This is a genomic window from Cupriavidus phytohabitans, assembly GCF_017815025.1.
Classification (GTDB): Bacteria; Pseudomonadota; Gammaproteobacteria; order Burkholderiales; family Burkholderiaceae; genus Cupriavidus.
Genome location: NZ_JAGIQB010000017.1, coordinates 56,923 through 112,243 on the forward strand (window position 1 = coordinate 56,923; position 55,321 = coordinate 112,243).

At 68.8% G+C, this 55,321-nt stretch carries 56 protein-coding genes (2 of these 56 running past the window's edge); 24 read left to right on the forward strand and 32 right to left on the reverse strand.

Going from position 1 to position 55,321, the window contains the following annotated elements; genetic code table 11:
• On the forward strand, positions 1–365 hold the 3' portion of the coding sequence (locus tag J8I34_RS14010; RefSeq protein WP_029045259.1) for an extracellular catalytic domain type 1 short-chain-length polyhydroxyalkanoate depolymerase. Its footprint begins 736 nt before the window's first position; the window shows 365 of its 1,101 coding nt (coding positions 737–1,101); the start codon falls outside the window, past its left edge; the stop codon is at positions 363–365.
• 6 nt (positions 366–371) lie between these two features.
• On the opposite strand, the gene J8I34_RS14015 is transcribed toward J8I34_RS14010, so the two are convergent.
• Together J8I34_RS14015 and J8I34_RS14020 are read right to left on the reverse strand one after the other, a co-directional pair.
• Positions 372–686 (reverse strand): 2Fe-2S iron-sulfur cluster-binding protein, encoded by a 315-nt coding sequence (locus J8I34_RS14015; protein ID WP_209806283.1) that lies wholly within the window; start codon positions 684–686, stop codon positions 372–374.
• Positions 679–1,296, reverse strand: a complete 618-nt coding sequence (locus J8I34_RS14020; protein ID WP_029045261.1) for an IMPACT family protein — start codon at positions 1,294–1,296, stop codon at positions 679–681. Before J8I34_RS14020 ends, J8I34_RS14015 begins: the two co-directional genes overlap by 8 nt.
• Before the next feature lie 263 nt (positions 1,297–1,559).
• On the opposite strand from J8I34_RS14020, the gene J8I34_RS14025 reads away from it, so the two are divergent.
• Both J8I34_RS14025 and J8I34_RS14030 read left to right on the forward strand, forming a co-directional pair.
• The gene (locus tag J8I34_RS14025) at positions 1,560–3,548 is read left to right on the forward strand and encodes a PhoX family protein (RefSeq protein WP_209806284.1); all 1,989 of its coding nucleotides are present in this window, start codon (positions 1,560–1,562) and stop codon (positions 3,546–3,548) included.
• Positions 3,549–3,662: 114 nt separating this feature from the next.
• A complete protein-coding gene (locus tag J8I34_RS14030; protein ID WP_209806285.1) occupies positions 3,663–4,280 on the forward strand; it encodes a DUF938 domain-containing protein in 618 nt (205 codons plus the stop codon).
• An 18-nt stretch (positions 4,281–4,298) separates the two neighbouring features.
• Here the strand turns inward: J8I34_RS14030 and J8I34_RS14035 are convergent, their stop codons facing one another.
• Complete coding sequence (locus J8I34_RS14035; RefSeq protein WP_209806286.1) at positions 4,299–5,063, reverse strand: sulfite exporter TauE/SafE family protein; 765 nt, start codon at positions 5,061–5,063, stop codon at positions 4,299–4,301.
• Positions 5,064–5,294: 231 nt separating this feature from the next.
• On the opposite strand from J8I34_RS14035, the gene cysK reads away from it, so the two are divergent.
• On the forward strand, positions 5,295–6,212 hold the full coding sequence (cysK, locus tag J8I34_RS14040; RefSeq protein WP_209806287.1) for a cysteine synthase A: 918 nt from the start codon (positions 5,295–5,297) through the stop codon (positions 6,210–6,212).
• Between the two features lie 51 nt (positions 6,213–6,263).
• On the opposite strand, the gene J8I34_RS14045 is transcribed toward cysK, so the two are convergent.
• Together J8I34_RS14045 and alkB are read right to left on the reverse strand one after the other, a co-directional pair.
• Entirely contained in the window at positions 6,264–6,752 is a 489-nt protein-coding gene (locus J8I34_RS14045; protein ID WP_029045266.1) for a GFA family protein, read from the reverse strand.
• A 105-nt stretch (positions 6,753–6,857) separates the two neighbouring features.
• Entirely contained in the window at positions 6,858–7,520 is a 663-nt protein-coding gene (gene alkB, locus J8I34_RS14050; protein WP_209806288.1) for a DNA oxidative demethylase AlkB, read from the reverse strand.
• Between the two features lie 232 nt (positions 7,521–7,752).
• Between alkB and J8I34_RS14055 the strand changes: the two genes are divergently transcribed.
• Both J8I34_RS14055 and J8I34_RS14060 read left to right on the forward strand, forming a co-directional pair.
• Positions 7,753–8,736, forward strand: coding sequence for a tripartite tricarboxylate transporter substrate binding protein (locus J8I34_RS14055; protein ID WP_209806289.1), 984 nt, complete (start codon positions 7,753–7,755; stop codon positions 8,734–8,736).
• Positions 8,737–8,843: 107 nt separating this feature from the next.
• Positions 8,844–9,644 carry a GntR family transcriptional regulator gene (locus J8I34_RS14060; protein ID WP_245175930.1) on the forward strand — a complete coding sequence of 267 codons (801 nt, stop codon included), beginning with the start codon at positions 8,844–8,846 and terminating at the stop codon, positions 9,642–9,644.
• A gap of 139 nt (positions 9,645–9,783) precedes the next feature.
• Here J8I34_RS14060 and J8I34_RS14065 read toward each other — a convergent pair whose 3' ends face one another.
• From J8I34_RS14065 to fliF, 6 genes are read right to left on the reverse strand one after another with little or no spacing between them, the layout of a single operon-like run.
• Positions 9,784–11,226 carry a flagellar hook-length control protein FliK gene (locus J8I34_RS14065; protein WP_209806290.1) on the reverse strand — a complete coding sequence of 481 codons (1,443 nt, stop codon included), beginning with the start codon at positions 11,224–11,226 and terminating at the stop codon, positions 9,784–9,786.
• A 36-nt stretch (positions 11,227–11,262) separates the two neighbouring features.
• Positions 11,263–11,715, reverse strand: coding sequence for a flagellar export protein FliJ (gene fliJ / locus J8I34_RS14070; protein WP_209770976.1), 453 nt, complete (start codon positions 11,713–11,715; stop codon positions 11,263–11,265).
• Positions 11,693–13,201, reverse strand: a complete 1,509-nt coding sequence (gene fliI, locus J8I34_RS14075; protein WP_209806291.1) for a flagellar protein export ATPase FliI — start codon at positions 13,199–13,201, stop codon at positions 11,693–11,695. Before fliI ends, fliJ begins: the two co-directional genes overlap by 23 nt.
• Positions 13,194–14,018, reverse strand: coding sequence for a flagellar assembly protein FliH (fliH, locus tag J8I34_RS14080; protein ID WP_209806292.1), 825 nt, complete (start codon positions 14,016–14,018; stop codon positions 13,194–13,196). The genes fliI and fliH overlap by 8 nt, the downstream gene beginning before the upstream one ends.
• Positions 14,005–15,027 (reverse strand): flagellar motor switch protein FliG, encoded by a 1,023-nt coding sequence (fliG, locus tag J8I34_RS14085; RefSeq protein WP_029045276.1) that lies wholly within the window; start codon positions 15,025–15,027, stop codon positions 14,005–14,007. Before fliG ends, fliH begins: the two co-directional genes overlap by 14 nt.
• Positions 15,014–16,741, reverse strand: a complete 1,728-nt coding sequence (gene fliF, locus J8I34_RS14090) for a flagellar basal-body MS-ring/collar protein FliF (RefSeq protein ID WP_209806315.1) — start codon at positions 16,739–16,741, stop codon at positions 15,014–15,016. Before fliF ends, fliG begins: the two co-directional genes overlap by 14 nt.
• Before the next feature lie 423 nt (positions 16,742–17,164).
• On the opposite strand from fliF, the gene fliE reads away from it, so the two are divergent.
• Positions 17,165–17,488 carry a flagellar hook-basal body complex protein FliE gene (gene fliE / locus J8I34_RS14095; protein WP_029045278.1) on the forward strand — a complete coding sequence of 108 codons (324 nt, stop codon included), beginning with the start codon at positions 17,165–17,167 and terminating at the stop codon, positions 17,486–17,488.
• Positions 17,489–17,801: 313 nt separating this feature from the next.
• Here the strand turns inward: fliE and J8I34_RS14100 are convergent, their stop codons facing one another.
• The 8 genes from J8I34_RS14100 to J8I34_RS14135 form a co-directional block, all read right to left on the reverse strand.
• Positions 17,802–18,089, reverse strand: coding sequence for an EscU/YscU/HrcU family type III secretion system export apparatus switch protein (locus tag J8I34_RS14100; RefSeq protein ID WP_029045279.1), 288 nt, complete (start codon positions 18,087–18,089; stop codon positions 17,802–17,804).
• Complete coding sequence (gene fliK, locus J8I34_RS14105; protein WP_209806293.1) at positions 18,086–19,393, reverse strand: flagellar hook-length control protein FliK; 1,308 nt, start codon at positions 19,391–19,393, stop codon at positions 18,086–18,088. Before fliK ends, J8I34_RS14100 begins: the two co-directional genes overlap by 4 nt.
• A gap of 106 nt (positions 19,394–19,499) precedes the next feature.
• Complete coding sequence (locus J8I34_RS14110; RefSeq protein ID WP_209806294.1) at positions 19,500–19,832, reverse strand: flagellar protein FliT; 333 nt, start codon at positions 19,830–19,832, stop codon at positions 19,500–19,502.
• A gap of 1 nt (position 19,833) precedes the next feature.
• Positions 19,834–20,241, reverse strand: a complete 408-nt coding sequence (gene fliS, locus J8I34_RS14115; protein ID WP_209806295.1) for a flagellar export chaperone FliS — start codon at positions 20,239–20,241, stop codon at positions 19,834–19,836.
• Positions 20,242–20,259: 18 nt separating this feature from the next.
• The gene (fliD, locus tag J8I34_RS14120; RefSeq protein ID WP_209806296.1) at positions 20,260–21,666 is read right to left on the reverse strand and encodes a flagellar filament capping protein FliD; all 1,407 of its coding nucleotides are present in this window, start codon (positions 21,664–21,666) and stop codon (positions 20,260–20,262) included.
• Between the two features lie 33 nt (positions 21,667–21,699).
• Complete coding sequence (locus tag J8I34_RS14125; protein WP_029045284.1) at positions 21,700–22,062, reverse strand: flagellar protein FlaG; 363 nt, start codon at positions 22,060–22,062, stop codon at positions 21,700–21,702.
• 160 nt (positions 22,063–22,222) lie between these two features.
• Positions 22,223–23,512, reverse strand: coding sequence for a FliC/FljB family flagellin (locus J8I34_RS14130; RefSeq protein ID WP_209806297.1), 1,290 nt, complete (start codon positions 23,510–23,512; stop codon positions 22,223–22,225).
• A 225-nt stretch (positions 23,513–23,737) separates the two neighbouring features.
• A complete protein-coding gene (locus J8I34_RS14135) occupies positions 23,738–24,055 on the reverse strand; it encodes an RNA chaperone Hfq (protein WP_209806298.1) in 318 nt (105 codons plus the stop codon).
• A gap of 1,045 nt (positions 24,056–25,100) precedes the next feature.
• Here J8I34_RS14135 and J8I34_RS14140 point away from each other — a divergent pair.
• Positions 25,101–26,585, forward strand: a complete 1,485-nt coding sequence (locus J8I34_RS14140; protein ID WP_209806316.1) for an MFS transporter — start codon at positions 25,101–25,103, stop codon at positions 26,583–26,585.
• A 27-nt stretch (positions 26,586–26,612) separates the two neighbouring features.
• Here J8I34_RS14140 and J8I34_RS14145 read toward each other — a convergent pair whose 3' ends face one another.
• A complete protein-coding gene (locus J8I34_RS14145; protein ID WP_029045288.1) occupies positions 26,613–27,581 on the reverse strand; it encodes an oxygenase MpaB family protein in 969 nt (322 codons plus the stop codon).
• Positions 27,582–27,835: 254 nt separating this feature from the next.
• Here J8I34_RS14145 and J8I34_RS14150 point away from each other — a divergent pair, with 254 nt between their 5' ends.
• The gene (locus J8I34_RS14150; RefSeq protein ID WP_209806299.1) at positions 27,836–28,036 is read left to right on the forward strand and encodes a hypothetical protein; all 201 of its coding nucleotides are present in this window, start codon (positions 27,836–27,838) and stop codon (positions 28,034–28,036) included.
• Between the two features lie 389 nt (positions 28,037–28,425).
• Positions 28,426–28,884 carry a BON domain-containing protein gene (locus tag J8I34_RS14155; protein WP_209806300.1) on the forward strand — a complete coding sequence of 153 codons (459 nt, stop codon included), beginning with the start codon at positions 28,426–28,428 and terminating at the stop codon, positions 28,882–28,884.
• A gap of 93 nt (positions 28,885–28,977) precedes the next feature.
• On the opposite strand, the gene ku is transcribed toward J8I34_RS14155, so the two are convergent.
• From ku to ligD, 4 genes are all read right to left on the reverse strand, one after another.
• Positions 28,978–30,087 carry a non-homologous end joining protein Ku gene (ku, locus tag J8I34_RS14160; RefSeq protein WP_209806301.1) on the reverse strand — a complete coding sequence of 370 codons (1,110 nt, stop codon included), beginning with the start codon at positions 30,085–30,087 and terminating at the stop codon, positions 28,978–28,980.
• A 223-nt stretch (positions 30,088–30,310) separates the two neighbouring features.
• A complete protein-coding gene (locus J8I34_RS14165) occupies positions 30,311–32,356 on the reverse strand; it encodes a hybrid sensor histidine kinase/response regulator (protein ID WP_209806302.1) in 2,046 nt (681 codons plus the stop codon).
• Positions 32,357–32,631: 275 nt separating this feature from the next.
• Positions 32,632–33,039 (reverse strand): hypothetical protein, encoded by a 408-nt coding sequence (locus J8I34_RS14170; protein WP_029045292.1) that lies wholly within the window; start codon positions 33,037–33,039, stop codon positions 32,632–32,634.
• 93 nt (positions 33,040–33,132) lie between these two features.
• A complete protein-coding gene (gene ligD / locus J8I34_RS14175) occupies positions 33,133–35,892 on the reverse strand; it encodes a DNA ligase D (protein WP_209806303.1) in 2,760 nt (919 codons plus the stop codon).
• A 319-nt stretch (positions 35,893–36,211) separates the two neighbouring features.
• Between ligD and J8I34_RS14180 the strand changes: the two genes are divergently transcribed.
• Positions 36,212–37,219, forward strand: a complete 1,008-nt coding sequence (locus J8I34_RS14180) for an SDR family oxidoreductase (protein ID WP_029045294.1) — start codon at positions 36,212–36,214, stop codon at positions 37,217–37,219.
• 213 nt (positions 37,220–37,432) lie between these two features.
• Positions 37,433–39,376, forward strand: a complete 1,944-nt coding sequence (locus tag J8I34_RS14185) for a hybrid sensor histidine kinase/response regulator (protein ID WP_209806304.1) — start codon at positions 37,433–37,435, stop codon at positions 39,374–39,376.
• On the opposite strand, the gene J8I34_RS14190 is transcribed toward J8I34_RS14185, so the two are convergent.
• Positions 39,361–40,413, reverse strand: a complete 1,053-nt coding sequence (locus tag J8I34_RS14190; RefSeq protein WP_209771083.1) for a sigma-54 interaction domain-containing protein — start codon at positions 40,411–40,413, stop codon at positions 39,361–39,363. The two genes, J8I34_RS14185 and J8I34_RS14190, sit on opposite strands and share 16 nt — an antisense overlap.
• A gap of 356 nt (positions 40,414–40,769) precedes the next feature.
• Here J8I34_RS14190 and J8I34_RS14195 point away from each other — a divergent pair, with 356 nt between their 5' ends.
• The 5 genes from J8I34_RS14195 (at position 40,770) to J8I34_RS14215 (ending at position 45,064) form a co-directional block, all read left to right on the forward strand.
• Positions 40,770–42,170, forward strand: a complete 1,401-nt coding sequence (locus J8I34_RS14195; protein WP_029045297.1) for a sigma-54-dependent transcriptional regulator — start codon at positions 40,770–40,772, stop codon at positions 42,168–42,170.
• A 104-nt stretch (positions 42,171–42,274) separates the two neighbouring features.
• On the forward strand, positions 42,275–43,108 hold the full coding sequence (locus tag J8I34_RS14200; protein WP_245175932.1) for a sensor histidine kinase: 834 nt from the start codon (positions 42,275–42,277) through the stop codon (positions 43,106–43,108).
• A 200-nt stretch (positions 43,109–43,308) separates the two neighbouring features.
• Positions 43,309–43,917 carry a hypothetical protein gene (locus tag J8I34_RS14205; RefSeq protein ID WP_209806305.1) on the forward strand — a complete coding sequence of 203 codons (609 nt, stop codon included), beginning with the start codon at positions 43,309–43,311 and terminating at the stop codon, positions 43,915–43,917.
• Positions 43,918–43,960: 43 nt separating this feature from the next.
• Entirely contained in the window at positions 43,961–44,566 is a 606-nt protein-coding gene (locus J8I34_RS14210; RefSeq protein WP_209771089.1) for a hypothetical protein, read from the forward strand.
• Between the two features lie 39 nt (positions 44,567–44,605).
• Positions 44,606–45,064: a PRC-barrel domain-containing protein gene (locus J8I34_RS14215; protein WP_029045299.1), complete on the forward strand. Its 459-nt coding sequence runs from the start codon at positions 44,606–44,608 to the stop codon at positions 45,062–45,064.
• Between the two features lie 98 nt (positions 45,065–45,162).
• On the opposite strand, the gene J8I34_RS14220 is transcribed toward J8I34_RS14215, so the two are convergent.
• Complete coding sequence (locus J8I34_RS14220; protein WP_029045300.1) at positions 45,163–45,498, reverse strand: BON domain-containing protein; 336 nt, start codon at positions 45,496–45,498, stop codon at positions 45,163–45,165.
• 245 nt (positions 45,499–45,743) lie between these two features.
• On the opposite strand from J8I34_RS14220, the gene J8I34_RS14225 reads away from it, so the two are divergent.
• The 4 genes from J8I34_RS14225 (at position 45,744) to J8I34_RS14240 (ending at position 49,534) form a co-directional block, all read left to right on the forward strand.
• Positions 45,744–46,316 (forward strand): low affinity iron permease family protein, encoded by a 573-nt coding sequence (locus J8I34_RS14225; RefSeq protein WP_029045301.1) that lies wholly within the window; start codon positions 45,744–45,746, stop codon positions 46,314–46,316.
• An 83-nt stretch (positions 46,317–46,399) separates the two neighbouring features.
• Entirely contained in the window at positions 46,400–47,581 is a 1,182-nt protein-coding gene (locus J8I34_RS14230) for a DUF3182 family protein (RefSeq protein WP_029045302.1), read from the forward strand.
• Positions 47,568–48,449 (forward strand): alpha/beta hydrolase family protein, encoded by an 882-nt coding sequence (locus tag J8I34_RS14235; RefSeq protein ID WP_035876786.1) that lies wholly within the window; start codon positions 47,568–47,570, stop codon positions 48,447–48,449. The genes J8I34_RS14230 and J8I34_RS14235 overlap by 14 nt, the downstream gene beginning before the upstream one ends.
• 35 nt (positions 48,450–48,484) lie before the next feature.
• Positions 48,485–49,534, forward strand: coding sequence for a DNA topoisomerase IB (locus tag J8I34_RS14240; protein ID WP_209806306.1), 1,050 nt, complete (start codon positions 48,485–48,487; stop codon positions 49,532–49,534).
• A 76-nt stretch (positions 49,535–49,610) separates the two neighbouring features.
• On the opposite strand, the gene J8I34_RS14245 is transcribed toward J8I34_RS14240, so the two are convergent.
• Both J8I34_RS14245 and J8I34_RS14250 read right to left on the reverse strand, forming a co-directional pair.
• The gene (locus J8I34_RS14245) at positions 49,611–50,246 is read right to left on the reverse strand and encodes a ParB-like protein (RefSeq protein WP_209806307.1); all 636 of its coding nucleotides are present in this window, start codon (positions 50,244–50,246) and stop codon (positions 49,611–49,613) included.
• A gap of 55 nt (positions 50,247–50,301) precedes the next feature.
• Positions 50,302–51,300, reverse strand: a complete 999-nt coding sequence (locus J8I34_RS14250; RefSeq protein ID WP_029045305.1) for a BON domain-containing protein — start codon at positions 51,298–51,300, stop codon at positions 50,302–50,304.
• 306 nt (positions 51,301–51,606) lie between these two features.
• On the opposite strand from J8I34_RS14250, the gene J8I34_RS14255 reads away from it, so the two are divergent.
• From J8I34_RS14255 to J8I34_RS14265, 3 genes are all read left to right on the forward strand, one after another.
• Positions 51,607–52,464, forward strand: coding sequence for an SDR family oxidoreductase (locus J8I34_RS14255; RefSeq protein ID WP_209806308.1), 858 nt, complete (start codon positions 51,607–51,609; stop codon positions 52,462–52,464).
• A 179-nt stretch (positions 52,465–52,643) separates the two neighbouring features.
• Positions 52,644–53,117, forward strand: a complete 474-nt coding sequence (locus J8I34_RS14260) for a hypothetical protein (RefSeq protein ID WP_209806309.1) — start codon at positions 52,644–52,646, stop codon at positions 53,115–53,117.
• The gene (locus J8I34_RS14265; RefSeq protein WP_051320325.1) at positions 53,101–53,766 is read left to right on the forward strand and encodes a ParB-like protein; all 666 of its coding nucleotides are present in this window, start codon (positions 53,101–53,103) and stop codon (positions 53,764–53,766) included. Before J8I34_RS14260 ends, J8I34_RS14265 begins: the two co-directional genes overlap by 17 nt.
• A gap of 87 nt (positions 53,767–53,853) precedes the next feature.
• Here J8I34_RS14265 and J8I34_RS14270 read toward each other — a convergent pair whose 3' ends face one another.
• The 4 genes from J8I34_RS14270 to J8I34_RS14285 all read right to left on the reverse strand — a co-directional run.
• Entirely contained in the window at positions 53,854–54,042 is a 189-nt protein-coding gene (locus J8I34_RS14270) for a DUF3008 family protein (protein ID WP_029045309.1), read from the reverse strand.
• A gap of 147 nt (positions 54,043–54,189) precedes the next feature.
• Complete coding sequence (locus J8I34_RS14275) at positions 54,190–54,348, reverse strand: DUF3309 family protein (protein ID WP_084254457.1); 159 nt, start codon at positions 54,346–54,348, stop codon at positions 54,190–54,192.
• Between the two features lie 229 nt (positions 54,349–54,577).
• A complete protein-coding gene (locus J8I34_RS14280) occupies positions 54,578–55,234 on the reverse strand; it encodes a response regulator (RefSeq protein WP_029045310.1) in 657 nt (218 codons plus the stop codon).
• Positions 55,231–55,321 carry the 3' end of a type IV pili methyl-accepting chemotaxis transducer N-terminal domain-containing protein gene (locus J8I34_RS14285; protein ID WP_209771144.1) on the reverse strand. 1,892 nt of this gene lie beyond the right edge of the window, so the window shows 91 of its 1,983 coding nt (coding positions 1,893–1,983); its start codon lies off the right edge, out of view; it ends in the stop codon at positions 55,231–55,233. The genes J8I34_RS14280 and J8I34_RS14285 overlap by 4 nt, the downstream gene beginning before the upstream one ends.

The following is a 55,321-nucleotide window of genomic DNA, read 5'->3' on the forward strand; positions in this document are numbered from 1 at the left end:
TCCGCGCGCTGCGCCTGGGCCTTGCCGGCCGGCGCCCGCCGCCGCTGTTGCTGCTGCATGGCGATGCCGACGCCATGGTCGATTTCAGCAACGCCACCGCGGCGGCGGCGCTGTGGATGCACCTGCAGCCCGAAGGCGCGCATCCCCTCGCTGCCGTGCCGGCGCGGCGCGTCCAGCGCGGCATGCGGCGTGCGGTCGATGTGTTCGACTGGACCGAGGGCAAGGCGCCCTACCTGCGGCTGGTGCGGATCGAAGGGCTGGGCCACGCCTGGAGCGGCGGGGCGGGAGGGCACGCGTTCTCGGATCCGGCCGGGCCGGATGGGTTGAAGCTGGCGTTGCGGTTTTTTCTGGAGGTCGGGGGATAAGCCGCCTCACCCCAGTGACACCGGCTCAATCACCACATCGCTGACCGCGCAAGCCACGCACGGCAGGATCAGCCCTTCCTCTTTCTCATCCAGGCTCAGCCCAGGCCATTCGATCCGGTAGAGGATGGATCCGGCAAGCAGCCGGCTGGCACAGGCGCGGCAGGTGCCGTTGCGGCAGGAGTTGGGCAGCGGCACGCCGTCGAGCAACGCGGCTTCCAGCAAGCTCAGTTCGGGCGACGCGGCAAAGGTCTGGCCACCCGGCAGCACCTGTGCGGTGAATTCCCCGTCGATGTCAGCGACGGACGCTGCGCGTTCATCCATGGGATTCGTCCTGTGCCTGCGGAAACTGCGCGCGTCCATGGGTGGCGTCGCGCAGGGCATCGCGGGCCGCATCCACTTGCGTGGCTGGAAGGCGCAGCACCAGCGTTGCCAGCGCGCCGTAGGCGGTATCGGCCAGCGTGCAGCCGTGCTGGGCGGCCTGCTCGATCCAGCGGCGCACGCGTGGCTCGTCGGCATAGTCGACCGATATCGTCAGCGTGGCGTAGGCGATGCGCTCGATGCGTTCGGCCGACTTCAGCGCGGCGGCGATGGCATCGGTGTAAGCGCGCACCAACCCGCCAGCGCCCAGCTTGACACCGCCGTAGTAGCGCACCACCGCGGCCAGCACGCCGTCGAGGTCGTGGTGGCGCAGCACTTCCAGGATCGGCCGGCCGGCCGTGCCGGAAGGCTCGCCGTCGTCGGACATGCCCGACGCGCCGCCGGCGAGCAGCGCCCAGCACACATGGGTAGCGGTCGGGTGTTCCGCGCGCAGCGCCTGCAGCACGGCCATGGCCGCGTCGCGGTCGGCCACCGGCAAGGCCAGGGCCAGGAAACGGCTCTTGCGGATTTCGATTTCGGCCTGGACGGGGCGGGCTAGCGTGTAGGTCGGCAAGCGGGACAGATGGAAAAAAGCTGCGCGGTGCGGTCGCGGACAGAACCCGCAAGTGTACCGCAGCGGATTACCCATCCCGGCCGCGCCCCGCCTCAAGTGTTGCATCGTCAACTTCCTGTCACAAAGACGCCCTACGATCTGCGGCGGTCGGGCGCAATGCCGTCCGCCGCCCGCCTGTGCCAACAGGTGCCCGGCCGCCCGCGTGGTGCCGGCGCGATCAAGCAGTCAAAAAACCAGATCCATCCCTTTCCCCGGATAAAACCATGCAACAACAACCTGATGCTGGCCGCCGCAAGGCCCTGAAACTGCTGGCGGGCGCGCCGATGCTTCCGCTTGGCCTGGCTTCCGCCGGCCTGCTGGCCGGCTGCGGCGGCGGCGACGATGCCGTGGCGGCACCTTCACCCGCCACGGCGCCTGGCGCCACCTTCACCACGGCCGAGTTCATCCCCATGAACGCGCCCACGCTGGCGGAGCCCGCGGCGATGGCGACCACCACCGTGGGCTCGAGCCTGAAAGTGTCGTTCAGCGACGGCAGCAGCACCACCTACAAGCTTGCATACCAGCCGTTCTTCATCACCGGCGACATGCTGCCGGACGGCAAGGGCGGCACTGTCGTGGCTGGCGGCTACTACAACATCGACAACCAGCCGATCCTGGACAACTCCGTGGCCGGCAAGGAACGCCAGTTCTTCTCCGACGCACCGGACGGCAGCTCGCTGCTGACGCTGGCCAACCCGGCCGTGCCCGGCGTCAAGGGCAACACCGTGTTCGCGGTGGTGCAGTTCGAGTACACCTCGCGCAACCAGAACAACACCAGCATGTACGGCCTGCTGCCGTCGCCGATCGCCGTGGTGACGCTGGACCAGGACCCCGCCACCGGCAAGCTGACCCCGGTGAAGTACCACAACGTCGATACCTCCGGCGTCAACGGCCTGTGGATCACCTGCGGCGCGAGCCTGTCGCCGTGGAACACCCACCTGTCGAGCGAAGAGTACGAAACCGACCTGAAGGACGCCGCGGCTGTCACGCAGCTGCAGGGCTACAGCCAGAACCTGTACGGTGACTCCACCAAGGCCAACGCCTACAACTACGGCCACCTGCCCGAAGTGACGGTCAACCCCGACGGCACCGGCACCATCAAGAAGCACTACTGCCTCGGCCGCATCTCGCACGAGCTGGTGCAGGTCATGCCCGACGAGCGCACCGTGCTGATGGGCGACGATGCCACCAACGGCGGCCTGTTCATGTTCATCGCCGACAAGGCGCGCGACCTCTCCAGCGGCTCGCTGTACGTGGGCAAGTGGCAGCAGACCTCTGGCGTTGGCCCGGGCAGCGCCACGCTGTCGTGGATCAAGCTGGGCAGCGCCACCAGCGCCGAGATCCGCGCGCTGGTCGATGGCGGCATCCGGCTGGCCGACATCATGGACGTGCAGACCGCCAACCCGAACGACAGCAGCTACACCCGCATCATCTACAACGGCAAGGCCAACTGGATCAAGCTGGTGCCGGGCATGGAAAAGGCCGCGGCCTACCTGGAAACCCACCGCTACGCCGCGCTGGTAGGCGGCAGCCTGGGCTTCACCAAGATGGAAGGCACCACGGTCAACATCAAGGACAAGAAGGCCTACTCCGCGATGTCGCGCATCGAGTCGAGCATGCTCGCCGGCAATGCCGCCAACGCGGGCGACATCCAGGTCGAAGGCCCGTACTCCGGCGCCGTCTATGAGCTGAACCTGAAGGGCGGCCAGACCGACAAGGGCGGAAGCGCCATCGACAGCGAATGGGTGCCGGTCGACATGGCCGCGGTGCCGGCGCTGGTCAGCGAAGACCTCGGTGGCGGCAAGATGAAGCAGCAGGACGCGCTCGGCAACTTCGCCAACCCGGACAAGGTCGCCACGCCCGATAACCTCAAGTTCTCGGAGAAGCTGCGCACGCTGTTCGTCGGCGAGGACAGCAACACCCACGTCAACAACTTCCTGTGGGCCTACAACGTCGATACGAAAGTGCTGAGCCGCGTACTGTCGTGCCCGGCCGGCGCCGAATCGACCGGCTTGCATGCGGTGGACGAGATCAACGGCTGGACCTATGTGATGAGCAACTTCCAGCACGTGGGCGACTGGGAATCGCCGCTGCATGACACGGTCAAGCCCACGCTCGACCCGCTGGTGCGTGCCAATTACAAGGACCGCTTCGGCGCGGCGGTAGGGTACCTGACCGGGGATCCGACGGGCGTGAAGCTGTCGAAGGCCTGACGCCAGGCGGTCGCCGTGGCATGAAGGCGGCGGCGATTCGCGGCCGCCAGTGCATCCCGGGTCCGCGCGGAGTCTGCTACGCTAGCCGCTAATCCGGCAAACGAGCCAGTCGCCATGACCGACCAGACCCACGACCCCGACGCGCGCCGCATGGCGCCCGCCACCGAGCGCAATCGCGCGCCCATCCTCGCGGTGCTGCGCAATGTGCTGCCCACCAGCGGCACGGTCCTGGAAATCGCCAGCGGCACCGGCCAGCATGCGGTGCACTTTGCCGCGGCGTTTCCAGGCCTGACCTGGCAGCCGAGCGATCCCGACAGTGCCGCGCGCGAATCGATTGCCGCATGGACCGCGCATGCGGGGTTGGCCAATGTGCGCGCGCCGCTGGACCTTGACGTGTGCCGCCAGCCCTGGGGCATCGATGTCGCCGATGCCATCGTCTGCATCAACATGCTCCATATCTCGCCGTGGGCCGCGGCCGAGGCACTGTTCGCCGGCGCGGGCAAGCTACTGAAGCCTGGCGGCGTGCTCTACCTGTATGGTCCCTATCGCCGCGGCGGCGCGCATACCGCGCCGAGCAATGCCGCCTTCGACGCACAGTTGCGCGCCACGGACGCTGAATGGGGCGTGCGCGACATGGAAGACGTGGTTGCGCTGGGCGCCGCGCAGGGATTGCGCTGCGACGAGCCGGTGCCGATGCCGGCGAACAACTTCAGCCTGGTGTTTCGCAAATAGCCGCGTTGCGCGGCGCTTTCAGCCGCGCACCAGCATCACGATGGCCGTGGCGATCAGGCACACGGCAAACAGTGCGCGCAGGCGCCGCTCGGGCAGCCGGTGCGCCAGCGCCACGCCCCAGGAGATCGTCAGCATGCCGCCCAGCGAAAGCGGAATGCCGCTGGCCCAGTCGACATGCCCGGCGTGGGCATACGTGCCCAGCGCCACCACCGCGCCGGGCGTCACCAGGGCCAGCGCCAGCCCCTGAGCCGCGGCCTGGCGCAGCCCGAACAGCCCCACCAGCGCCGGCGCCGCGACCACGCCGCCGCCCACGCTGAAGAAGCCGGAAAAGACGCCGCCGACCGCGCCGACCAGCGGGATCCAGTGCGGCGACACGCGCGCCTGCTGCGCCGTGGCCGCGCGCCCCGGCAGCAGCCGCCACAGGAAGTACAGCGCCAGCCCGATCATGAAGACCGCGAAGATGCGCCGTAGCGCCTGCGCGTCCATCGCGGTGGCCGCGCGTGCCGACAGCCAGGTAGCCAGCACCGCCGACAGGCCCAGCACCAGCGCGGTGCGCAGGGCAATATCCGCGCGCTTGCGGTACTGCCAGAAGCCGATCAGCACATTGGGCGCGATCATCACGAGTGCGGTGCCTTGCGCCAGCTGCTGGTCCATGCCGTAGATCAGGCCCAATGCCGGGATCGCGATCAGCCCGCCGCCGATGCCGAACAGCCCGCCCACCGCACCGAGCATGCCGCCAAGGCCAAAAATCAGGAGCGAGGACAGCAGGGAATGGTCAGGCATCGGAGGAGGGGTGAGGCAGGGCAAGGCAGGGCAGGGGCAATGCGGGACGTGAATGCGGCGGCGCGCGAAAAACCGGAAGCGCGAAAGCGGAAAGCCGGATGCGCAGCGGGCACCATCATACGCGACAGGGCCCCGCAGCTGCTTTGCACTAAAATCGTCGTTCATTTCGATCCAGCGGCGCCGGCTGCCCGCCAGGGCGCTGCCGCGCCGCGCCCCGCCACGGAGAAAACGATGAAGGTCCAGAACATCCTGCAGACGATCGGCAATACCCCGCATATCCGCATCAACCGCCTGTTCGGCAGCGGGCACGAAGTCTGGATCAAGTCCGAGCGCAGCAATCCGGGCGCCTCGATCAAGGACCGCATCGCGCTGTCGATGGTCGAAGACGCGGAGAGCCGCGGCGTGCTGAAGCCGGGCGGCACCATCATCGAGCCGACCTCCGGCAACACCGGCATCGGCCTGGCCATGGTGGCCGCGGTCAAGGGCTACAAGCTGGTGCTGGTGATGCCGGACAGCATGTCGATCGAGCGCCGCCGGCTGATGCTGGCCTACGGCGCCAGCTTCGACCTGACCCCGCGCGAGAAGGGCATGAAGGGCGCGATCGCGCGTGCCGAGGAGCTGGTTGCCGCCACGCCCGGCGCCTGGATGCCGCAGCAGTTCGACAACCCCGCCAACGTCGATGTGCACATGCGCACCACCGCGCAGGAGATCCTGAGCGACTTCCCCGAAGGGCTCGACGTGCTGATCACCGGCGTCGGCACCGGCGGCCACCTGACCGGCTGCGCCCGGGTGCTGAAGGAAAAGTGGCCGCAGCTCAAGGTGTTCGGTGTCGAGCCGGTGGCCTCGCCGGTGATCTCCGGCGGCGCGCCGGCACCGCACCCGATCCAGGGCATCGGCGCCGGCTTTATCCCCGGCAACCTCGACACCGCGCTGCTCGACGGCGTGATCCAGGTCGATGCCGAACCCGCGCGCGAGATGGCCCGCCGCTGCGCGCGCGAAGAAGGCATCCTGGTCGGCATCTCGTCCGGCGCGACACTGGCCGCGATCGCGCAGAAACTGCCCGAGCTGCCGGCCAATGCGCGCGTGCTGGGCTTCAACTACGACACCGGCGAACGCTACCTGACGGTGGAAGGCTTCCTGCCGGCCTGAGGCCGCTGGCTGGCGGCGACGCCGGGCCAGGCGGTCGGCGGATGCGCGCCGTCAGCGCGAGGACAGGCGGTGGCGCTTGTGCCAGTCGGCCAGCGACTCCTCCGGCCAGGTGTCGCAGTGCACGTGGCCCTTGCCCTTGGGCACATCGACCCAGGGCGCGGCGGATTCCAGCGAGGCCTCCACCACCTCGGGCGGGCGCGGCAGCGGCGTGTCGATGGCCGACGCGTGCGGATGCACCAGCTCCGGCCAGCGCGGATCCCACAGCCACAGCGCGCTGCCGCATTTCACGCAGAAATGCCGCTGCGCCGGCGAGCGCCGCGCGCGCTTGCCTGGCTCGCGCAGCACCGCGTGGTAGATGCCCAGGTACTTGCGTCCGCGCACGTGCAGCGTGGCGGCATCGCCGCCGATATTGATCGCATAGCCACCGCCGCCGGCCGTCTTGCGGCAGATCGAGCAATAGCAGTGCATGTATGGATACGGCGAGTCCGATTCGAGCGAGAAATGGACAGCGCCGCAATGGCAGGAGCCTTCGAGATGCATGGTGGAGTCCTTTGCGCATTGGCGGTTTCTGCAGTTCCTTGACTGTAGAAAACCCTGCACAAAGTGCAAAACCAGTCGCGCCTGGCTCGCCTTACCGCGCCGTGGTTACAGCGCCTTGCGGAAAGTCAGGTTGACGCGCGCGCGTCCCAGCAGCGGATGGTCCCCATCGGCCAGCGGCGCCACGCCGTGGAAGGCCAGCCGCGAAGGGCCGCCCCACACCACCACGTCGCCATGCGCCAGCCGCACGCGCTGCGGCCGGTCCGCGCGGCGCATGCCGCCGAACAGGAATACCGCCGGCAACCCCAGCGAGACCGATACGATCGGCGCGCTGAAGTCGCGTTCATCGCGGTCCTGGTGCAGCGACAGGCGCGTGCCGGGCACATAGCGGTTGACCAGGCAGGCATCAGGCGCGAATCCCGCGAAACCGGCCAGAGCGGCCGCTTCAGCCGCCAGCGCGCGCAACCGCGGCGGCATCGCCGGCCATGGCTGGCCGCTCAGCGGATCGGTGCGGTCATAGCGGTAGCCGCGGACATCCGAGACCCAGCCCGCATCGCCGCAGTTCGTCATCGCCACCGACATCGTCAGGCCGCCGGGCGTCACCATGTGGCGCAGCGGGGCGGCGGCAATGACCGCCTGCACGTCGGCCAGCAGGGCCCCGGCGTCCGCGCGGGCCAGGCCGCGCAGCACCACTGCGCCGTCTGCCAGGGGCTCGGACGCAGGGTTGGCCGGGGCGGGGTCGTCGAGGTTGTCGAAGAGGTCGAAGGTCATGGCTTGAGGGGGGATGCGTCGGACCGCGCGTGGCTGACAATCAATAACTTAGCACTGAAGGGCGCGTCAGCCCACGCATGCAGCCTGCGCATGCCGGCGATGAAATCGGTGGATAAGCCAGCGCTACCCACCGATTCCCGATAGCCGCGCCCTGGGCGGCATTGTCATACTATGCGGACAATGTCGCAGACCGGACATGACAGATCCGGCGAACACATAAGGAGACACCCTCATGCAACGACGTCGCTTCTTCCGCGTCGCGCTGGCTGCCGCCAGCGTCGCGCTGACGGCACCCCTTGGTACCCAGGCGCTGGCTGCCGACGACTTCCCGACCCGCCCGATCCGGCTCATCGTCCCTTATGGCGCTGATGGCGTTACCGACCAGGTGACGCGCGCACTGGCTGACGCGGCCAGCCGTGAACTCGGGCAGGCGATCGTGGTGGAGAACAAGCCCGGTGTCAGTGGCACGCTTGGCGCCACGCAGATGGGGACCGCCGAGCCGGACGGCTACACGCTCAGCATGGCGCCCGTGGTGATCTTCCGCCTGCCGCACGTGCAGAAGATGCGCTATGACCCGCTCAAGGATCTGACTTATATCTCGATGATCGCGGACTACAACTTCGCGGTGGCGGTGAAAAAAGATGCCAAGTGGCAGACCATGCAGGAGTTGATCGCCGATGCGAAGGCAGACAAGAAAGGCATCAGCTATGGCACCACCGGCATCTATGGCAGCCAGCACCTGACCATCTCGGAACTGGCGCGGGTATCGCAATCGAACTGGACCCACGTGCCGTACAAGGGCGACGCCGAGGCCATTACCGCGCTGCTGAGCGGCTCCTCCGATGTGGCCGTGTTGTCGAACACGTTGCTGCCCTACGTGCAGAACGGGCAGATGCGCGTACTGGCGACGCTGTCGGAAAAGCGTGCCGCGGATTTCCCTAACGCGCCGACGCTGAAGGAGATCGGCTATCCGGTGTGGTCGAACTCGCCGTTCGGCATCATCGGCCCGGCGAACATGAAGCCAGCGGTAGTGAAGCGGCTTGACGAGGCCTTCCGCAATGCGCTCAGGGATCCGAAGTTCCTGGCCGTGACGCGCCAGTACGGCATGGTCACCAACTACATGAATCCCGAGCAATACGCCGCCTATGCGCAAAAGGCCTTCAAGAGCGAGGGCGAGATCATTGCGCGGCTGGCCGAGGCGATGAAGAACCAGTAAGCGGTAGCGCGCTGCGGCGTGCCGGCTATGGCGCTTGGCGCGTTGGGCCGATCAGCAGGGCGCGGCGGAGCGGAGTCCGCCGCGCACGTCCAAGTGCTGGATACCGTTTGCGTTTGCTATCAGCCGCCGAACTCGGCCAGCAGCCTCTCACGGTCCTGATCCAGCACAGGAGGTTTGCGGACCCCCGACAGCGCTTCAGTGCTTCCGAACTTGACCGGATTGCCCGCCACCTGCAGCGACTTGCCGTCGCCGATCCCGATTTCCAGGATCAAATCCGGGAACGTGTCGTTTCCGATATCCAGTCCGGCGCCTTGCGCCCGGGCGCCCAGATCGACGAAAAGGCCCTGGCCGATACATTCGAGAGTTCCCGCACGCCGGTACGCGAAGCCTTGCTGATGCTCGCGGCACAGGGTCTCGTCACCATCGTTCCGCGCGCCGGCATGTTCGTGTACAAGCCGAACGCGGCCGAACTGGTCGCCATGTTTGAAACGCTGGCGGAAATGGAGGGCGTGGTGGCGAGGCTTGCCACGCAGCGGATCACCGAGGCGGGAAAGAAAGTCCTCGCGCAGGCGCACGCAGCCGCGGGCCGGTTCGTGGAGGAAGGCGATACGTCCGGCTATATCGAGGCCAACCGCCGGCTCCACGAGGTGCTGTACCAGGCCGCGGCCAACCCGTTTCTGAGGGAGCAGATCGTGCAGCTTCGGCGCCGGCTCGCGATCTACTGGCAGCAGAAGGGTCTGATCAACGATGCGCGGGTGCCGAGCTCGCACCGCGAGCATGGACAGGTCGTGGAGGCCGTGCTGGGTGGCAATCCGGACGCTGCGGGGGAGGCGATGCGCATGCATGTCTCCGCAGGCGGGAAGGCGATTGCCGATCTCGTGCTGCTGGCGGGAGTTGAGACGATATAACGAAAGGGGGCGCTTCTGGCAAAGCTCTTCGTATGTAGACCGTAAAATTCCGGTTTCCTGCAGCATCAACGCATAGGCCGCCTGAAAAGGCGGCCTTTGTGTCATGGAAGCGCCGATTTCCCGGCGCCTCTCCTGGGCGTCAGGCGAACGTATCGACCTCGCCGCGCACCAGCATTCGCGCAGACCGTACCACCGGTTCCTCCGGTGCGGCGGTCTCAGCCAGCGTGCCCGTACCGAAGGCCGGTTGCCCGCGCCCGTTGCCGGGCGCCTGTTGCTGTTGCTGCCCATTGCCGGCCTGGCCGGCAAAGCCGTCCGCACCGATGGAAGTCTGGCCCAGCTGGATGCCGTTCTCGGACAGCGCGGTGCGCAGGTGCGGCAGCGCCGCCTCCACCGCGGCGCGGACCGCCTGGTGCGGCGAGACGAACTGGGCCTGGGCCTGGTCGTTGACCACGTTGAGCACGACCTTCAGCGGGCCGAGGTCGGGCGGGTTCAGTTGCAGCTCGGCGCTTTGCGAGCCTTGCGTGCTGAGGCGGATCATCTGCTGGCCGAGGGCCTGCGGCCACTGGCTGTCGTACAGCGCGGGGGCGACCACCGGGCGAGCGGCTGCGGCCGCGGCAGCCGCCGGGGCCTGGGCCGAGTGCTGGCTGGCGAGTGTGGCGGCCAGGGCCGGCGAGTCGTCTGCGCTGATCGTGGCGGTGCTGGCCTCGCTGGCGCGCGCGGCAGCCTGCGCGGCGGCGAACGATGCAGGCCCCGGGCGCGCTTCGCCGGTGCCATTGGCGGCGGCAAGCGGATCGGTGCGATGCTGGCCGATGCCGCTGTCAGGCTGCTGGCCGGCGCTGTCTTGCTGCGCCGGCATGCCAGTAGACGGCGCGGATTGCGCGAGGGCCGCGGCCGGCCTGGCGTCGGTGGCGGCCGGCGTGCTGCCCTGCATCGCGGCGCGTTGGGAGGCAATGGTTGCGAGCGTGTCGGCGACTGAGGGCTGGGCCGGCCCGGCCTCGGCAACCGCGACCTGCAGCATGCCGGGTAATGCGGCGTCGCCCCGCTGCGCCGGTGCCGGGGTGCTGGCAACGTCGGCTGTGTCGGCAGCTGCCGGTTGCGCGGCGCCCGCCAGCGCGGAGTGCAGGGCAGCGCTGCTGCCTGCGTCGGCGGCCGAACCGACCGCTGCGGCGGCAGCACCGGTCGCTGCTGCCGTGGCCGGGCTCGTTGCCGGCAGCAGCAACGCCAGCGCCGCGGCTGCCGCTGCTGCGGCGGCATCGGCGGATCCGGTGGTACTAGTGCTGTCGTCGTCTTCCTTCGCCTTGTCGGCGGTGGCTGGCTTGCCCTCCGGCGCCTGCGGCTTGCCGGTGTCGGCGCGCGACGGCTCCGGCGCAGCCTGCTTGTCGCTCGCGGACTTGTCCTGCCCGGCGCCTGCATCCCTGGCCTTGGTTGCCGGAGCTTGCTGGGGGCCGCTTTCGCGGGCGCGCGTCATTGCGTCGCCGAAGCCGTTGGTGCCGCCGGCGGCTCGCCTGGCGCTTTCAGCTGCACCGGCAGCCGCCCTGGCGGCATTGGCCGTGTTGCTGACAATCTGGCTGATATCGATCATGTCTTCCTGCTGCGGATTTCCGGTTGCGGTCCGGGCTTAGCCGAGCCGGCTGGCGGCGGTGCGTGCCAGCCGGGCCGCGTATTCGTCATTGGCGCGCTGCTCGCGGCGCGCCGCGATCTGGTCTTCCCTGGCCTCGGCACGCGCGATCAGCGTGTCGAAGGAATTCAGGCGGCGCTTCTGGTGCTGCCAGCGGTTGCGCCCGGCCAGCAGGTCGGCTTCGGCCTTGGCCAGCGCCGCGGTCTGCTGGCGGATGGCCTGGTCGAGCGAGTCGAGGAAGCGCGAGAAATCCTGCCAGCGGCTCGATGTCATGCCCTCCGCCGCCACGGCCTGCATGCGGCCGCGGTACTCGTGGCGGTATTGCGTCAGCTGGTTCAGCTGCTGCTCCGCCTGCGTGCGCAAGCCCTGCAGCCGGCCGAGTTCGCGCGCGGCGGCGTCGGTATCGTTCTGGGCGAGGTCCGCCAGGGTATTAAGCGGTGAAGGCTTGGCCATGTTCACTCCTGTCGAAGAGGCTGTGCAGCTGGGAGATGGCGTCGTCGTAGCCGGCGCGCTGGTGGATGTCCTGCTGCAGGAAGGCTTCCATGCGCGGATGCAGGCGGATCGCGAGATCCAGCTCGGGATCGTTGCCGGGCACGTAGGCGCCCACGCTGATCAGGTCGCGGTTGCGCTGGTAGCGCGACATCAACTGCTTGAAGCGGCGCACCGAGGCGAACTGCTCATGCGAAATCAGCGCGGTCATGGCGCGGCTGATGGAAGCCTCGACATCGATGGCGGGGTAGTGCCCCGACTCGGCCAGGCTGCGCGACAGCACGATATGGCCGTCCAGGATCGCGCGCGCCGAATCGGCGATCGGGTCCTGCTGGTCGTCGCCCTCGGTCAGCACGGTGTAGAACGCGGTGATCGAGCCGCCGCCCTCGGGGCCGTTGCCGGTGCGCTCGACCAGCGTCGGCAGCTTGGCGAAGACTGACGGCGGATAGCCCTTGGTCGCGGGCGGTTCGCCGATCGCCAGCGCGATCTCGCGCTGCGCCATGGCGTAGCGCGTCAGCGAATCCATGATCAGCAGCACATGCTGGCCCTGGTCGCGGAAATACTCCGCCAGCCGGGTCGCATAGGCGGCGCCCTGCATGCGCAGCAGCGGCGAGCAATCGGCGGGCGCCGCCACCACCACGGAGCGACGGCGGCCCTCAGGCCCCAGGATGTTCTCGATGAACTCTTTCACCTCGCGGCCGCGCTCGCCGATCAGGCCGACCACGATCACGTCGGCGCTGGTGTAGCGCGCCATCATGCCGAGCAGCACGCTCTTGCCCACGCCCGAACCTGCGAACAGGCCCATGCGCTGGCCGCGCCCCACCGTCAGCATGCCGTTGATGGCGCGCACGCCGGTATCGAGCACGGTTTCGATGGGAGCCCGCATCAGCGGGTTGATCTGCTCGCCGCCCAGCGGCACCTCCATTGCCGCGGTCAGCGGGCCGAGGCCATCGAGCGGACGGCCCGCGGCATCGAGCACGCGGCCGAGAAGGCCCGCGCCGACCGGCAGCCGCTTGGAGCCCGGCTCGCGCGGTGCGGTGGCGCCAGCCGGCTGCGGCGACGGCTCCAGCGGATAGACGCGCGCGCCCGGCAGCAGGCCTACCACGTCGGATTGCGGCATCAGGTAAAGGCGGTCGGCACCGAAGCCCACCACTTCCGCTTCGGCGGTGCGGGGTGCGTTGCTGTCGGCGCTGAACTGCCCGGCGGGCAGCTCGATCAGGCAATCGCTGCCTACCGGCAGGCGCAGGCCCACGGCCTCGAGCACGAGGCCCGCGGCGCGCGTCAGGCGGCCGCAGCTGCGTTTGCTGTCGAGTCCGGCAATACCGGCTGATGCCGTTTCGAGCGCGCCGATCCAGCGTTGCGTATGCTGGCCCGCTGCGCCAACCGGCGCAGCTGGTGCGACAGATGGTGCGACGGATGGCGCGACACCTTGAGCGACGGCCTCAGTCATGCGGCGGCTCCCACGGATCGTCGCGGCCCAGCGCCTTGACCACGCGCGTCCAGCGCGTGGCCAGCGTGGCGTCGCGCTCGCCGCTGGCGGCGCTGGCGATGCAGCCGCCGCGCGCCACCGTCGGATCCTGGCGTACGGCCCATCCCGCGGCTTCGAGTTCGCCTCGCAGGTGCGTCTCGACCAGCGCCACGTCGTCAGGATGCAGCAGCACGCTGGGCGAGCCCTGCAGCGCGGGCTCGCTGGCCAGCAGCTCGCGCACGGCGGGCAGCAGCACCGAGGGATCCGCGGCAACCGTGGTGCGCACCAGCTGGCGCGCCACGTCCAGCGCCAGCGTCACCAGCGCGCGCGCGACCTGGTCGTCGACGCTCGCCAGCGCGCCCCGGAAATTCGTGGCCAGCGCCTGCAGCTGCGCGGCCTCGTTGCGCGCCGCTTCCAGCCCGCGCGAATAGCCTTCGCGGTGGCCGTCGCCATAGCCCTGGGTCTGCCCCTGCGTGTAGCCCTGCGCATAGCCTTCCTTGCGCGCGCCCTCGCGCATCGCATCCAGCGCCGCAAAATCGATCGGCGGCGGCGCGGCCTCGGCCGGCAAGAGGCTGGCCGGCGCCTCGGGCGCGGTATCGCGCGGGTCGAGCGAGCCCATCTGCCAGCGCTGCCAGCCGGCGCCACCGCCGCGCGCCCGCCGCGGCGGCTCGAACGGCGCGAAGCCGCCGCCGGACGCGCTGTCAGGCGGATCGTCCCGCACCGCGCGGCGTGCGGTCAGTGCGTTCGGCGCGTTCTGTGTGTTCAGGCCGCGCTCGGGTAATGCATCAGACATAGGCATCGTCGCCTCCGCCGATCTGGACTTCGCCCGCATCCGCCAGGCGTCTCACCACCTGCAGGATGGCCTTCTGCTCGGCTTCGACCTGCGACACGCGCACCGGGCCGAGCGCATCCAGGTCCTCGCGCAGCATTTCGCCGGCGCGGGTGGACATGTTGCGGATGAATTTGTCGCGCAGTTCCGACGGCGCGCCCTTGAGCGCGACGATGAGCGACTCGGTGGCGATTTCCTTGAGCACGCGCTGGATGCCGCGGTCGTCGACCTCCAGCAGGTTCTCGAACAGGAACATCTCGTCGATGATCTTCTGCGCCAGGTCGCCGTCGTGCAGGCGCACGCCGTCGATGACCGCCTCTTCGTGCGCGGTGCTCATCAGGTTGATGATTTCCGCCGCGGTGCGCACGCCGCCCATGCGGCTGCGCTTCAGGCTCTGGCCCGCCAGCAGCTTGGTCAGCACGTCGGTCAGTTCCTGCAGCGCGCCCGGCTGCACGCCACCGAAGGTGGCGATCCGCAGGATCACGTCGTTGCGCAGGCGGTCGGTGAACAGGCCCAGCACCTCCGACGACTTCTGGCGGTCCAGGTGGATCAGGATGGTGGCGATGATCTGCGGGTGCTCGTCGCGGATCAGCTCGGCGATCGAGGTCGCGTCCATCCAGTTGAGCGAGTCGATGCCGCTGCCCGGGTCGCGCGATTCCAGGATGTCCTCGATCACCGACTGCGCGCGTTCCTCGCCCAGCGCCTTGTTCAGCACGCTGCGGATAAAGGCGCTGGAATCGACGTTCAGTGCCAGGTACTGCTCGGTCTCGGCGCGGAACTCGCCCAGCACGCCGGCCATTTCCTCGCGCGTGACCGAACTGAGCGAGGCCATGGCAGCGCCCAGTTCCTGCACCTCGCGCTGCGACAGGTGCTTGAACACCTCGGCCGCGGCATCCTCGCCAATCGCCATCATCAGGACGGCGCTCTTCTGCAGGCCGCTGGCGGAGACTTCCTTGGAGATGGCCTTAGCGGTTGTCATTGGCAATCCAGTTCTTGATCACGCTGGCGACCAGGCGCGGGTCGCGCTGTGCGGCGTCGCGCACCAGCGCGAGATCGCTTTCATACTTGGCGGCAAGCCGCAGGACTTCCGGATTGGCGGGTTCTTCCGGCGGCAGCAGCACGGCCTCGGTCTCGTCCCTGGCTTCCGGTGCCGGCAGCGGGGGCGTGGTGTAGCGGCGCAGGATCGGGCGCGCCACCTTGAACCACGCGAACAGCGCCAGCAGTGCCAGCAGCAGGTAGCCCGCGCCGGTCTTGCCCAGGTCGATCATTTCAGGTTGCTTCCACAGCGGGACTTCCGGCGTGACCTCGCGGTCCACGGTGAACGGGCTGTTGACCACGTTGATCGAGTCGCCGCGGTCGGACGAGAAGCCCATCGCCTCCCGGGTCAGGTTCTGGATCTGCGCCAGCAGCGCCGGCGGCAGCGGCTGCGCCACCATCTTGCCCTTGGCATCGGCCACCTGGCGGTAGTTCACCACCACCGCCACCGACAGCCGGCGCACGCCGCCCGGTGCCTGCTGCACGTGGCGCACGGTGCGGTCCAGCTCGTAGTTGACGGTGGAGTCGCGGCGGTTGCTGCTCGGGCCGCTGGGGCCGGCCTGGCCATTGGCGCTGCCGGCCTGCGCGCCTTGCGCGCCTTGCGCGGCTTGCCCTTGCTGGCCGGCTTGCCCCGGTTGGCCGGCAGCGGGTGCGCCGGCTTGTCCAGGCGCCTGGCCCGCGCGCGGCGTCTGCGGCGTGGTCACCGGCGCGACCGCAGCAGCCGGCGGCTGGTTGGACAGCGCACCGGGCACGCCGCCCGGCGGCGTCGCGCCCTGCTGGCTCGACTCGCTGACCTGCTGGCTGCGGATGGCCGAGCGGGTGGGATCCTGGTTGGGTTTGTAGCTCTCGTCAGTATGCTCGACGATGGAGAAGTCCACGTCGGCCGTTACCTGCGCACGCACGTTGTCCTTGCCGACGATCGGCGTCAGGATCGCCTCGATGCGCTTCAGGTAGTTCTGCTCCAGCGCCTGCACGTACTTGAGCTGGGTGGCGTCGAGCATGCGCTCGTTGCCGGAGTTCGACAGCAGGTTGCCGTGCTGGTCGACGATCGAGATCGACTTGGGCGTCAGCTCCGGCACGCTCGACGAGACCAGGTGGCTGATCGCCGCGACCTGGCCTTCGTCGATGGCGCGCCCCGCGTACAGCTGCAGCACGATCGAGGCGGTCGGCTTCTGGCGTTCGCGCACGAACAGCGTCGGCTTGGGGATCGCCAGGTGCACGCGGGCCGACTGCACCGCCGCGATCGATTCGATCGAGCGCGCCAGCTCGCCTTCCAGCCCGCGCTGGTAATTGACCTGTTCGGCAAACTGGCTGATGCCGAACTTCTGGTTGTCCATCAGTTCCATGCCCGCGGTGCCGCTCTTGGGCAGGCCCTGCGAGGCCAGCCGCAGCCGGGTTTCATGGACTTTCTCGGCCGGCACCATCACCGCGCCGCCGCCTTCGGCGAACTTGTACGGCACGTTCATCTGCTGCAGCGACTGCAGCACCGCGCCGCCGTCGCGCTCGGACAGGTTGCTGTACAGCACCTTGTAGTCCGGCGCGCGCGACCACAGCACGCCCACCGCAATGGCGGCGGCAAGCGCCGCGCCGCCGAGCATCAGCGGCAGCTTGGGATTGGCCTTCAGGCGCTCGATCACCTCGGCCGGGCGTCCCGGCATGGCAACCGCGGTCACGCGCGTGCTCCTGCGCCGGCGCCGCGATGCCCGCGACGGCCCGGTCGGTGATGGCGGCCATGGTCGTCGGCACGGCTCATGGCGCGGCTGACGGTGCGGCTCACATTACGCTGCAGAGAAAACACGCGTACTCCCGGATCGATGGTTGTCAGGCAAGTTCCGGCAAGCGACGCTGGGCGGCTGCCCGCGCTTGTCCGGCACGGTGGCAATGATCGGCCAGACTTGAGTGGGACAATCCCGCAAACAGACCCGGTTTTCCGCCCGATTTCGGGTCATGGCGGGTGCGTGGCGGCGGGTACTCTGCAAACCGCTGAAAATCGGTGCGACCCGTCCGGCCTGCCTGCATGGATGTGATCGACGAGACGCGCCATCGACTGACCCGGCCACCGGCCGGCCCATGACGACGCCATGACCACCATCTCTTCCATCGAGGGCATGCTGCAGCAACTGCGCGGCCTGTCACAGGTTGCCTCGGGCAACAGCGCCACCCAGTCGGCAACGGTTGCCGGCGGCGGCTTCGCCAGCGAGCTGCAACGCTCGCTGGGCAAGATCAATGCGGCGCAGGAGCGCGCCTATGGCCAGGCCGAGGCCTTCGAACTGGGCAAGCCAGGGGTGGCGCTCAATGATGTGATGATCGACCTGCAGAAGGCGAATATCTCGTTCCAGACCGGGGTGCAGGTGAGGAACCGGCTGGTGCAGGCGTATCAGGAGATGATGAGCATGCCGATCTGAGTGGGGCGGCGGTGGTGCCGCTTGCAAGTAAAAGGGCTCCTCGCTGCGCGCGCGGCAGCGGCCTTTTTGCTTTTCACAAACCTGCAGCGTGCGCGACGTTCGTGCGGCGCTTATGAACCGAAGCGTGAACGCAAGCCGCCAGCGCTGGCGATCGCTCCCCTCTCCCGCGAAGTGGGAGAGGGGTGGGGGTGAGGGCCGGAGTTTCAACGAAGTAAGGCGCGTCGGTATGCCAGCGCCTGCCCTCACCCCCGGCCCCTCTCCCGCAGGCGGGAGAGGGGAGCAAACCTGGCGCGCACCGATGGCCTGCGCCGGCTCACCTTTCAGCCGCTACATCCATCCCTGATTCCAGGTGGTAGATCCACGCCAGCAGCTCCGCCACCGCCACGTACAGCTGTGGCGGGATCTGGCTGTCCAGGTCCACCTGCATCAGCAGGTTGACCAGCGTGGGCGAGTCGTGGATATAGACGCCAGCTTCCCTGGCTCGCGCGATGATGGCCTCGGCCACCACGCCATAGCCCTTGGCAACCACGCGCGGGGCCTGGTTGTTGTGCTGGTAGCTGAGTGCGATGGCCGCGCCGCGGTCTGCCGCGCTTTCGCTCATGACGCGGCTCCGGCAGCGAGGTCGTCCTGGGTCTGGATATTGAGCCGCTGCAGGGGGATTCCTTGTGCTTCCAGCCGGCTGCGCAGCAGCGGCCGCGCCGCGATCAGGCGCGCGGCGATATCGGTCTCGCCAGTGGCGACACGCGCTTCCAGTCCGGACGGGCCCAGCGTCAGCAGGGCTTCCACGGTGCCAAGGCTGGGCAACTGCAGCCGGATCCGGCTCGACCACGGCCGCCTTGTGTCGTCAGGCCCTTGGCCATTCGCTTCGGGATCCGCACGCTGGATGTCCCACTCCATGGCTGCGCCAGGCCATGCTTCGCCCGCAAAGCGGAACTGTTGCGTGGCGAGCAGTTCGAGCTGCTGGCGAACCACGCCCTCGGTCGCAGGATGGATCGCCGGTCCGGCTGGCGCCGGCTGCCGGGCGGCTTCGCTGGCGATGCTATCGGTTTCGCCGGTGCGCGCCGCATGGGCCGCCATCGGCTCGGCAGGCGCCGGGCGCGTAGCATCCGCGGTGGCCTGGTAGGCCTGCGTCGCCAGCATGCCGGTGGACGGGCGTGGCGGCGGCGTGTCGGCATCGCGGCTATACACGGCAGCGGAGCCGGTCCCCTGGCGCACTCCCTGCTCGGAAGGCGCGTGGCTGTGCGCCACGCGCGGATTGCGCGGCGAGGCCAGCGCTTCGGCCAGGATCTGCGAGGCCGGCAGCAGGGGTGGTGTGCTGATGCGAGGCACGTCACCGCCGGCCGGCCCCGTGTAGGTCAACATGGCGGAGGCGGAAGCCTGCGGCTGCGCGGCGGATGGTTGTCCAGGTGCCGCTTGCGATGCCGGACGCGGCACGCCGGCCTGCGGCTCCTGCAGTATGGTCGACAGAGGGCGCGCACCGCTCACCCACTGCGCCAGGTGCGATTCATAGAACAGCCCGCTTTGTCCCACCGCATTCGCCAGCGCCGCTGCGGCGGCCTGCATCGACCCGGCTGCCGGCGGTGCGGGCAACAACGGCGTGCCCGGCTTGACCGGCTGCGGCCCGGCGCTCTCCATCACCGCCAGGATCGCGCGCGCGGTCGCGCTCAGCGATTCACGCGTGGAGGTGCCCGGCAGCAGCGCGGCCTGCGCCGGCATGCCATTGACGCCGGCGGCCTGCTGGCTGTGGCGGATGGCCTGGCCGGTGGAATTCTGGACATTCGATGCCGTGGCCTCGGGCACGGGCTGCAGTGCCGCCAGTTTGTCGACGGCGATCGCCGTGCGCAGCGATTGCGGGTCCGGGGCCTGACCGGGTGCCAGGCCTGGCGGCAGGAGGATGCCGGTCATTTTTCAGGAAGGAGGGGAAAGGCGGCGCGGAGCGGGGCCGCGTACGCGTGTGTGGTCAGGCGAGGAAGGCGCGCCGGTGCCGGCGCGGTATCTGTCTGCGTGCCGCTCAGGCCATTGCGCCGTACGCCGACGCAAGCTCCACCTGGCGGCGCGAACTGGTCAGCATGTCGCCGAGCTTCTTCAGCTGCGGCACGGCCAGGTCGCGGATGCGGGCATCGTACGTGAGGATGCGGTCCAGCAGCTGGTAGCGGCGCATGCGCTCGGCATCGGAGAACGGGGTTTCGTGGTCGAGCTGGCGCAGGTGCTCGACCTGTTCCAGGTAGCTGCGCTGCAACTCGGCGACGGTGTCCCAGTCGCCCGCCTGGGCGGCGTCGTACATGCGGGACGACAGGGCCAGGATGGCTTCGTAGCAGGTGACGATGGGGGAGAAGGGTGCCATTTCAGTTGTCCTGTAAGGCGGCGTGCGGCTCATCGATCTGCGCCCACGCCGAAGCCAGGCTTTCCAGCAGCGTATCGACCTCGGCCAGCAAGGCTGCGTTGCTGCGCAGGTTGGCCAGCATCAGGCGGCGGACCATGTATTCGTACAGGGCCTCGAGGTTGGCGGAGATTTCGCCGCCGGCGTTGTGGTCGAGTACGGCGCGCAGGCCGTTGTCGATGATGTCGATGGCCTTGGAGATGGCGTTGCCGCGTTCGGCGATGTTACCGCTTTCCAGGTGGAACTTGGCCCGCGCGATGGCGGCGCGGGCGCCGTCATATAGCATGGCGATCAGCTTGTGCGGGCTTGCGCTCATGGCACCGGTGTGGACACCGACCTGGGCGTAGGCGTTTGCGGCTTGGCGGGCGAACATGTGCGTTATCCCCGTAGGTTACTTGGAACTGCTGTTGGTCAGCGCGTTGAACTGCTGCGTCAGGTAGCTGCTGGTGCGATTCATCTGCGCCACGACCAGGTCCAGTTGCGTGAACTGGGCCTTGTAGCGGTCGATGGTTGCATTGACGCGCTCTTCGACGCGGTCATAGTCGTCTTCCAGGTCCTTCAGCGTCTTGGTGATGCCGTCCTGGGCCGATTTCAGTGCGCCATCGGTCTTGGTCAGGCCGTCGACGTAGTCGGTGACCTGCTTGCCGATGCCGCCGCTGCCGGTGGTGCTGGAAAACATCGCCGTGACACCGGCAAGGTCATTGTTCAGGGCCTTGGTCAGCTTGGAGTCGTCCAGCGCCATCGTGCCGTCCTTGTTGAACGAGATGCCGACGTCGATCAGCGTCATCGTGCCGCCATTGCCGTTGTCCATCGCGCCGCCGAGCATGCCGCGCAGGCGCGACTGGATCGACCGCAGCGTGCTGTCGCCGGTCAGCGCCGCCGAAGTGCCGGCGTCGGTGTCGAAGGCCGTCAGGGACTTTGCCGTGCTCTGGATATTGTTGTACGCGGTGACGAAGGCCTGGACCGACGACTTGATCGCGTCGTTGTCGCGCGTCACCACCAGCGACGTGGTGCCGGTCTTGTTCAGGTTCATGGTCACGCCCTGCGCCGCGTCCACCACCGAGTTGCTTTGGCTGACCACGTCGATGCCATTGATCTTCAGCGTGGCATTGGCCGGCGGGACCTTCTGCTCCATCTTGTTCGCGGCAGGCGCGGCGGCCGGGTCAAAGGCGACCAGGTTGTTCAACGCGGCATCGGCCGACGACACGCGCATCGTGGCTTGCGTGCCGGTCTTGTCGGAAGTCAGCACCAGGCGATAAGGCGTGGCGCTGCCATCGTTGACGATGCTCGCGGTCACGCCGATGCCGGCCTTGTTGATGGCATCGCGCACGCCTTCGAGCGATGCGTTGGCCGGGATCGTGACCTTCTTGGTGCTGGTGGCGGCGCCGCCGGTAGCCAGCGCTTCGCCAAAGTCGAAGGTGATCTCGCCCCCGCCGATCGCCGCCTTCTGGTCCGCGATATTGCCGCTTACCAGGGACTGCGCGGTGGCCAGCGTGTTGACGGTGATGCTGTAGTTGCCCGGTACGGCATTGGCGGCAGTGGTCACCGTCATCACATCGGTGGAGCCGACGGTGGCCTTGACCGCGCCGAACGTGTCGGCGTTGGACAGCTTCTTGGCCGCGGCCTGGTAGGCCGACAGCACGCTCTGCAGCTGGCTGAAGGCCGACAGCTTGGTCTGGTAGCTTTTGGCCTGGTTGTTGATCGCGGTAAGCGGTGCTTGTTCCGCCGTCTTGAGCTGGTCCAGCAGGGAGCTCAGATCCAGGTTGGAGCCGATGCCGATGGAGGAGATCGTGGCCATGTTCTTGTCTCGTCTTCAACTGGTGATCGGGTCTCAGGCTGCCTGGCTGACGAACAGCCCCTGCAGCTTGTCGATGGCGTGCGCGATGCGCAGCACCGCTTCCGTCGGCATCTGCCGGATCAACTCGCCGGTTCCCTTGTCGACGACCTTGGTGATGATGCGGTGGGTCGTCTCGTCGATCTCGAAGCGCAGGCCGATGGATGTCGTCCTGAGCGCGTCGACCAGCTCGCCGATGGCGGCGCTGGCTTCGGGCTCGCCGGCAGTGACCATGTCGGCCATGCCTGCGACTTCGTGCCACCTGGGCGCTGCCGTGCCTGTCGTCGTCGCAGCGCCGGCGGCAAGGCTGTCGACGGGCAGCCGCAGGGCTATCGAGTTCACTGTCGGTGGATGGGCCATCTTCTGCGCCGTCCGGGGCGGTCCGGTTGATTGGTTGAGTGATTTACTAAGGGGAGAAACGCTTTGCACGCAGTCTGCCTGCCTGCAAAAAGCTCCTCGGCTTCTCGCGCAAAAAGGCCGGGCCTTGCGGCCCAGCCTTTCGTGCCTTGCGCGGATGCGATTAACGCAGCAGCGACAGCACGTTCTGCGTGGTCTGGTTGGCTTGCGACAGCACCGAGGTACCAGCCTGCTGCAGGATCTGCGCGCGGGTCATGTTCGACACTTCCGTGGCGTAGTCGGCGTCCTGGATGCGCGAGCGCGAGGACGACAGGTTGGTGATCGTGGTGCCCAGGTTCGAGATCGTGGAGTCAAAGCGGTTCTGCACCGCACCCAGTGAGCTGCGCAGGTCGTCGACGATCTTCAGGGCTGCGTCGAGCTTCTTCAGCGGGTCGACAGTGGAAGCACCGGCGAATTCAGCCGTGGCGCCGGCGCCGCTCAGCACGATGTCGGTGCCGGTGTAGTCGAAGTCGGTCGTCGCGGCGCCACCATTGGCCAGCGCGCCGGCGCCGATGGCGAAGTTGCGGCCTTGCACAGTGGCGTAGGCGGTCACAGCGCCGGCGCTGTCGGCGCCGACCTTGACCAGCTGGTTGGCCAGCGCGGTGGCGGTCGTCACGCCGTTGCTCGGGTCGGTGAACTCCAGGTCAGCGACGTTCAGCGTCACGTTGCCGGTAGCATCGTCAACCGATGCTGCGTAGTAGTCATCGCCCGACTTCACCACGAACGTGGCGGTGGCAGCGCCGTTCGCGTCTTTCACGTTGTGCAGGCTCAGGCTGCTGGCCGAAACGCCCAGCGAGGTGGCCGCGGCCGAAAGATCCACAGCTTCCGGCGTACCGTCGGTGTTGGTCTGGGTGATGGCTTCGCTGACATTCAGGGCATTGCTGCTCAGGCTGAAGCCCTTCAGGCCCAGCGTCGACGAGTCGATCTGCTTCAGGTCGATGGTGATGGTCTCACCGTCATTGGCGCCGACCTGGACCGTCAGCGGCTTGGCGCTGGAGGACAGCACCTTCACGCCGTTGAAATCGGTTTGTTGCGAGGTGCGGTCGATTTCCGACAGGCGCTGCGAGATTTCGTCCTGGATCGACTTCAGGTCCGAAGCCGAGTTCGAGCCGTTGGCGGCCTGCACGCTCAGTTCACGGATACGCTGCAGGTTGTTGTTGACTTCAGTCAGCGCGCCTTCGGTCGTCTGCGCCAGCGAGATGCCGTCGTTGGCATTGCGCTGGGCTTGCGTCAGGCCCTTGATGTTTGCGGTGAAACGGTTCGCAATCGCCTGGCCAGCTGCGTCGTCCTTGGCGCTGTTGATGCGCAGGCCCGACGACAGACGCTGGATCGCCGTGTTCAGCGACGCTTGCGAAGCGTTCATGTTGTTCTGAGTCATCAGAGACAACGAATTGGTGTTAATGACTTGCGCCATTTACGACTCCTATTTGCAAAGTTTTTTGGCATTCCGGCTGCTAGCCGTAACGTTGGCTGCCTGCTTTGCAGGGCGTAGAGTGCCTCCGTTGCAAGGGTTATCGACCGCCCCCGGCAAAGGTTTAGAGTGATCTCTGCAAGAGTTTCGGGGGGTATCGCCCGGGAGCGCACGGGTGTGCGCGGGCCTGCCAACAGGCCCTGGGAGTGCGGCGTTGCGATGCCGGCTTCAGCGCCGCTTGCGCGTCCGCGGTATATAGATAGGCACGAATTCCGCCGTGATCGCCGGATCGATCCCCAGCACCGGCGTGTCCAGCGGCGTCACCAGGCAAATCGCCTGCTTGTAGACGATGGTGGGCTGCGGATCGTCCTGCCACCGCCCGAGCAGCACCATATAGCTGTCCGTCGCCAGCACGATCCCCTGCAGACGCGTGCCGTTGGACAAATAGACGACCACCGGCGCGCGGTCGGCCGAATGGGAGGCGAGGTGCTGGTATTGCAGCTCTTTTCGGCTGGCGCGCTTGGGCCGGATTTCCTTCTTCTTCACAACGACTCCGGAAGAGCCCGCAAGGGTTCTGGCGGCTGATGACGGTCCGTTGGCCGGCGGCCGGGTGGGCGACGCGGCCAGGGCGGCAGGGGAAAGATCCGCTCTCGGAACCGGCCTCGGGTCGGGACGTCGGCGCCGCGGTGCGTGCGGGTCTCGTGTGCGGGGCCCGGGGCGTCGCGCGCACGCCGGCGAGGGGCGCTGCCAGAAGAGAAGGGGGATACTTCAGCGCCGAGAGTAACAAAGTTTTACAAGGGTTGACGGGCGGAGTGCCGCGCTGGGCCTAGAGTGTTTGCTCTATAAAATTTGTTGCGCTCGGGGGCTGTGCTATTGTAGCAACTTTGTGCGAGTGCGCAATGATGTTCACCCGCCGCGGTCACCAGCCTGATGTGATCGAGCCTGCAGAAAAAACCTGAAGGAAAAGCCGAAATTTGGCCTGAAGGGATCTCAGGGCCAAAATCATTAAAAGTGTCCGAATTGCCGCAAAGCACATAAGGGATTCCCCTGATAGAAGCGGGATTTACACCTCATGTAAGCGCGTTTATATTCGTGGCAAGAGCTTGTGTTGAGCTCGAGCAGTCCTGGAAAGCCTACGAGCACCCCGCGCGTGGGCTTCTTTTTTTGGTGCCTACGTCGTTTGGGTCGCGCTCTGTGGCGCTGTGGTCGTGAGTAATCCGACCGTTCGGGATGCCCAGCGTGATTAAAAGCCAACTTTCGGACAGGCAATCCACCGAACTGCGGGGGTTTTTGCCTCTAATTCTCATTTCCCTTCAAGAGCTGTTCGCTGGCCGCCGATAGCGCGGCTGGGGCTGCCAAGCACCCAGCGGCGGGAAGCGCCTACAATGGGCGCTCTCCTTGACTCCGCAACAAGAGCAGGACCGGTCACCGCGCGGCGACGCAGCACGGCTTGCCGCGATCCTGCCGTTCGCAGGTGCACATGACCGCCGTCTCCTCCCAGCCGCCCTCGCACGAGGCCGCTCCCCCTTCCGCTGCCTGCGTCGCTCCTGCCCGGCACGACACCGGCGCGCCAATGCCCCCGGTGCCGGTCATGCAGGTGATCTTCGGGCTGATGCTGGCGATGCTGCTGGGCGCGCTGGAGCAATCGATCGTCGCCGTGGTGCTGCCCGAGATCGCGCTGCAGCTCAACGGCTTCGACAACATGGCGTGGGTGATTTCCGCCTACCTGGTGGCATCGACCGTCACCACGCCGATCTACGGCAAGCTGTCCGACCTGCTCGGCCGGCGCTCCGTGCTGTCCTTCGCCATCGTGCTGTTCCTGCTGGCTTCCGCCGCCTGCGCGCTGGCGCAGACGATGCCGCAGCTGATCCTTGCGCGCATCCTGCAAGGCCTGGGCGGCGGCGGGCTGCTGTCGGTGTCGCAGGCGACCATTGCCGACGTGGTGCCGCTGCGCGAGCGCGGCCGCTACCAGGGTTATGTCAGCGGCGTGTGGGCGGTGGCCAGCATGGCTGGCCCGGTGATTGGCGGCTACCTGGCGCACTTTCTCTCGTGGCGCTGGATCTTCTGGATCAACCTGCCGCTGGCGCTGCTGGCGCTGGTGACCGTGCGGCGCGCGCTGCGCCACCTGCCCGCGGGCGGGCGCCGCCATCGCATCGATTACCTGGGCGCGCTGCTGTTCGGCGCGGGGCTGAGCGGCGTGCTGGTGTTCCTGACGCGGCTGGGCCAGGGCCAGCCGCCGTCGCGGCCCGATACGCTGGCGCTGCTGCTGGCCGGCCTCGCTTGCCTGGGGCTCTTCATCTGGCAGGAGCGTCGCGCGGCCGATCCCGTCATTCCGCTGGCGATGCTGCGCGTGCCCACCGTGGCGATCTGCTGCATCACGCTGTTCCTGTGCTTCTTCCAGCTGATCGCCATGTCGGTGCTGCTGCCGCTGCGCTTCCAGGTAGTGGCCGGCGCGCAGGCCGATGCGGCGGCGTTGCGGCTGGTGCCGCTGACGCTGGCGATCCCCTTCGGCGCGTTTGCGGCGGGCCGGCTGATGTCGTGGAGCGGCCGCTACAAGCCGCTGCAGATGGCCGGCGCGCTGGTGGCGCCGCTGGCGATCGTGGCACTGGCGTTTGTCGATCCGCGCGCGGCGTGGCTGTGCGCGCTGGTGATGGTGGTGCTCGGGCTTGCGATCGGCCTGCAGCTGCCCAGCGGGCTGGTGGCGACGCAGAACGCCGTGCCGCTGCAGCACGTCGGGATCGCCACCGCGCTGACGGCGTTCTCGCGCATGCTTGGCGGCGCGGTCGGCGTGGCGGTGCTGACCACGGTGCTGATCGCGTTGCTGCGGCACGGCGGCGTGGCGGTCAGCGACCTGGGCGGCGGCGAAGACGTGCTGATGCAGTTGTTCGGGCGCGTGATGGCGGACACGCAGGCTGGCGGCGATGCCGCGGCGGTGCGCCACGGTGCCGAGCATGCCTTCCGGCTGCTGTTCCTGATGAGCGCGGGGGTGTCGCTGCTGGCGCCGTTCCTGGTGGCGCGGCTGCCGGAGAAGGTGCTGCGCGGCAGCGCCGGCAGCGCGCCGGTGGCTGCGGAGTAAATGTACTGAAGGCTGCCCCGGGATGTCCTAGCCGGCAGCCGCGTCGGCATCGCCGCCGCGCGCCACGCGCCGCCGAGCCCGTGCCGCCAGCCCCGCGCCCAGCGCCCAGCGCAGCGCCGGCGCAAGCACGCGCATGCCGGCCCGCGTGGCCGAGCGCCGCAGCGAAGGCCCGTCGAGGTCGAGCTGCTGCCGCGCCCACGGTGGCAGCAAGGCAATGCCGGCATCGGCCATGATCCGCACCGCGGGTTGCAGCAACGGGTTGGCCACGGGCATCCTCCGCACCAGCCGCACCACTTCACGGGTGCGCTCGCTGGCCTGCAGCTGGGGCCGCATCGCTTCCAGGTAGGCCGCCACCGCGGCGCGCGAGCGCGGCACATCGGCAGCGCCGAGCAGCAGCGCGATGCGCGCGACTTCGTCGTAATAGCGGTCCTGATCGGCATCGCCCAGCGGCCCGACATAATGCAGGTAGCCCGCCATGAAGCTCGACACTTCGGCCACATGCACCCACGTCAGCAGCGCCGGATCCGTCGCCGCATAGGGCCGCCCGTCCGGCGCCACGCCGGTGACGCCGGCATGGATGCGCCGCACGCGCCCGATCAGCGCCATGGCATCGTCGCGGCTGCCGTAGGTGGTGCCGGCAATAAACTGCGCGGTGCGGCCGAGCCGGCCCTGCATGTCGGTGCGAAAGCTGGAGTGGTCCCACACGCCGGCCAGCGCCAGCGGATGCAGCGTCTGCAGCAGCAGCGCGCTGACGCCGCCGGCCAGCATTGCCGGGAAGTCCGCATGCACGCGCCAGCAGACCGCGTCGGGGCCGAACAGGCCGGGGTCGCCGGGCGGGTTGTCATAGTCGAGGGTGAGGCCCGAGTTGCTGCGGGTCAGCGCGCGCACCTGCGCGCCGGCGTGCGCGCGCACCCTGGCCATCGGTCCAGGCGCGCTGCGTTCGCGCTGGGCGCGGCGGGAAACCGCAGGATCGGCGGGATCGGTGTGGCTGGACAAGACCGTGTGGCAATCAGGAAGACGTCACGGCCAGCATACACGGTAAGCCGCGCAAGCGCGCACGCGCTGCCCGCGGCAGCACCGGCAAGCTCAGCGAAAAAGGGCCGGACCTTCCCTTCGGAAGATCCGGCCGGTCAAGTTCCGGCGTATGCCCCTGCGGCCGCACCGCATGTTGCTGCCGCACATACCCGGATAGCTGCCTCTATCTCAGCAGGCGAGCCTGACTGCTGAAGTTACTGCTGGCGTTGTCCGCCTTGCTGGCCGCCCTGGCCGCCCTGGCCGCCCTGGCCGCCCTGACCGCCCTGTTGGCCGCCCTGGCCGCTTTGCTGACCACTGCGTTGACCGCTCTGCTGGCCCGGTTGCGAGCTGCCGCGATCCTGCTGTTGCTGTTGGCCTTGACCGCGGTCCTGGTTACCCATTTGACCGCCGCCTTGTTGTTGTCCCATGCCGCCTGATTGTTGGCTGCCGCGTTGGCCAGATTGCTGTTCTTGTTGCTTTTGGTCCTGCTTTTGGCCCGACTGCGATTGACCCGGCTGTTGCTGCTGTCCCATTGCTAGTCTCCTTGACGCGGCGGACTGCCGCATTCCGGTATTCGCAATCGCCATGCCAAGCACGCCCGCGCTGCCAGCGGGCTTGCCATTGCGGGCAGCGCCCCATGCTGCACCCGCAAGAGGTGCCCGCTTTTACAACAGGTGGCCCGATTTACACACCCTTGCCGCCGCCGCTCCAGCGTGGCGTTGGGCGAACACGCGGGTATGGACCTTGCGGACTGACAGGTGCCAGCTCCGCGTGCCAGGCAGCGCATGCGGCGGATGCGCTGGAAACCTGTACAGGAGACAAAGCCATGCGAATTTCCCGACTATCCGCGCGCGGCCTCAGCCTCAAGATGGCCTGCGTGGCCGCGGCGCTGGCGGCTGCCGGCAGCGCACAGGCGCTCGACAAAAGTGGCCTGATATTCATCGCGGCCGACAACACGCCAGCGGCGCCGGTCAACTCCGCGCCAGGCATGCCGGGCCGGCCCGATCCTGATCGCGGCGCAAGCGCCGACATGAGCGCCGACATGAGCGCCGACAAGGCCAAGCAGGCCGTCGAGGATGGCGCCATCACCACCAGGATCAAGACGAGGTTGCTGACCACCAAGGACCTCAAGTCGACCGGCATCCGCGTGAAGACGAAGAACGGCACGGTTGAAGTGGGCGGCACGGTGCCAAGCCAGCAACAGCGTGACCTCGCGCTGGACATGATCCGCAGTGTCGAAGGCGTGACTTCGGTGAACGACAACCTCAAGGTTTCTTCGCGCTGACCGCTTGCAGCGCCATGCCCGGCACGCCGATGCCCGCGTCCGTGCTTGTGCGGGACGCAGGGCCCCGGCGCCAGCGCCGGTTTTACGGATTGGCTAGGCGGCCTTGCGGCGCGTCGTGCCCGCGCTCTTGCGCGCCGTGGCATGAGGCTTCGCGCGCGATCCTGTGCGCGACTTGGCCGGCGCATGTTTGGCCGCGGCAGTGCGCTTGGCCGCAGTCCGCTTTGAGGGCGTTTTCTTCGTCGCGGCATGGCGTGCAGGCGTCTTGCGGCGGCTGCGGCCTTCGCCGGCGCGGTCATCTTCGGCCTCGGTATCCTGCACCGCTTCCGATTCGTCCGCCGGCTTCGCGCGGCGCCGGCTCTTGTCGTCGCTCTTGCCGCCGCTCTTGCCGCCGTCATCCTTGCCGCGCTCGCCCAGGCTCTTGCGCAGCAGCGCCACCATGTCGATGACCTTGGCGCCCCGGCGCGGCGCTTCCTCGTCCTCGGTGGGCTGGGTCAGCTGGTGTGTCTTCCCGGACTCGATCTTCGCTTCGATGCGCGCCATCATGTCGTCGCGATAGGTGTCCCGGTACTGCTCCGGATTCCAGTCCTCGGTCATGTCGTCGACCAGCCTGGTTGCCATCTCGATCTCGCGCGCATGGGCGCCGCTGCCCTTGGCGCTCGACGCCTTCGGCAGGCGCAGCTCGGAGATCGGCAGCACCTCGTCGGCGAAGCGCATGGTGTTGAGCACCAGCGCGTCGTCGTGGACCAGCATCGCCGCCAGGTGCTGGCGATTGCGCAGCACCACCAGCGCCAGCGCGGCGCGGCCGGTGCGCCGCATCGTCGCACGCAGCAGCGCATAGCCGCGGTCGCCGCGCTTGTCCGGCTCGAGATAGTAAGGCGTGTCGAAGTAATAGGGCGGAATGCTCTCCGCGTCGACGAAGCCCACGATGTCGACCGTCTGCGTGGCTTCAACATTGGCCTGGCGGAAATCCTCGTCGTTCAGCAGCACGTACTCGTCCTTGGCGTACTGGTAGCCCTTGACGATGTGCTCCTTGTCGACCGGCTTGCCGGTGCTCTTGTTGATGCGCTGGTAGCCCACCGGGGCCATGTCGCGCACGTCTAGCAGGTCCAGGTCGAGCGTCTGGCTGCGCGAGGCCGGCCGCAGGACGACCGGGATGTTGACGAGGCCAAAGGTAATGGCGCCTTTCCAGATGATGCGGGACACTTGACGGCTCCTTTACCGCATTTATCGCGTGCGCGTTGCGGCGGCGGTGGCGGCTGGTCGCCCGGTGGCGGGTCGGAGACGGGTTCCGGAGGGCCCGGCGGCGGCTCGGGCGGTGGGACTTCCGGCTCTCGCGGGGGGATGTCGGGGTCGGGCGTGGTATGCACGTAGGCTCCTTGTCAGGGTTGATGGCGGACCGGCATGGCTGAGCGGCATGGCTGAGCGGCTAAGCGCGGTTCTCGCCGAGCGTATCGAGCAGGCGCGTCAGCGCGTCAAGATCGGCGGGCTTGACCAGGTGCTGGTCGAAGCCCGCTTCCATTGCGCGGCGACGGTCCTCGGGCTGGCCGAAGCCGGTCAAGGCGACCAGCGTGGCGCCGCGCATCTCGGGCAGCGCGCGCAGCCGGCGCGCGGTTTCGAAGCCGTCCATGGCCGGCATGCCGAGATCCAGCAGCACTACTTCCGGGCGTGCGGCGCTGGCGCGCGCGACAGCGGTGGGCCCGTCCGGCGCGGTCACCACGGTGTGGCCCATGGTCTGCAGCGTCATGGTCATGGCTTCGAGCGCGTCGGCGTTGTCGTCCACCACCATGATCCGCCGCGGCACGCCGCTGTACGCCGAGGACTTGCCGGTGCCGGGATGCCACTTGTGCCACGGCTCGACCGGCAGCGTGACGGTGAAAGTGCTGCCCTGGCCGGGGCCGGGACTGTCGGCGCGGATCGTGCCGCCATGCAGCACGACCAGTTTCTGCACCAGCGTCAGGCCGATGCCTGGTCCGTCGTGGGGGAACGCGTTGCGCGGCGCCGTGCCATCGTCGACGTAGCCGTTGTCTTTGCCTGCATGTTCACCGGCGGGATCGTGAGGGGCCAGCGGGTCGAACAGGAGCCGCTGCAGCGACTCGGACAGTCCGGTGCCGTTGTCGCGCACACGCACCGTGACGTAGCCGCCGGCGGAATCACTGGCGGACTGGCCGGCCGGATCCTGGTCGAGCGTGGCGTCGAGCGCGATCTGGCCGCCCGGGGGCGTGTAGGCGGCGGCGTTGTGCAGCAGGTTGCAGAAGATCTGCGTCAGCCGCACCAGGTCGCCGCGCACCGGCAGCGGTTGCTCGGGCAGCGACAGGCGCAGCGTGTGGCCGTAGGCATCGAGCTCCGGCCGCACGGCTTCGACCGCGGTATTGAGCGCGGCACGCAGCTCTACCAGATCCTGGCGAAGCGTGATGCGGCCCTGGTTGAAGCGCGAAATATCGAGCAGCTCGTCGACCAGCCGGGTCAGGTGGTGCAGCTGGCGGCCGATGATGTCGCGCGCCCGGAACATGTCCTCGCGCGAAGGCGACAGCTGCTGCAGCATGTCGGCCGCGCTGCGCAGCGGTGCGAGCGGGTTGCGCAACTCATGCGCCAGCATGGCCAGGAACTGGTCCTTGCGCCGCTCCTCGTCGTGCAGCGTGCGTCCCGCGCGGTTCTGCAGTGTGACGTCCTGGCAGATGCCGGCAATGCGCAGCGGCCGGGCATTGCCGGTCTCGTCGCGCGCGGCCTGACCCTTGCCGTGCACGGGGAAGGCGCGCGCGCGGATCTCGCGCAGCTGCCCGTCTGGCCGCGTCATCTGGAATTCGATATCCATGCGGCCGTCGCTCAGCATGCTGGCGAGAGCGGCCTCGACGCGCGGGCGGTCGGCCGGGGCCAGGCGGTCCAGGCAGCGGCGCGGGTCTTCCATCAGGTCTTTTGCGGAATGGCCCCACAGCGCTTCGAACGAAGGGCTGACGAACAGCAGCCGCCGCGCGGCGGGATCGAGGATCCAGACCACGTCGGCCAGCGACTCCGCCAGCTGGCGGAACAGGTCCTCATTGTCGTGCAGTGCCTGCGTGGTGCGGTGGTAGGCATCTTCCGCCCCGCGCAGCCGCAGCAGCGCCTGGATGCTCGACAGGACTTCCTCGGGCTCGGCTGGTTCGACCAGGTAGCCGTCGGCGCCGCAATTCAGCGCCTCGACCCGCTGGCGCGCCTGGGCCACGCCCGGCGAGGTCAGCAGCACCAGGGTGCGTGCGATCTGGGGATCGTCCTTGATCAGCCGGCACACCTCCAGTCCACTGATATCGGGCAGGCGCGACGACAGCAGCACCAGCGCGGGCGCATGCTGGCGCACCAGCGCCAGTGCCGACTGGCCGGTGGCCGCCTCGATCACGGAGAACTCGCCGCGATGCAGGATGCGGCTCTTGACGTAGCGCGGGCCTTCGCGATCCTCGACGTTGAGGATCAGCGGGGCGCGCTCGGCTTGCGGGCGCATGGCGTCACGCTGACGGGCGCTTTCGCGCACGTCCGCAGCCGATCACGCTCGCGCAGGCGCGCGGCGGGTTCGGAAACAGGTAAAAGCGCACCGGCGGCGTGCCCTCGGGTGTAAATCTTGCCACGCCCGGTGACGCCTCGGTTGCAGTTATTACATGTGCGCGGAAGTGATCCATTGCCTTCCCCCTTGTAGCGGCTTTATCCACGGGCTCTCGATGAGGCCTTTTCGCTTCGCAGTGGCAAGAGGCATGCCGGCACCCGGGGCGCGGCCGGGCTTCAGCGGCGCTCGGCCTCGCCGCTGTGGGCCTCGGCGCTCGGCGAGGTGCCGCCGTGCGGGCCGGTCGAGCGAGGGGCTTCGGCGGATTTTTGCGAAACCTTGCCCGGCTCGGTGGCGCCTGCTGCGGTGGCGCCCTTGCCGAAGCGCGTGGCCAGCTGGTCTTGCACGCGAGCCAGGGCTTCGGCCTGTTGCTTGGCCGCTTCCGCCTCCTTGGCCTTCTTGGCTTCGGCGGCCTGCTGCTGCTCGGGCGTGGGTGCGGGCAGGCGCGCCTGCACCGGCGCGGCTGCGAACGACAGCATCGCGCAGGACACCAGCAGGCTGTGCAGCGCGCGCCGGTTGCGCGGCGCGCCGGTCCTGGCGCCACCACCGGCAGCGCGGATCGTACCGGGAATGCTGAGGTGGATCATGGCAGTCTCTCCATAGGTCGCGGCCCGGCGCTCACGCCGGCTGTCTATGGAAGGCGGGGCAAGAAATGTGCCGCGAGTGTGTTGCGATGTGGCTCAGCCGGCGCGCCCGAGCCGTGCCGCGGCGCGGGTGATGGCCTGCCGCACGCCGGCATAGCCGGCCCACGGATCGTCGGCCTGCAAGGCCTCGAGCCGCGGGCCCACGTTGGCGACGGTCCATTGCGCCGCGCTCTCCAGCGTATCGAGTTCTTCCCATGAGACCGGGATCGATACGCCCAGCCCTGGCCGCGCGCGTGCCGAGAACGCAGCGACGGTGGTCGCCCCGACACCATTGCGCAGGTAATCGATGAAAATCTTCCCTACGCGGTTGCGCGCGCCACTCTTGGCGACGAAGCGCTGCGGGATGGTGGCGGCGACATGGCGCACGACGTCTTGCGCGAAGTCCTTGACCTCGTCCCAGCCGGCGCTCGGCGTGACCGGCACCGCCACGTGCAGGCCCTTGCCGCCGCTGGTCTTCAGGAAGCTGACCAGGCCAAGCTCGTCGAGCAGTGCCTTCATCAGCGCGGCGGCCTCCTGCATCTGCTCCCAGGGCACGCCTTCGCCGGGGTCAAGGTCGAAGATGATGCGGTTGGGCCGGTCGATGCTGCGCTTGCTGGCGTTCCAGGTGTGGAACTCGACCACGTTGAGCTGGCCCGCCGAGACCAGCGCCTCGGCCGACACGATCTCCAGCAGCGCGGGATGTCCCGGCCAGAGCGACGGGTCCAGGATGTTGATGCCGTCGACGCGCAGCGTGTCGCCATGGCGCTGGAAGAACTGTTCGCCGCCCACGCCGGCAGGGGCGCGCACCATCGCGATCGGGCGGCCGCGCAGGTGCGGCAGCATCAGCGGCGCGGCCTGCTCGTAGTAGCGCACCAGGTCGCCCTTGGTCAGGCCGGAGGCGGTGTCGATCACGCGTTCGGCATGGCTGATCCGGACCTTGCCGTCGAGCGCGGTGGTCCTGGCTGCGCGCTTTGCGGGGGGCTTCGCTGCCGCCTTCTTCGCAGTCTTCGCTGTGGCCTTTTTTCCCTTGCCGGCCGGTGCCGCCGGCGTCTCGACCGACACCGCGCCGGCCGGCTTGTCGGTGCGCAGCCCGTGGAACACGGCATGGCGCACGCGGCCTTCGCGGGTCCAGCTGCCGAACGAAACCTCGGCCACCAGCTTCGGCCGTACCCAGTGCCCCTTCACGCCAGCCGGCACGGTTGCGAACGGCGACTTATCGGCACGCAGCGCCTCAAGCTGCGCGCGCAGTTCGCCGAGCGTGCGCGTGTCGAAGCCGGTGCCGACATTGCCGGCATAGCGCAGCCGGCCCCCGCTGTCGTGCACGCCCAGCAGCAGCGAGCCGATGCCGGTGCGGCTGCCCCTGGGATCGGTAAAGCCTGCCACCACGAACTCCTGGCGCAAGGTGCATTTGAGCTTGATCCAGGTGTTGCTGCGCGTGCTGACGTAGCTGGAATCGGCGCGCTTGCCGATCACGCCTTCGAGCTTCATGCGGCAGGCGGCATCGAGCATCTCGTCGGGGCTGGCTTCGAAGTCCTCGCTGAACTGCAGCCGCGGCGATGTGTTGCCGGCAAAGATATGCCGCAGCAGCGCGCGGCGCTCGGCCAGCGGCACCGTGCGCAGGTCATGGCCGGCATAGAAGGGCAGGTCGAACACGAAGTACTGGATCGCCTCGACGCGCGCCGTATCGAATGCGTTTTGCAAGGCCTGGAAATCGGTCTCGCCATGCTTGCCGAGCACGACGATCTCGCCGTCGAGCCAGCCGTCCGGCAGGCCCAGCGTGCCGACGTCGCGCGCCAGCGCGCGCAGTTTCGCGGTCCAGTCATGGCCCTGGCGCGTGAACAGCCGCACGTCCTTGCCGTCGATGCGCGCCAGCACCCGGTAGCCGTCGAACTTGATCTCATAGCGCCAGGCCGCGGTGTCCGCGGGAGGCTTGTCGACCAGCGTGGCCAGCTGCGGCGCCAGCGCCAGCGGCAATGCCGCGCGCGGCGCACCGGTCGGTGGCTTCAGTGCTTTGGCAGGGGATGTGGCGTTGGCTTTCCCGTGCGATTTCGCACCGGAGTCAGCCTTGCCGGCACGCTTTGCCGCCGGCTTGGCGGAACGGTTGGCACCTTTAGCCTTGCGCGCCGTGCCGCCCAGCACGCTGTCGGGCAGCGCCTCGACCACGTCGAACTCTGCAGCCGGCATCGCGGCGTCGTCGCGCTCCTTGATCAGCAGCCAGGCGTCCTGCTCCTTTTGCCGGCTGCCGTGCATCCGCACCAGCGTCCAGTGGCCATGCAGCTTCTCGCCGCGCAGCTCGAACTTGAGCTTCCCGGCGCGGTAGCCCGCCTCGGCGTCGCCGACCGGCACCCAGGTGCCGCGGTCCCATACGATCACCGTGCCCGCGCCGTAGTGCCCGGCGGGGATGACCCCTTCGAAGCCGGCGTAGTCCATCGGATGGTCTTCGACGTGGACCGCCATGCGCTTGTCGTCCGGATCCAGGCTTGGGCCCTTGGGTACCGCCCAGCTTTTCAGCGTGCCGCCGAGTTCGAGCCGGAAGTCGTAGTGCAGCCGCCGCGCCGCGTGCTTCTGGATCACGAACGACAGCTCGCCGGCGCGCTTGCGGGCGGCGGCACCGCTGGGCTCGGGCGTGGCGCCGAAGTCGCGCATGCGGCGGTATTTGTCCAGCGCGGCGCTGGCCGTGCCGCGCTTGCGCGCCGCTGCTCCGCTCTTGCGTGCCGCCGGCGGAGAGCCCTTGCGGGCAGGCCTGCCGCTGCGCGCGGTCGTACGCTTTGCCGCCGTGCGGCTGTCGCCGGAATCCTGTCGCGTCGTCTTGGCCATGGCTGTCGGCGGTTGGGGAAGATGCATCCAGCTTAGGCAGCACATGGCGCTGCCGAAATCGGCGCCAGTCCTACAGCGGGACAGGATGGCGCCGTGACGGCTCACGCACGGCAGCGTGCGCTGGCCGGCATGTGGTTCTTACCGGACGTTGTAATTCTGCCGCGCGACCGCGCGGCCCTCGCGCGCGCGCGGGCCGGCGCGCATGGGAACGCAATTTGCGAGCCTCCAATTTGCGAGGGCTCATTTGCGAGCTTGACTGGCGATGAACCATTGCTACGTCCGGCGCAGTGCCGGGACCATCCCGAGGAGGAAGCGGCAGATGAAACCAACCCTGAAGAAGATCGGCTCGCAGGTGATCGTTCTGACCGGCGCCACCAGCGGCGTGGGACTGGTCACCGCGCGCAAGGCCGCCGCGCGGGGTGCGCGGCTGGTGCTTGTGGCGCGCAGCGATGATTCGCTGCACAAGCTGGCCGAAGAGCTGCGCGAGCAGGGCGCCGAAGTCATCACTGTCACCGCCGATGTGGGCCGGCACGAAGACGTCGCCAAGGTCGCGCATGCCGCGATCGAGCGCTTCGGCGGCTTCGACACATGGATCAATAACGCCGGCGTGACGATCTTCGGCCGCCACGGCGACGTGCCGCTGGAAGACCAGCGGCGCCTGTTCGACACCAACTACTGGGGCACCGTCCACGGCTCGCTGGCGGCAGCCGCGCACCTGCGCGAATGCGGCGGCGCCATCATCAACATGGGCAGCGAGGCCTGTGACGGACCGCTGCCGCTGCAGAGCGCGTACGTGGCTTCGCAGCATGCGATCAAGGGCTTTACCGATTCGCTGCGGCTGGAACTGGAACAGGAACAGGCGCCGGTCAGCATCACGCTGATCAAGCCCGCCGGCCTGGAAACGCCGCTGGCCATGCATGCCAAGAACTTCCTCGACGTCGAGCCGCGCCTGCCGCCGCCGCTGTACGATCCGGCGCTGGCCGCCGATGCGATCCTGTTCGCCGCCGAGAACCCGCGCCGCGATCTCTTCGTCGGCGGCGCGGCCAAGGCCTTCTCCGCCGCGGCGTACCACACGCCGCATGCCTTTGACCGGTTCATGCGCCGCTTCATGGGCCGTGCCCAGCAGACGCGCCACCCGGCGGGCCCGCTCGAGGACAACACGCTGTACGGCAGCGGCAGCGGGCTCCAGGAGCGCAGCGGCACGCGGACCGCGCTCCGGTCGTGCCCCTATACGACCACGGCACGGCATCCGGTGCTGGCCACCGCACTGGTGGTCGGCGCGTCCGCCGCGTTGGCGGCGGTGGTGCAGATGCGCCGGGGGCGCTGACGCTAGCTCTGCGGCCTGTCACGGCCACACCGGCAAGCAGAGGCGCGTGACGTGCGCTGCGGTCGCGATGGATGCCACGAAGACCTATCATGGTTGGGATGCCCGCCCACTGGCGGGCATTTGGCCGTGCAGTACGCGTACCGCATGCCGGACGCCGCATCCGTCGTACTGAACGGCTTGCCATGTTCGTCCACTACCACATAGGGTTTGTCCATGTCGGAGCCGCAAGCGGCAAAAAGTGCCCGCGCGCCACATCTGGCAGAGGCGGGAGGCGTCCTCGTCAGGCAAGCCGGCCAGCCCATCGCTGAGCAATACCGGCGCATGCTGGACGCGCTCGAGGACGCGGCGGTGTTCGAAACCGATGCAGAGGGCCTCATCGTGGCATGGCCCGACGCCGCGCAGCGCGTATTCGGCTACCGCGCCGAAGACATCGCCGGCCGCCATTTCTCCTGCCTGCACCGCGCCGACGATGTCGCCGCCGGCTTGCCGCTGCAGTGGCAGCAGGCCGCGGCGCGGGCCGGCAGCGCGCGCGACCGGGGCTGGCGCGTGCGCCGCGACGGCAGCCAGTTGCAGGCCGCCTGTGTCATGCATGCGAGCGCCGGTGGCTTCGTGGTGGCTTGCCGCGATATCACCGTGCAGGAAGCCGCGTCCGAGCACGCCCGCCTGGCCGAGTCGCGCCTGCAGCTGCTGGCCGACAACCTGCCCGGCACCGCGGTCTGCGAACTGGACCTGGATGGCACCATCCGCAGCTGGAACGCCGGCGCGCAGGCCGTGACCGGATACGAGGCGGCCGACGCGATCGGCAAGCCGCTGGCGTTGCTGTACACCGGGCCGGATGCCGCGGCGGGGCGCGACCGCGCGGCGCTCGAAGCCGCGCGCGCCTGCGGACAGTGGGCCGGCGACGAGCGCCTGGCACGCCAGGATGGCGCGATCGTGCGCTGCCAGACCCGCATGGTGCTGGTGCGCGATGCCGCGGGCTGCCCGGCCGGGTTGCTCTGGACCGCGCGCGACATCAGCGACGCACTGCGCCTGGAGCTGCTCGAATCGGGCAACCGGCGCCTGCAGTCCTTCCTTGGCATCCTCGGGCACGAACTGCGCAACCCGCTGGCGCCGGTGCGCAATGCGGTCGAGGTGATCGCGCTGACGCCGGACGCCGGTGCCCGCATCCGGCATTGCGCCGCGATCATCGAGCGGCAGCTGCGCCAGCTCGAGCGGCTGGTCAACGACCTGCTCGATGTCGGCCGCGTGACCGCGGGCAAGATGAGGATGGAGCTGACGCCGACCTCCTACAACGACGTGGTCAGCACCAGCCTGGAGGCAATCCGCCCGGTGCTCGATGCCGCTGGCCAGCAACTGGTGGCGGAGCTGCCCGCGGCGTCGCCCTACGTGCGCGCTGACGCCAACCGGCTCGGACAGGTGCTGCTGAACCTGCTCAGCAACGCCACCAAGTACACTCCGCGCGGCGGCACTGTCAGCGTGCGGGTCCACGTCGAGCCGGCACGCGTGGTGACACTCATCTCCGATACCGGCCGTGGCCTGCCGCCGGCGGCGCTGGACCGGATCTTCAACCTGTTCTCGCAGGAAGCCGAGGCCGGCAGCCGCAGCGGGCTCGGCGTCGGGCTGGCGCTGGCCAAGGCCGTGGTCGAAGCGCACGGCGGCGCGATCCAGGCCGACAGCGCCGGGCCCGGCCAGGGCAGCACCTTCACCGTGATCCTGCCGCGCGCCGGCGCGCCGCGCCGCGAAGCAGCCGCGCCGGCATCGGGAACGCCGCCGCGGCGGCGCGTGCTGGTGGTCGACGACAATGCGGATTCGGCTGACAGCATGGCCGAACTGCTGAACATGCTCGGCCACGACGCGCGCGCGGCCTATGGCGGCCATCAGGCGCTGGCGCTGGCTGGCAGCTTCCGCCCGGACTGCGTGCTGCTGGATCTGGAGATGCCCGACATGTCGGGTTATGAAGTCCTGCAGGCGCTGCGCCAGACCTGCGCCGCGGAGGTGCGCTTCCTGGCGCTGACCGGGCGCGGCACCCCGGAGGACCATCGGCGCAGCGAGATGGCCGGCTTCCATGGGCACCTGACCAAGCCGCTGGCGATCGACGCGCTGTTGCGCGCGCTGGCCGATCCGACCGGCGCGCCGCGGTCTCAGAGCGACCGGTAAGCGTCCAGCCGGTTGTACAGCGTTTTCAGGCTGATGCCGAGGGCGCGCGCCGCCTGGCGCTTGTCGCCGTCGAAGCGCGCCAGCGTGGCCATGATGATCTCGCGCTGGGTATCGGCCAGCGTGGTGCCCACGCGCACGTTGACCACGCCATCCACCGTGGTGGGCCGCGGCGGCTGCGTGGCCAGGTTGGGATTGCCGATCTCCACCACCTTGTCGGCGAGGATAAAGGCGCGGTAGACCGCGTTCTTCAGTTCGCGCACGTTGCCCGGCCAGTCATAGCGCACCAGCCGGTCGAGGGACGCGGCCGAGAAGGCCTTGTCGCTGTGTTCCATCGCGTTGTATTCGGCGAGGAAGTGCCGCGCCAGCGGCACGATATCGTCCGGGCGCTCGCGCAGCGGCGGGATATGCAGCGGAAACACGGCCAGCCGGTACAGCAGGTCTTCGCGCAGCTGGCCGGTGCGCACAGCGTCGACCGGGTCGCGGTTGGTCGCGGCCAGGATGCGCACGTCGGTGACGATCAGCGTATCGCCGCCGACGCGGTGGAAGGTGCGGCTTTCCAGAACCCGCAACAATTTGATCTGCATCTCGAGCGGCATTTCGGTGACTTCGTCCAGGAACAGGGTGCCGCCCTGCGCCTGCTCGAAGTACCCCGCCTTCTGCTCGATCGCGCCGGTAAAACCGCCTTTCTCGTGCCCGAACAGCTCCGACTCGATCAGCGTCGGCTGGATCGCGCCGCAATTGACGGCGATGAAGGGGCCGTTGCGCCGCGCGCTGCGCTCATGCACGGCGCGCGCCACCACTTCCTTGCCCGAGCCGCTTTCCCCCACTGCCAGCATGGTGACATCGGTCGGCGCCACCCGCTCCACCTGGGCCATCAGGCGCTGCATGGCCGGCGCGGTGCTTTCCCACAGCAGCGAGACCTGCGAGGGCACGGCACGGCGCGGCGCGCCTTCACCGGGCGCAGGGGAAAGCGTGGCCTGGCGGGGTGAGGCGGTGACGGCGGCGCTGCGCCGGGGAGGCGTGGTGGTCACTGGCACGATCGAAGGCAGGGCTTGGCGAGCTTGTCGTGTGAGGGTGGGGAGTTCCTATGCTAGCCTTTGCCACGGGGCCTTGCCATAGCCGCGCGATCCTGCGCGGAAAGTTCCGACACCTGTGTCAGACAGACACCGGCAACCACGGCGCCAGGCCCCGCTTAGACTTGCATTACGCAGTGGACTGGCAGTACGCAGCCGGAACCGTGCCGCCCCTGTCCTGAACTGCCCGGCATGCCTGCCTGGCCGCGCTTCGCATGGCGCGCGGCGGCGGCTGCGGTACCTGGCGCCGGGCGGGCAATCGGGGCAGGCGTCTTTGCCGGTTCCGCAGGAGTTTCCATTAAGTCTCACTGACGGATCGTATGCCCCACATCCTGATTGTTGATGACGATGAGAACGCATGTGCCGCGCTGGCGGAGATCGTCGCCATGGAAGGTTTCACTTCCGCCACCGCCGGCAGCCTGCGCGAAGCCCGGCTGCAGTTCGGCTGGCACATGCCTGACGCGATAGTCGCCGACCTGCGCCTGCCCGACGGCAACGGCATGGAGCTGTTCGACGAGGTCGGCGCGTCCGGCGTGGAAGTGATCCTGACCACCGGCTATGCCAGCGTCGAAAGCGCGGTCGAGGCGCTGCGCGCCGGCGCTACCGACTACCTGGTCAAGCCGATCAACGTGGCGCGGCTGCAGACCGTGCTCAAGCGCCTGGCCACCACCGGCGAGCTGCGCGCCGAAATCCATTCGCTGCGCGGCGAACTGCGCCGCTACGGCCGCTTTGGCCGGCTGATGGGCAGTTCGGAAGTGATGCAGGCGGTCTATGACCAGCTCGCGCGCGTGGCGCCCACCGAGGCCACGGTGCTGCTGATCGGCGAAAGCGGCACCGGCAAGGAGCTGGCCGCGCAGACCGTGCATGAGCTGTCATCGCGGCGCCGCCAGCCCTTCCTCGCGGTCAATTGCGGCGCGATCTCACCCACGCTGATCGAGAGCGAGATGTTCGGCCACGAGCGCGGCAGCTTTACCGGCGCCGACCGCCAGCACAAGGGCTACTTCGAGCGCGCCGACGGCGGCACGCTGTTCCTCGACGAAATCACCGAGATGCCGGCCGAGTTGCAGGTCAAGCTGCTGCGCGTGCTGGAAACCGGCACCTTCATGCGCGTAGGCACCAACCGCGAATGCCATGCCGACGTGCGCGTGCTGGCCGCCACCAACCGCAACCCGGAAGAGGCTGTGGCCGACGGCAAGCTGCGCGCCGACCTGTTCCACCGCCTCAATGTGTTCCCGGTGGAACTGCCGCCGCTGCGCGCGCGCGGCGACGACGTGATCCAGATCGCCAACCTGATGCTGGACCAGCTCAATGGCGAGCAGGGCACACAGCGGCGCTTCGCCCCCAGCGTGCTCGACAGCCTGCGCCTGCATGCCTGGCCGGGCAATGTGCGCGAGCTGCGCAATTTCGTGCAGCGCGCTTTTATCATGGCCGACGAGGACCTCATCACCGAGGTGCAGGTGCCGCTGCAGGTGGCGGCCACGCAGGCCCCCGGCGCGGCGGTGGTATCGGTGCCGGTGGGCATGTCGCTGGCCGACGCCGACCGCCAGCTGATCTTCGCCACGCTGGAGCAGTGCGCCGGCGTCAAGAAGCATGCCGCCGAGATCCTTGGTATCAGCTTGAAGACTTTGTACAACCGGCTGGAAGATTATGCCGCCCGCGGGGAGCTGCCCGAGTGGCTGCGCGCCTCGCGCAACGACACGGGATCGTCGGCGACCGGTTGACTGGCCGGGGATGCCATGCGGGCCGGCCTCCCAGCGCTGCGTGCAGCACGTTTCTTGCTTCCAGGCCAAGCAGCCAACCTGGCCGACCAGACGCCAATCCGACCATGATGCAACCGCAGCCGCCGTCCAGCCAGCCGGACGTTCCTGACGATCATTCCGCGGACGTGGCCGCCGGCGCGGATTCCGCCGACGCGGCCGTGGTGCGCGCGGTGCAGGAAGTCAGTACGCTGATCGAGCAGTCTGCTCATGACCTGCGCTCATCGCTCAATGCCATCCAGAGCTGGGCCTACGTGCTGGACCGCGCTTTCGATACGGCGCCGGCCCCGGCGCAGCGCGCGCTCGACGGGATTCGCGCCGGCACCCAGCAGCAGCTGGCGCTGATCGAGGAAATGGAGGAATCGGTGCGCCTGCTGGCCGACGAGCGCGCGCCGAGCTGGCAGCGCGTCGACCTGCTCGATGCCGCCACGCAGGCCATTGCCGACCGCCGTCCGGCCGCCGAGGCGCGAGGGGTGCTGCTGGCCCCCGTCACCACCGACGGCGCGGGGGATGGCGCGTATGGCATCGACGGCGATGCGACCCGCCTCAGCCCGTTGCTGCGGCACCTGCTGGTGCACTGCATCTGGCGCGCGCCCGCGGGGGGCTCGGTGGCATTGCATCTGTTCGGCGAGCCCGCCCACGTGAAGCTGCGCATCACCGAGAGCCCGCCGCTGGACCAGCAGCGCAGCGCGAGCCGGCTGGCGGCGCTGACCGACTTCTTCGGCCGCCGCGCCGCGGCCGATGGTGCCACACAGGCGCGGCAGAGCACCGCGCTGCTGCTCACGCGGCGCATGGTCGAGATGCATGGCGCCATGCTCAGCGCCGAAAGCGACGGCTGCCAAACGGACAAGGTCAGCGTCTGCATCGCCGTCAGGTTCCCGCGCCAGCCACGTATGGCGTGACAGCGCGCATTGCGCGCGCCTTCCATCCTTTGCTTGACGATGTAGTTTTTACCGGCATGTCCGGCGCGGCGCGCATTGGCCGGGCGCCGGCGGCGCGCCCAGCGTGGCGCCCGGCGGGCAGGTAGCGCGCGGCGGTTCGGCCCGGCCAGTCTGGCCCGGCCTTTGCATGGGTAAGTCACTCAACCAAGGAGGGAACAACCATGCCTAAAGCCAGCCGCAAGTCCGACAAGGCCGCGCAGGTTGCCCACAAGCCGTCCGGCGCGAAATCCTCGGCATCCACCGCAAGGTCCTCGGCCAAGCCTGGCGCGCGATCGGCCACCAAGCCAGCCGCGAAGCCGGCCGCGAAGCCTGCTGCAAAGACTGCGACCAGGGCCACGGCGAAACCAGCGGCCAAGCCGGCAGCGAAGCCCGCGGCCAAGCCTGCTGCCAAGGCCGCCAAGCCAGCCGCCAAGCCCGCTGCAAAGCCAGCCGCCAAGCCTGCTGCAAAGACCGCCACAAAGACCACGGCCCGCCCCGCAGCCAAGACCGCCGCGAAGGCTGACAAGCCGCAGGCGATGCGCGCCAGCGCCGCCTCCGACAAGCCCCAGCGCGGCAAGGAAGCCAGGACTTACCAGGCCGCCGTCGACGACTCCCTGGAGATGACCTTCCCGGCCAGCGACCCGATCTCGCCAAGCGCCGCCATGCACGCCGAAAGGAAGACGCAGACCGCGCGCGACGACGTCGACTGGAAGCTCAAGCGCGGCAGCGAGCAGCAGCCCGTGGGGGCCAAGCCGGCGGGCCAGCGCAAGGGCAGCGTGCGCGGCCGCTAGCGTAGCCGATGCGCGATTCCGATCAACAAGAAATGGAGCCAGCATGACCGCTATCGTCGCAGGTCGATTCGATAGTTTCAGTACCGCCGAATCCGTCGCCAGCCGCCTCAAGGCACGCGGTTTCGCGGACCAGGACCTCAGCTTGTTCTACGTCAATCCGCCCGGGCAGCACGCCGCTTACGCGGTGGGTGGAGACCACGCAGCCGATGCCGGCGCGCGCAAGTCCGGCGCCGGTGCCATTGCCGGCGTGGTGATCGGCGCCGCGGCGGGCGCTGCCGTGGGCGCGATGCTGGTGTCGGCGCTCTCAGCCGTGCCGCCGTTGTCGATCCTTGTGCTGGTCTTTGCCGTGGGCCTGGGCGCGTACCTCGGCTCGCTCGCGGGCGCGCTGGCGCTGGCGCGCGATGGGCGCCGCGATCCGGTGACCGGCCAGCCGCCGGTGCGCAATGCCGGCGTGCTGCTGGCCGCGCACGTTCCCAGCGGCGATACCGCCGCGGTGGCGGACCTGCTGCGCCAGGAAGGCGCCAAGGACGTGGAGCGCGCCGACGGGCAATGGCTCGACGGCCGCTGGATGGATTTCGACCCGCTGGTGCCGCCGGTGCCGGCGGACGCGCGCCGCCAGGCACGGGGCATCCGGCCCCGCACCGAATGACTTTCTGCAGCGACTTGTTAACCCAAAACGGAGGTGTCCATGACCCCAGTCCAACCTGAATCCCCCGGCGAACAGCCGCGCGGCGCATCGATCGTCGGCGGCATCGACCGCGATTCCCCGGGCCCCGGCCCGTTCGTGATGGCCGCCGATACGCTCGAGGGCAACAAGGTGGTCGACCCGGCGGGCGACGACATCGGAACCATCGACCACATCATGATCGATGTCCTTGGCGGCCGCGTTGCGTATGCGGTGCTGGCCATGGGCGGCTTCCTCGGCATCGGCGAGAAGCTCTTTGCATTGCCGTGGTCCGCGCTCACGCTCGACACGCGCCGCAAGTGCTTCGTGCTCGGCGTCGAGAAAGACCGGCTCAAGGCCGCGCCCGGGTTTGACAAGGACCACTGGCCGAGCATGGCCGATTCGCAGTGGGCTACCAGCATTCACCAGTACTACGGCATTTCGCCGTATTGGGAAGCGGACCGCTACGATCCGTGGGGCTGAGGCGGGCTGAAGCGGACTGAGCGAGGGAGACAGCGCCGTGAGCCAGTGAGCGATGAACGAGGCGCCGGATCCGATCCGGCGCTTCCATTTTTTGGGAGTCAGACCTTGTGGTTGATCTGTCCGTACGGGCGCTGCGATGGGTCGGCTTGCATGCCGCTGTCTTCGGGCTGCGCCGGTGCCGCCTGTGGCCCTTCATGGCGCAGCGACAGCGCGTTGTGCACGCCGAGCACGCCGGCGCTGACGGCCGCGGCTTTCTCGATGCGCTGCGCGGTGTCGGCATCCTCCACGCAGCCCCGCACGGTGACCCGGCGATCCGCGACTTCGAGCGTCACGCCCTCGGGAAAGCGGCCGTCGAATGCCGCGGCGATCTCGGCGCGCACTGCCACGCGCAGCGCTTCGTCGTCGTCGGATGGGGAAGGGGCGTTCTGGTTCATTTCGGCTCCTCGACAGAAAAACCCTGTCCGGTGCAAGAACCATTCCCGCGCAAGCGGCCACCGGCATGCGCGCCGCACGCTGCAGGAACGCGAGCCGTGTGCCGCGGGCTGCCACGCAAGTGCTGCGCGCGTTGTAGGACTGCGCCCGCTGCACCTCGGCCCCATGCCCTCCATACAATGAAATCAGCATGCCACCGTGCCGGCGCACGGCGCGAACGAGCAAGGCGCAATCGAGGAGCGCAACGATGAGCAAGTCCAGCCCGAACCTGCCGCGCGTCAATCATCCGCCAGCGTCTGGCAGGCGTGCCAGCATATTGCACGCGTTTGACCGCTTCGCGGGTGGTGCCACGCGCCAGGCCGGCTCTCCCACTGCATTTGTGCTCGCGCTCGGCGTGGTGGCTGCCTGGGCCATCACCGGGCCTATGTTCGCGTTCTCCGAGACCTGGCAACTGGTCATCAACACCGGCACCACCATCGTCACCTTCCTGATGGTGTTCCTGATCCAGCAGAGCCAGAACAAGGACGCCGTCGCGGTTCACCTCAAGCTCAACGAGCTGCTGGCCTCGCACCGCGAAGCCAGCAACATGCTGGTCTCGATCGAAGACCTCGACGAGGAAGAGTTGCTGCAGCTGGCTACCTTCTACCGCCAGCTGGCCGAGCTGGCCGACAAGGAAAACGGGCTCAAGATGAGCCATTCGCTGGACGAGGCGCGCGAAAACCACGCGGCCAAGCAGAAGGCCCGCGCCTCGCGGCAGTACCGCCCGAAGGACGGCGGCAGCGGCGCCGATGCGCATGCCATTGCCGACGCCAGTCCATAAGCCGCAGCACCGGGCCGCGGCACGCATGCCGCGGTAGCGTCAACTTGTCGCGCCAACCAGGTCATCGAGCAAGGAGCCACCCCGTGTCCGATCCGAACAAGGCAAGCAAGCGCAGGCAGATGAGCCCGGCCGCCGCCGCATCACGCGCGGTCATGGTGTACGGCTGCGACGCACTGGGGCAACCGGACAGCCACCTTGGCACCACCATGGCCAATATCGCGCGCAAGGTGGCCGAGATCGCAGGGATCGGGTACGCCGGTGCCTACGATGATGCCGCGCCGGGACAGCCGCGGCCGTACCTGGTGCCCGCGCAGACGCTGGTCGGGCAGGATCTTGCCGCGCGCCTCGGCGTGCACGGGGAGGGCGACCTGTTCGGCGGCGTGGTGCCGTACGCGTTCGTTGCCACCAAGGCGATCACGCACGGGCTGGTCGAGCCGGGCGCGGCCGCGCCAGAAGGATGGAACGAGGCCTTCGTGCAGCGCGTGGTCGGCGCGACGCTGCCGGGCTTCACTGCGTTCACCCTCGCCGATGCGCGCACCGCCGGCATGCGCCTGCTGGCACTGGGCCCGGTGCGGCTGAAGGAGCCATGCGGCATCGGCGGGCTGGGCCAGTCCGTGGTCGACTGCGAGCGCGCGCTGGACGAAGCGCTTGCAGCCATGCCCGATGCCGTGGTCGAAGCGCATGGCATCGTGGTCGAGCGGGACCTGGACGCGCCGCAGACCTATAGCGTTGGCCAGGTGGAACTGGCCGGACTGCGCGCCAGCTATTGCGGCACGCAGGGACTGACGCAGAACAACAGTGGCCGGCAGGTCTATGGCGGCTCGACGCTGACGGTGGTGCGCGGCGGCTTCGACACGCTGCTGCGGCAGCCGTTCGAGGCGCGCACGCTGGCTGCGGTGCGCGCGGCGATGGTGTATCACGACGCCGCGCTGGCCTGCTATGACGGCATGTTGCTGACGCGCTGCAACTACGACGTGGCCTTCGGCCCGGCCGCGGGTCCCGGCGCCGACCGCGAGCAGGTGCTTGGCGGTGTGCTCGAGCAGTCGTGGCGCGTAGGCGGCGCCACCGGTGCCGAGCTGGCGGCACTGGCGGCGCTGCAGGATGATCCAGGCCGCACCCGGGTGGTGGCGTCCACGCGCGAGGTGTACGGCGCCAACGTGCACGTGCCCGCCGGCGCCGTGATCTATTTCCAGGGAGAGGACCGCCACGTCGGTCCCCTGACCAAGTACGCAAGACTGGAGCCCGATTCCCATGGCAACCCATGAAGAACTGCTGCAGATTCAAAGCGAGGGCGGCACCATTGCCGGCACCCTGATCAGTCCGCAGACGAGATTGCCCGGCGTGCTGTTCGTGCACGGCTGGGGCGGCAGCCAGCAGCAATACCTGGCGCGCGCGCGCAAGGTTGCGGGGCTGGGCTGCGTCTGCCTGACCTTCGACCTGACCGGCCACGCCGGCACCAGGTCGCAGTACGAGACCGTCACCCGCATGCGCAACCTGGCCGACGTGGTCGCCGCGTATGACACGCTGGTGCGGCAGCCGGAAGTCGATCGCAATGCCATCGCGGTGGTGGGCAGCAGCTACGGCGGCTACCTGGCGGCGCTGCTCAGCGCGATGCGCCCGGTGCGCTGGATGGGCTTCCGCGCGCCGGCGCTGTACATGGATTCCGGCTGGGAGCTGCCCAAGCGCCAGCTGCACCGTGAACAGGACCTGGTGGCGTACCGGCGCAGCGTGGTCCCGCCGGAAGACAACCGCGCGGTGCGCGCCTGCGCGGAATTCGGCGGCGACGTGCTGGTGATCGAATCCGAGCACGACCAGGTAGTCCCGCATGCCGCGGTGATGAGCTATGTCGACGCATGCGTGCATGCCAACTCGATGACCTACCGCGTGATCAAGGGCGCCGACCACGGGCTGACCGACGAGGAAAGCCAGCGCGCCTACAGCAGCCTGCTGGTCAACTGGCTGCGCGAGATGGTCACCGTGGCGCGCGCCGGCCCGGTCAGCGCCGACAGTGCCGTGGAGCCGAAGCCGCGGCCGGCGGCACCGGAGCCCGACGACGAGCTCGTCGCCATGGGCGGAGCGGTGCCGCCGCCGGCTGCCGGTTCCGCCGGCGCTCCGCCGGCCAGCGCCGAATAGTGCTGAGTGGCGCCCGCTGCCAGCACGCCGCCTGCATGGACAGCACCCTGCCCGCCACCGAGCCGGCCGCGGCGCTTGACGCCGTGCTGCGCGATGCCGGCCTGCGCTACGTCGATGACGGCAGCGCGGGTATCACACGGCGCCGCCAGGGCAGCGGCTTCAGCTATATCGGCCCCGATGGCCAGCGCGTGCGCGACGAAGCCACGCTGGCGCGCATCGCCGCGCTGGCGATCCCGCCGGCCTACGAGTCGGTGTGGATCTGCCCGGATGCGCGCGGCCACCTGCAGGCCACGGGGCGCGACGCGCGCGGGCGCAAGCAGTACGTCTACCACCCCGAATGGGCGGCACTGCGCGATTCAGACAAGTACGCGCGCCTGCCCGCCTTCGGCACGGTGCTGCCGCGGCTGCGCGCCCGCGCCGCGCGCGACCTGGGCCGCAACGGCATGCCGCGTGAAAAAGTCGTGGCGGCGGTGGTGGTGCTGCTCGATGCCACGCTGGTGCGCGTGGGCTCGCCGCGCTACGCGCAGCAAAACCGTACCTACGGCCTGACCACGCTGCGGCGCCGGCACGTGACCGTGCGCGGCAGCCGGCTGCGCTTCCAGTTCACCGGCAAGAGCGGCATCACTCACGACGTCTCGGTCAACGACCCGCGCCTGGCGCGCATCGTGCGCAACTGCGCCGACCTGCCGGGCCAGCGGCTGTTCAAGTATCGCGACAGCGACGGCGAGATCCGCGAGATCGGCTCGGCCGACGTCAATGCCTACCTGAAGGAGGCGACGGGGGGCGAATTTACCGCCAAGGATTTCCGCACCTGGGCCGGCAGCGTGCATGCGCTGTCGATCCTGCGCAAGCTGCCGCCGGCAGCCAGCGACACCGCACGCAAGAAGGCCGTGGCCGACGCAATCCGCGAGGTGGCGCACCAGCTGCGCAACACCATGGCGGTTTGCCGCAAGTGCTATGTGCACCCCGGCGTCATCGAGGCTTACCTGTGCGGTGTGCTCGAAGCCCGCGGAAGGGCCCCATCGGTGGCCAGGCTGCGTGCGGACGAAGCCCGCTTGCTGCGCCTGCTGGCCGCGGCGCGATAGCTGATAGCTGATAGCTGATAGCTGAGCGGGTATTCGGTGGGCGCCAGTTCGTGCGGGTGGCCATCCGGCATGCGCGTCAGCGAGGCAGCGGGCCGAGATAGCCGGGCAGCTCGCGCGCGCCATCGGCATGCGCCAGGCGGAACGCGCGCGCCAGTGCGGCGGCAAAGTGATGCGCCGTGTCGAACGGGCCCGGCACGTTGCGGCGGAAATAGTCAGCCCAGCGGAAATCCGGGTAGGCGGTCTTGACCTTGCGATAGCCGCCGGCCAGCTGCACGAACGCCTCCAGGCTGCGGTAGGGATCGTCGAGCATGTCGTGGATGGCCTCGGGCAGCTCGGTCAGCGGCCGGCGGCGGCCGTGCTCGTCATACGGGTGGACCAGGTGGTTGGCCACCATGTAGCGCCAGAACGCCGGCACGTCGAGATCGCTGACATCGGCGCGGACGACGCCGGGCACCTGGGTCAGGCCAAGGTCGTGCCAGGCACGCCCCCAGTGATGGTGGTCGACCACGTAGAGGCCTTGTTCCGGCCCGACCACCAGGTGGACGCGGTGCCGGTCCAGGAACGCAGCACGGTGCTCGGGTGGCACGCGGCGTGTCACGTGGACCTTTTGGGCCACGTGGTAGCCGCCGACAGTAATCTGGGTCGGGTGCAGCGCGTCCAGGGGCACCATCAGCTTGCTGCCGGGACGGAATTTGCGTGGTTGGCGCGGCATGTCGGCGCGGCGCGGCCCGACGCTTGGTCGCGCCGCGCCGCGCCGGATGGCTGGTTCAGCTCTTGTTCAGCGTGCGTTCCGGCGATGTGCCGGTGTCGCCCGCCATGCCGATGTCTTCGCCACCGACTTCCGAGCCGGCGGCCCAGGCCGAGCCCCGCGCGCCCTGGTCACCTTGCCCGCGTGCCACGCGCAGCCGGTTGTCGACCTCGGTCACGCCGAACACCGCGTCAGCGATTTCCTCGATGACATACTTCTCGCGGCGCTCGCGCACGGTGCCGTCCAGCGTGACCACGCCGTTGGCGACTTCCACGCTGACGTCGCCGACATCGATATACGGATTCATGGCGAGGCGCTCGCAGACATCCTCGCGCACGCGCTCATCCGAGCGGCGGTAGCCTTTGGGTCCGGTCATGCGCCGGCCCGCATGCTGCGCGGCCGCTTGCTGGCCGAAGGCCCGGCTGCGGCGGTAGCCGTAATCGTCCGGATAGACCCGCTGCCCCCCGCTGAACGACTGGCCGCCGCTGGCGGAATCGCCATAGTAGCCGCTGCCATAGCTCGGCTCGCCGCCGCGCTGGCTGCGGTCGCGCTCCATGCCTTCGCGCCAGTGCATGGCGCGGCCGCCACGCTCGCCACCGCCGCCCCGGTCGTCGCGCTCGCCGCCGCGGCCGCGCGGCCCGAAGCGGTCTTCGTCGCGGTAACCATAGCCCGATTCCCGCTCCTGGCTGCGATAGCCGCTGTCTTGCGCCGACGGACGGTAGCCGCCGTAGCTGCTGCTATAGGGATGGCCAGTACCGCCAGCATCCGAAGCGCCATAGCCCGGCTGGCCCCAGCGGCCGCGGCCTTGGCCGGCGGGCGTGTCCTGCTGGTACCACGGACCGCCGTGGCGCGCGGATTCGCCGCCGCGGGCCTCGCGCTGCTCTGCGCGCTCATCACCGCGCCAGTCTTCGCCCCACTCCTGGCCCCAGTCTTCCGAGCCGCTGCCCCGGCCCTCGTCGCGCCGGGCCTGGCCCTGATTGCCCCGGCGGCTGCCGCGGTCGTTGCGGAAGTTGAACATTGCTTGCCTCCTGGCTGAATGGTCCGGCTGGGCGCCGGGCCGTTGAAGTGCAGCGGTTTCCGCAGTGGAAAAGCCGCAACCGGAAAGCCGCAAAAACCGTGCCCCTTCGCTACCGCGCCGGCACGCCGCGGCGCGCGCTGCGGCGCTGTAAGGATTGCCGGGCGATGTAACGGTTACGGGCGGCTGCCACGTCACCGCAGTTGGCGGGACGCGCCGCCGCGGCAGCATGCCGGGCGCATCCCAGCGGCATGGAACTTGCGCGGCACGCGCAGGGGCCGGCGTGCCCTCCACAGACAGGAGTCAGCCATGTCCACACCGAAGAGCGTTCCACCCCAGCACCAGGATCGCCAACCCGGGCTGGAAGCACCCATGCGGCCGCAGCCGGACAGCGGCGCGGACGACTACGTCGGCAGCGGCCGCCTGCAAGGGCGCGTGGCGCTGATCACCGGCGGCGACAGCGGCATCGGCCGCGCCATCGCGGTGGCCTTCGCGCGCGAAGGCGCCGACATTGCCATCGCCTACCTCGACGAGCATGCCGACGCCCGCGAAACCGTCGAACTGGTCGAAGCCTCCGGACGCAAGTGCCTCGCGGTCGCGGGCGATCTGGCCGACTGCAGCCATGCCGAAGGGGTTGCCCGCCAGACGCTGCACCAATACGGCAAGCTCGATATCCTGGTCAACAACGCTGCCGAGCAGCATCCCGAGAAATCCCTGGAAGACGTCGACGAAAGCCAGGTCGAGGCCACCTTCCGCACCAATGTCTTTGCCATGTTCCACCTCACACGCGCGGTGCTGCCCCACATGAAGCCGGGCGCGTCGATCCTGAACACCACGTCGGTGACGGCGTACCGTGGCAGCAAGCACCTGCTCGACTATTCGGCGACCAAGGGCGCGATCGTGTCGTTCACGCGTTCGCTCGCGCTGCAGGTGGTCGACCGCGGCATCCGCGTCAATGGTGTAGCGCCGGGCCCGATCTGGACGCCGTTGATCCCGTCCACCTTTACGGCGGAGGAAGTTGCAGAGTTCGGCAAGAAGACGCCAATGGGCCGGCCGGGGCAGCCGTTCGAAGTGGCAGCGGGCTTCGTATTCCTGGCCTCGGATGCGGCCAGCTATATCACGGGGCAGATCCTGCACATCAACGGCGGCGAGGTCGTCAACGGCTGAGCGGGCGGCGCCGCGCGCACCGCCGCACAAGCCGCGCATGTAGTTCGGGCGCCGCGCTTGCAAAAATTGCACGTGCCGCGCGCTGCCACGGACGCCATCGTGCAGGTCCGGCGCGGGCGTGGCTCTTGCAAGCGGCCTTGAAAAGTACCGCATCCATTCATCGATACCAGGGAGCCACCATGTCACCGATCGTAGCGGGTCGCTTCGACTCCATCGCCAGCGCCGAAGACGCGGCGCGGATCTTGTTCGCGCGGGGTTTTTCGGTATGGGACGTTTCCATCATGTCGGTCCGGCCGCCAGGCGAGGCGGAGGCCGGGACAAATGACGATGCCCGCGCCGATGACAGCGCCGATGACAGCGCCGCCAACGTGATGCTGGCTGCCTGCGTCGGCAATGGCCTGTCGTCGGTCGCGATCGACGTGCTGCGCGAAGCCGGCGCGAGCCACCTGGAGCGCGCGCAGGGCCGCTGGGAATGCGGCCAGTGGACCGACTTCGACGCGAACGTGCACGGCGAGCCGGTGCAGGGGGGCGAGGGCGAGTACTGGCCGCGGCCACTGGCACGGGAATCGGTAGCCGAGCAATCCACCGGCAACGAGGATCCTGGCAGCGAACTCGAGCATTTCGTCAACCAGAAGCGTGTCGAACACGACTGAACGGCGCGGCCGCGCCAGCGCCAGGAACGGCAATGCCATTGCGGAACTGGCGCGGCTGCGTCCCACGCAGCTCACGCTGGGCTATGCCCATGTCAGGGACAAGATGGAAGTCACGCAGCGCCACGCGGACCCCAACGACCGCGCGGCGCTGCGGCGCTTCATGCGCAGGCATCGCATCAAGACCGTGGCGGGCCCCGGCGGCAGCCTCTATATCGTCGACCATCATCACTGGGCGCGGGCCTGGCTGGCGCTGGGATACCAGTGGGGGCCGGTGCGCATCCTGCACGACCTGAGCGCACTGAGCCCGTCCGCGTTCTGGAAGCGCATGCGCCGGCTCGGCCACGTCCACCCGTACGACGAGCACGGCAAGCTCCACGGTCCCAAGGCGCTGCCGCCCACCGTGATGGGCATGCGCGACGATCCGTACCGCAGCCTGGCAGCGTTTGCGCGCGCGGCCGGCGCCTACCGCAAGCCGGCCGGGGCGTATGGGGATTTCTGCTGGGCCGGCTTCCTGCGCGATCGGGTGCGGCAGGACCTCGACAGCATCGCGGGCTTCGGGCTGGCGCTGTCGGAATCGATCAAGCTGGCGCGCAGCAGCAAGGCCAGGCGGCTGCCGGGATTTTGCGGCGGGCCGGCAAACAACGAGTAAGGGAAGGACTGAAGGACTAAACGAACGACTAAACGAACGGCGCGCCGTTCCCGCGCCAGCGGGAACGACGGGAGGAAGGGGAACGCCTCAGCGCTCCGATTTGTGCTTCGGCAGTTTCCTGGTCTTGGTCGATGCCATCTTGTCGAGTTCTTTTTCGCTCATCGACTTGTACATCGAGCGCGAGGCGCCCTTCAGCGATCCGACCTTCGTATCCCCGCGCTTGGCGGAGAGCGCCGCTCCCGCGGCCTGCTGTTGCGCCTTTGATCTGGCTGGCATGTCAGTCTCCTTGGAGGGTGGCAGAAAAGATGGGGTGGCGGAAAAACGGGCAACGCGGCCGCGGCCCCGGCATGGGCGGCAACGCCGCAGCGATGCCGCCCATGCCGGGGCCTGCTGGCCGCTACCGCCTGCTGGCCGGCCGGAACGCTATATCCGGCCGAGAACCACGAGCAGCAGCACGATCAGGACGATCAGGCCCAGGCCGCCGCTTGGCCAGTAGCCCCAGCCGGAACTGTACGGCCAGGCCGGCAGGGCACCCAGTAGCAGCAGGACAAGAATGATCAGAAGGATAGTGCCGATTCCCATGGTGTGCTCCTTGTTCGTGGATCGGGGACGCCGGGGCTTCCGTACCGAAGCGGCCGCGCATCTGAAAGGCCACTGCTCAAGGTTCAGCCTATGCCAAGCCTCGCCCGCATCCTTCCGGGCAGGGGCTGATATCGGTGTAGGAATCGGACGACTCTCGGTGCGCTGCGAGTGGCTTTGGCGCCCTGCACAACGGCTCGCGCAGCACATTGGCGCAGGCGTGGCCGCGCGCTCAGCCCGCCTCGGTCAGGCCATGCTCGACCGCGTAGACCGCCACCTGCACGCGGCTGGCGAGGTTGAGCTTCTTCAGGATGTTCTGCACGTGGATCTTCACCGTGCTTTCGGCCACGCCGAGATCGCGCGCGATTTCCTTGTTGCTTTCGCCGCGCGCCAGCCCCTGCACGATCTCGCGCTCGCGCGCGGTCAGGCGCGGCGCGTCGTCGTGGCGCGGTGCGGCGGCAGGCGCCGGCGTGCGGAACTGCGCCACCAGCTTGGCCGTCATGCTGTCGGAAATCACCGGCTCGCCCGCCGCGGCGCGGCGGATGCCAGCGATCAGCGCCTCGGTCTCGATGTTCTTGATCAGGTAGCCGCGCGCACCGCTGCGCAGCGCGGCGGCCAGCTCCTCGGCTTCCTCGGACACCGTCAGCACGATCACCGCGGTCTGCGGCAGGTCTTCCACCAGCAGCTGCAGCGCCTCCAGCCCCGACAGGCCGGGCATGTTGAGGTCCAGCAGAATCACGTCGGGCCGATGCTGCTTGGCGCGCTTGATGCCCTCCACGCCATCGGCGGCTTCGTCGACGATCTCGAAATCGGACTGGCGCTGCAGCAGCGCGCGGATGCCGGAGCGGAACAAGGTGTGGTCGTCGATCAGCAGGATGCGAATGGTCATGGCTGGGTCTCGGTGGTCTGTGGGGCGCGGCGCGGCAGCACCAGCTCGATGCGCACGCCGCGGCCGGGGGCCGCCTGCACGTGCAGC

Coding starts and splice junctions, on each gene's coding strand:
- J8I34_RS14015 (WP_209806283.1), bottom strand. CDS start 686: ATGGATGAACGCGCAGCGTCCGTCGCTGACATCGACGGGGAATTCACC.
- J8I34_RS14025 (WP_209806284.1), top strand. CDS start 1,560: ATGCAACAACAACCTGATGCTGGCCGCCGCAAGGCCCTGAAACTGCTG.
- J8I34_RS14030 (WP_209806285.1), top strand. CDS start 3,663: ATGACCGACCAGACCCACGACCCCGACGCGCGCCGCATGGCGCCCGCC.
- J8I34_RS14035 (WP_209806286.1), bottom strand. CDS start 5,063: ATGCCTGACCATTCCCTGCTGTCCTCGCTCCTGATTTTTGGCCTTGGC.
- cysK (WP_209806287.1), top strand. CDS start 5,295: ATGAAGGTCCAGAACATCCTGCAGACGATCGGCAATACCCCGCATATC.
- J8I34_RS14045 (WP_029045266.1), bottom strand. CDS start 6,752: ATGCATCTCGAAGGCTCCTGCCATTGCGGCGCTGTCCATTTCTCGCTC.
- alkB (WP_209806288.1), bottom strand. CDS start 7,520: ATGACCTTCGACCTCTTCGACAACCTCGACGACCCCGCCCCGGCCAAC.
- J8I34_RS14055 (WP_209806289.1), top strand. CDS start 7,753: ATGCAACGACGTCGCTTCTTCCGCGTCGCGCTGGCTGCCGCCAGCGTC.
- J8I34_RS14065 (WP_209806290.1), bottom strand. CDS start 11,226: ATGATCGATATCAGCCAGATTGTCAGCAACACGGCCAATGCCGCCAGG.
- fliJ (WP_209770976.1), bottom strand. CDS start 11,715: ATGGCCAAGCCTTCACCGCTTAATACCCTGGCGGACCTCGCCCAGAAC.
- fliI (WP_209806291.1), bottom strand. CDS start 13,201: ATGACTGAGGCCGTCGCTCAAGGTGTCGCGCCATCCGTCGCACCATCT.
- fliH (WP_209806292.1), bottom strand. CDS start 14,018: ATGCCTATGTCTGATGCATTACCCGAGCGCGGCCTGAACACACAGAAC.
- fliG (WP_029045276.1), bottom strand. CDS start 15,027: ATGACAACCGCTAAGGCCATCTCCAAGGAAGTCTCCGCCAGCGGCCTG.
- fliF (WP_209806315.1), bottom strand. CDS start 16,741: ATGCCGGGACGCCCGGCCGAGGTGATCGAGCGCCTGAAGGCCAATCCC.
- fliE (WP_029045278.1), top strand. CDS start 17,165: ATGACCACCATCTCTTCCATCGAGGGCATGCTGCAGCAACTGCGCGGC.
- J8I34_RS14100 (WP_029045279.1), bottom strand. CDS start 18,089: ATGAGCGAAAGCGCGGCAGACCGCGGCGCGGCCATCGCACTCAGCTAC.
- fliK (WP_209806293.1), bottom strand. CDS start 19,393: ATGACCGGCATCCTCCTGCCGCCAGGCCTGGCACCCGGTCAGGCCCCG.
- J8I34_RS14110 (WP_209806294.1), bottom strand. CDS start 19,832: ATGGCACCCTTCTCCCCCATCGTCACCTGCTACGAAGCCATCCTGGCC.
- fliS (WP_209806295.1), bottom strand. CDS start 20,241: ATGTTCGCCCGCCAAGCCGCAAACGCCTACGCCCAGGTCGGTGTCCAC.
- fliD (WP_209806296.1), bottom strand. CDS start 21,666: ATGGCCACGATCTCCTCCATCGGCATCGGCTCCAACCTGGATCTGAGC.
- J8I34_RS14125 (WP_029045284.1), bottom strand. CDS start 22,062: ATGGCCCATCCACCGACAGTGAACTCGATAGCCCTGCGGCTGCCCGTC.
- J8I34_RS14130 (WP_209806297.1), bottom strand. CDS start 23,512: ATGGCGCAAGTCATTAACACCAATTCGTTGTCTCTGATGACTCAGAAC.
- J8I34_RS14140 (WP_209806316.1), top strand. CDS start 25,101: ATGCAGGTGATCTTCGGGCTGATGCTGGCGATGCTGCTGGGCGCGCTG.
- J8I34_RS14155 (WP_209806300.1), top strand. CDS start 28,426: ATGCGAATTTCCCGACTATCCGCGCGCGGCCTCAGCCTCAAGATGGCC.
- J8I34_RS14165 (WP_209806302.1), bottom strand. CDS start 32,356: ATGCGCCCGCAAGCCGAGCGCGCCCCGCTGATCCTCAACGTCGAGGAT.
- J8I34_RS14170 (WP_029045292.1), bottom strand. CDS start 33,039: ATGATCCACCTCAGCATTCCCGGTACGATCCGCGCTGCCGGTGGTGGC.
- ligD (WP_209806303.1), bottom strand. CDS start 35,892: ATGGCCAAGACGACGCGACAGGATTCCGGCGACAGCCGCACGGCGGCA.
- J8I34_RS14180 (WP_029045294.1), top strand. CDS start 36,212: ATGAAACCAACCCTGAAGAAGATCGGCTCGCAGGTGATCGTTCTGACC.
- J8I34_RS14185 (WP_209806304.1), top strand. CDS start 37,433: ATGTCGGAGCCGCAAGCGGCAAAAAGTGCCCGCGCGCCACATCTGGCA.
- J8I34_RS14195 (WP_029045297.1), top strand. CDS start 40,770: ATGCCCCACATCCTGATTGTTGATGACGATGAGAACGCATGTGCCGCG.
- J8I34_RS14200 (WP_245175932.1), top strand. CDS start 42,275: ATGATGCAACCGCAGCCGCCGTCCAGCCAGCCGGACGTTCCTGACGAT.
- J8I34_RS14205 (WP_209806305.1), top strand. CDS start 43,309: ATGCCTAAAGCCAGCCGCAAGTCCGACAAGGCCGCGCAGGTTGCCCAC.
- J8I34_RS14210 (WP_209771089.1), top strand. CDS start 43,961: ATGACCGCTATCGTCGCAGGTCGATTCGATAGTTTCAGTACCGCCGAA.
- J8I34_RS14215 (WP_029045299.1), top strand. CDS start 44,606: ATGACCCCAGTCCAACCTGAATCCCCCGGCGAACAGCCGCGCGGCGCA.
- J8I34_RS14220 (WP_029045300.1), bottom strand. CDS start 45,498: ATGAACCAGAACGCCCCTTCCCCATCCGACGACGACGAAGCGCTGCGC.
- J8I34_RS14225 (WP_029045301.1), top strand. CDS start 45,744: ATGAGCAAGTCCAGCCCGAACCTGCCGCGCGTCAATCATCCGCCAGCG.
- J8I34_RS14235 (WP_035876786.1), top strand. CDS start 47,568: ATGGCAACCCATGAAGAACTGCTGCAGATTCAAAGCGAGGGCGGCACC.
- J8I34_RS14240 (WP_209806306.1), top strand. CDS start 48,485: ATGGACAGCACCCTGCCCGCCACCGAGCCGGCCGCGGCGCTTGACGCC.
- J8I34_RS14245 (WP_209806307.1), bottom strand. CDS start 50,246: ATGCCGCGCCAACCACGCAAATTCCGTCCCGGCAGCAAGCTGATGGTG.
- J8I34_RS14250 (WP_029045305.1), bottom strand. CDS start 51,300: ATGTTCAACTTCCGCAACGACCGCGGCAGCCGCCGGGGCAATCAGGGC.
- J8I34_RS14255 (WP_209806308.1), top strand. CDS start 51,607: ATGTCCACACCGAAGAGCGTTCCACCCCAGCACCAGGATCGCCAACCC.
- J8I34_RS14260 (WP_209806309.1), top strand. CDS start 52,644: ATGTCACCGATCGTAGCGGGTCGCTTCGACTCCATCGCCAGCGCCGAA.
- J8I34_RS14270 (WP_029045309.1), bottom strand. CDS start 54,042: ATGCCAGCCAGATCAAAGGCGCAACAGCAGGCCGCGGGAGCGGCGCTC.
- J8I34_RS14275 (WP_084254457.1), bottom strand. CDS start 54,348: ATGGGAATCGGCACTATCCTTCTGATCATTCTTGTCCTGCTGCTACTG.
- J8I34_RS14280 (WP_029045310.1), bottom strand. CDS start 55,234: ATGACCATTCGCATCCTGCTGATCGACGACCACACCTTGTTCCGCTCC.